General features: G+C 42.7%; 51 protein-coding genes (1 of these 51 only partly in view). 26 read left to right on the forward strand and 25 right to left on the reverse strand.

All coding sequences use genetic code 11. The features are described 5' to 3' along the window. The 5 genes from D0T66_RS04550 to pfkA all read right to left on the reverse strand — a co-directional run. Nucleotides 1–1034: the 5' portion of a hypothetical protein gene (locus tag D0T66_RS04550; RefSeq protein ID WP_163356056.1), read on the reverse strand. 112 nt of this gene lie to the left of the window's left edge; 1034 of the gene's 1146 nt are visible here — the first part of the coding sequence; its start codon is at nucleotides 1032–1034; its stop codon lies beyond the left edge, outside the window. A 180-nt stretch (nucleotides 1035–1214) separates the two neighbouring features. Further along, the gene (locus D0T66_RS04555) at nucleotides 1215–1772 is read right to left on the reverse strand and encodes a 5-formyltetrahydrofolate cyclo-ligase (RefSeq protein ID WP_163356058.1); all 558 of its coding nucleotides are present in this window, start codon (nucleotides 1770–1772) and stop codon (nucleotides 1215–1217) included. Between the two features lie 52 nt (nucleotides 1773–1824). Further along, nucleotides 1825–3465 (reverse strand): S41 family peptidase, encoded by a 1641-nt coding sequence (locus tag D0T66_RS04560; protein ID WP_163356059.1) that lies wholly within the window; start codon nucleotides 3463–3465, stop codon nucleotides 1825–1827. 23 nt (nucleotides 3466–3488) lie between these two features. Then, nucleotides 3489–3923 (reverse strand): dCMP deaminase family protein, encoded by a 435-nt coding sequence (locus tag D0T66_RS04565; protein ID WP_163356060.1) that lies wholly within the window; start codon nucleotides 3921–3923, stop codon nucleotides 3489–3491. A 148-nt stretch (nucleotides 3924–4071) separates the two neighbouring features. Then, on the reverse strand, nucleotides 4072–5052 hold the full coding sequence (pfkA, locus tag D0T66_RS04570; protein WP_163356061.1) for a 6-phosphofructokinase: 981 nt from the start codon (nucleotides 5050–5052) through the stop codon (nucleotides 4072–4074). 237 nt (nucleotides 5053–5289) lie between these two features. On the opposite strand from pfkA, the gene D0T66_RS04575 reads away from it, so the two are divergent. Both D0T66_RS04575 and D0T66_RS04580 read left to right on the forward strand, forming a co-directional pair. Beyond that, nucleotides 5290–6783, forward strand: a complete 1494-nt coding sequence (locus D0T66_RS04575; protein ID WP_163356062.1) for a helicase HerA-like domain-containing protein — start codon at nucleotides 5290–5292, stop codon at nucleotides 6781–6783. A 68-nt stretch (nucleotides 6784–6851) separates the two neighbouring features. Further along, the gene (locus D0T66_RS04580; RefSeq protein ID WP_163356063.1) at nucleotides 6852–7748 is read left to right on the forward strand and encodes a class I SAM-dependent methyltransferase; all 897 of its coding nucleotides are present in this window, start codon (nucleotides 6852–6854) and stop codon (nucleotides 7746–7748) included. A 61-nt stretch (nucleotides 7749–7809) separates the two neighbouring features. Here the strand turns inward: D0T66_RS04580 and D0T66_RS04585 are convergent, their stop codons facing one another. Continuing rightward, nucleotides 7810–8541 (reverse strand): GIN domain-containing protein, encoded by a 732-nt coding sequence (locus tag D0T66_RS04585; RefSeq protein WP_163356064.1) that lies wholly within the window; start codon nucleotides 8539–8541, stop codon nucleotides 7810–7812. A gap of 219 nt (nucleotides 8542–8760) precedes the next feature. On the opposite strand from D0T66_RS04585, the gene D0T66_RS04590 reads away from it, so the two are divergent. From D0T66_RS04590 to D0T66_RS04670, 17 genes are all read left to right on the forward strand, one after another. Next, nucleotides 8761–9801, forward strand: a complete 1041-nt coding sequence (locus D0T66_RS04590; RefSeq protein WP_163356065.1) for a tetratricopeptide repeat protein — start codon at nucleotides 8761–8763, stop codon at nucleotides 9799–9801. An 11-nt stretch (nucleotides 9802–9812) separates the two neighbouring features. Further along, nucleotides 9813–10367, forward strand: a complete 555-nt coding sequence (locus tag D0T66_RS04595; protein ID WP_163356066.1) for an RNA polymerase sigma factor — start codon at nucleotides 9813–9815, stop codon at nucleotides 10365–10367. A gap of 79 nt (nucleotides 10368–10446) precedes the next feature. After that, on the forward strand, nucleotides 10447–10806 hold the full coding sequence (locus D0T66_RS04600; protein ID WP_163356067.1) for a hypothetical protein: 360 nt from the start codon (nucleotides 10447–10449) through the stop codon (nucleotides 10804–10806). 23 nt (nucleotides 10807–10829) lie between these two features. Further along, nucleotides 10830–11285 (forward strand): Spy/CpxP family protein refolding chaperone, encoded by a 456-nt coding sequence (locus D0T66_RS04605; protein ID WP_163356068.1) that lies wholly within the window; start codon nucleotides 10830–10832, stop codon nucleotides 11283–11285. Nucleotides 11286–11505: 220 nt separating this feature from the next. Further along, entirely contained in the window at nucleotides 11506–12357 is an 852-nt protein-coding gene (gene hisG / locus D0T66_RS04610; RefSeq protein ID WP_185154821.1) for an ATP phosphoribosyltransferase, read from the forward strand. Then, nucleotides 12354–12881 (forward strand): GNAT family N-acetyltransferase, encoded by a 528-nt coding sequence (locus D0T66_RS04615; RefSeq protein WP_163356070.1) that lies wholly within the window; start codon nucleotides 12354–12356, stop codon nucleotides 12879–12881. Before hisG ends, D0T66_RS04615 begins: the two co-directional genes overlap by 4 nt. A 4-nt stretch (nucleotides 12882–12885) precedes the next feature. Next, on the forward strand, nucleotides 12886–14163 hold the full coding sequence (gene hisD, locus D0T66_RS04620) for a histidinol dehydrogenase (RefSeq protein WP_163356071.1): 1278 nt from the start codon (nucleotides 12886–12888) through the stop codon (nucleotides 14161–14163). Then, entirely contained in the window at nucleotides 14160–14603 is a 444-nt protein-coding gene (locus D0T66_RS04625) for a GNAT family N-acetyltransferase (RefSeq protein WP_163356072.1), read from the forward strand. The genes hisD and D0T66_RS04625 overlap by 4 nt, the downstream gene beginning before the upstream one ends. 2 nt (nucleotides 14604–14605) lie before the next feature. Then, nucleotides 14606–15640 carry a histidinol-phosphate transaminase gene (gene hisC / locus D0T66_RS04630; protein ID WP_163356073.1) on the forward strand — a complete coding sequence of 345 codons (1035 nt, stop codon included), beginning with the start codon at nucleotides 14606–14608 and terminating at the stop codon, nucleotides 15638–15640. Then, on the forward strand, nucleotides 15637–16284 hold the full coding sequence (locus D0T66_RS04635) for a hypothetical protein (protein ID WP_163356074.1): 648 nt from the start codon (nucleotides 15637–15639) through the stop codon (nucleotides 16282–16284). The genes hisC and D0T66_RS04635 overlap by 4 nt, the downstream gene beginning before the upstream one ends. A gap of 18 nt (nucleotides 16285–16302) precedes the next feature. Further along, on the forward strand, nucleotides 16303–16965 hold the full coding sequence (locus tag D0T66_RS04640) for a hypothetical protein (RefSeq protein ID WP_163356075.1): 663 nt from the start codon (nucleotides 16303–16305) through the stop codon (nucleotides 16963–16965). 15 nt (nucleotides 16966–16980) lie between these two features. After that, complete coding sequence (gene hisB, locus D0T66_RS04645; RefSeq protein WP_163356076.1) at nucleotides 16981–18096, forward strand: bifunctional histidinol-phosphatase/imidazoleglycerol-phosphate dehydratase HisB; 1116 nt, start codon at nucleotides 16981–16983, stop codon at nucleotides 18094–18096. 98 nt (nucleotides 18097–18194) lie between these two features. Then, a complete protein-coding gene (locus D0T66_RS04650) occupies nucleotides 18195–20360 on the forward strand; it encodes a putative porin (protein WP_163356077.1) in 2166 nt (721 codons plus the stop codon). A 13-nt stretch (nucleotides 20361–20373) separates the two neighbouring features. Next, nucleotides 20374–21198, forward strand: coding sequence for a transporter substrate-binding domain-containing protein (locus tag D0T66_RS04655; protein WP_163356078.1), 825 nt, complete (start codon nucleotides 20374–20376; stop codon nucleotides 21196–21198). Between the two features lie 149 nt (nucleotides 21199–21347). Next, on the forward strand, nucleotides 21348–22175 hold the full coding sequence (locus D0T66_RS04660) for an ATP-binding cassette domain-containing protein (RefSeq protein WP_163356079.1): 828 nt from the start codon (nucleotides 21348–21350) through the stop codon (nucleotides 22173–22175). A gap of 174 nt (nucleotides 22176–22349) precedes the next feature. Further along, nucleotides 22350–22952, forward strand: a complete 603-nt coding sequence (locus D0T66_RS04665; RefSeq protein ID WP_221412174.1) for a hypothetical protein — start codon at nucleotides 22350–22352, stop codon at nucleotides 22950–22952. Next, nucleotides 22952–23314, forward strand: a complete 363-nt coding sequence (locus D0T66_RS04670; RefSeq protein ID WP_163356081.1) for a GntR family transcriptional regulator — start codon at nucleotides 22952–22954, stop codon at nucleotides 23312–23314. Before D0T66_RS04665 ends, D0T66_RS04670 begins: the two co-directional genes overlap by 1 nt. 197 nt (nucleotides 23315–23511) lie before the next feature. Here D0T66_RS04670 and D0T66_RS04675 read toward each other — a convergent pair whose 3' ends face one another. Continuing rightward, nucleotides 23512–23829, reverse strand: coding sequence for a hypothetical protein (locus D0T66_RS04675; RefSeq protein ID WP_163356082.1), 318 nt, complete (start codon nucleotides 23827–23829; stop codon nucleotides 23512–23514). Between the two features lie 472 nt (nucleotides 23830–24301). On the opposite strand from D0T66_RS04675, the gene D0T66_RS04680 reads away from it, so the two are divergent. Then, nucleotides 24302–26692, forward strand: a complete 2391-nt coding sequence (locus D0T66_RS04680; protein WP_163356083.1) for a carboxypeptidase-like regulatory domain-containing protein — start codon at nucleotides 24302–24304, stop codon at nucleotides 26690–26692. A 23-nt stretch (nucleotides 26693–26715) separates the two neighbouring features. Beyond that, nucleotides 26716–27873: an iron-containing alcohol dehydrogenase gene (locus tag D0T66_RS04685; protein WP_163356084.1), complete on the forward strand. Its 1158-nt coding sequence runs from the start codon at nucleotides 26716–26718 to the stop codon at nucleotides 27871–27873. Between the two features lie 21 nt (nucleotides 27874–27894). Here D0T66_RS04685 and D0T66_RS04690 read toward each other — a convergent pair whose 3' ends face one another. The 5 genes from D0T66_RS04690 to D0T66_RS04710 form a co-directional block, all read right to left on the reverse strand. Then, nucleotides 27895–30159, reverse strand: coding sequence for a bifunctional (p)ppGpp synthetase/guanosine-3',5'-bis(diphosphate) 3'-pyrophosphohydrolase (locus tag D0T66_RS04690; protein WP_163356085.1), 2265 nt, complete (start codon nucleotides 30157–30159; stop codon nucleotides 27895–27897). 125 nt (nucleotides 30160–30284) lie between these two features. Further along, on the reverse strand, nucleotides 30285–31931 hold the full coding sequence (locus D0T66_RS04695; protein WP_163356086.1) for a lytic transglycosylase domain-containing protein: 1647 nt from the start codon (nucleotides 31929–31931) through the stop codon (nucleotides 30285–30287). 48 nt (nucleotides 31932–31979) lie between these two features. Further along, nucleotides 31980–32702, reverse strand: a complete 723-nt coding sequence (locus tag D0T66_RS04700; RefSeq protein ID WP_163356087.1) for a DUF5683 domain-containing protein — start codon at nucleotides 32700–32702, stop codon at nucleotides 31980–31982. Between the two features lie 27 nt (nucleotides 32703–32729). Next, complete coding sequence (locus D0T66_RS04705) at nucleotides 32730–33638, reverse strand: ParB/RepB/Spo0J family partition protein (RefSeq protein ID WP_163356088.1); 909 nt, start codon at nucleotides 33636–33638, stop codon at nucleotides 32730–32732. A gap of 34 nt (nucleotides 33639–33672) precedes the next feature. Continuing rightward, nucleotides 33673–34437 (reverse strand): ParA family protein, encoded by a 765-nt coding sequence (locus D0T66_RS04710; RefSeq protein WP_163356089.1) that lies wholly within the window; start codon nucleotides 34435–34437, stop codon nucleotides 33673–33675. Between the two features lie 367 nt (nucleotides 34438–34804). On the opposite strand from D0T66_RS04710, the gene D0T66_RS04715 reads away from it, so the two are divergent. Next, complete coding sequence (locus D0T66_RS04715) at nucleotides 34805–35668, forward strand: hypothetical protein (protein ID WP_163356090.1); 864 nt, start codon at nucleotides 34805–34807, stop codon at nucleotides 35666–35668. Between the two features lie 148 nt (nucleotides 35669–35816). Here D0T66_RS04715 and D0T66_RS04720 read toward each other — a convergent pair whose 3' ends face one another. The 13 genes from D0T66_RS04720 to D0T66_RS04780 all read right to left on the reverse strand — a co-directional run bounded on the left by D0T66_RS04720 (nucleotide 35817) and on the right by D0T66_RS04780 (nucleotide 54021). Then, nucleotides 35817–36047 (reverse strand): winged helix-turn-helix domain-containing protein, encoded by a 231-nt coding sequence (locus D0T66_RS04720; protein WP_163356091.1) that lies wholly within the window; start codon nucleotides 36045–36047, stop codon nucleotides 35817–35819. A gap of 453 nt (nucleotides 36048–36500) precedes the next feature. Further along, nucleotides 36501–38435: a sialate O-acetylesterase gene (locus D0T66_RS04725; RefSeq protein ID WP_163356092.1), complete on the reverse strand. Its 1935-nt coding sequence runs from the start codon at nucleotides 38433–38435 to the stop codon at nucleotides 36501–36503. A gap of 932 nt (nucleotides 38436–39367) precedes the next feature. Beyond that, a complete protein-coding gene (locus D0T66_RS04730; protein ID WP_163356093.1) occupies nucleotides 39368–40477 on the reverse strand; it encodes a TlpA disulfide reductase family protein in 1110 nt (369 codons plus the stop codon). A 98-nt stretch (nucleotides 40478–40575) separates the two neighbouring features. Continuing rightward, on the reverse strand, nucleotides 40576–40932 hold the full coding sequence (locus D0T66_RS04735; protein ID WP_163356094.1) for a hypothetical protein: 357 nt from the start codon (nucleotides 40930–40932) through the stop codon (nucleotides 40576–40578). 175 nt (nucleotides 40933–41107) lie between these two features. Next, entirely contained in the window at nucleotides 41108–43255 is a 2148-nt protein-coding gene (gene scpA / locus D0T66_RS04740) for a methylmalonyl-CoA mutase (RefSeq protein WP_163356095.1), read from the reverse strand. Nucleotides 43256–43340: 85 nt separating this feature from the next. Then, complete coding sequence (gene mutA, locus D0T66_RS04745) at nucleotides 43341–45239, reverse strand: methylmalonyl-CoA mutase small subunit (RefSeq protein ID WP_163356096.1); 1899 nt, start codon at nucleotides 45237–45239, stop codon at nucleotides 43341–43343. Nucleotides 45240–45496: 257 nt separating this feature from the next. After that, nucleotides 45497–46405, reverse strand: a complete 909-nt coding sequence (gene miaA / locus D0T66_RS04750) for a tRNA (adenosine(37)-N6)-dimethylallyltransferase MiaA (protein WP_163356097.1) — start codon at nucleotides 46403–46405, stop codon at nucleotides 45497–45499. After that, on the reverse strand, nucleotides 46406–46954 hold the full coding sequence (locus D0T66_RS04755; protein WP_163356098.1) for a plasmid pRiA4b ORF-3 family protein: 549 nt from the start codon (nucleotides 46952–46954) through the stop codon (nucleotides 46406–46408). A gap of 515 nt (nucleotides 46955–47469) precedes the next feature. Then, nucleotides 47470–48741 carry a peptidase U32 family protein gene (locus D0T66_RS04760; protein ID WP_255489706.1) on the reverse strand — a complete coding sequence of 424 codons (1272 nt, stop codon included), beginning with the start codon at nucleotides 48739–48741 and terminating at the stop codon, nucleotides 47470–47472. 4 nt (nucleotides 48742–48745) lie between these two features. Then, nucleotides 48746–49297: a DUF4924 family protein gene (locus tag D0T66_RS04765; protein ID WP_163356099.1), complete on the reverse strand. Its 552-nt coding sequence runs from the start codon at nucleotides 49295–49297 to the stop codon at nucleotides 48746–48748. Between the two features lie 68 nt (nucleotides 49298–49365). After that, nucleotides 49366–51222, reverse strand: coding sequence for a hypothetical protein (locus D0T66_RS04770; RefSeq protein WP_163356100.1), 1857 nt, complete (start codon nucleotides 51220–51222; stop codon nucleotides 49366–49368). Between the two features lie 49 nt (nucleotides 51223–51271). Further along, nucleotides 51272–52741, reverse strand: coding sequence for a glycosyltransferase family 39 protein (locus D0T66_RS04775; RefSeq protein ID WP_163356101.1), 1470 nt, complete (start codon nucleotides 52739–52741; stop codon nucleotides 51272–51274). A gap of 86 nt (nucleotides 52742–52827) precedes the next feature. Then, nucleotides 52828–54021, reverse strand: a complete 1194-nt coding sequence (locus D0T66_RS04780) for a saccharopine dehydrogenase family protein (protein ID WP_163356102.1) — start codon at nucleotides 54019–54021, stop codon at nucleotides 52828–52830. Nucleotides 54022–54389: 368 nt separating this feature from the next. On the opposite strand from D0T66_RS04780, the gene atpD reads away from it, so the two are divergent. The 4 genes from atpD to atpB are packed head-to-tail and all read left to right on the forward strand — an operon-like array spanning nucleotide 54390 to nucleotide 57657. Further along, a complete protein-coding gene (gene atpD, locus D0T66_RS04785) occupies nucleotides 54390–55901 on the forward strand; it encodes a F0F1 ATP synthase subunit beta (RefSeq protein ID WP_163356103.1) in 1512 nt (503 codons plus the stop codon). Nucleotides 55902–55911: 10 nt separating this feature from the next. Continuing rightward, nucleotides 55912–56160: an ATP synthase F1 subunit epsilon gene (gene atpC / locus D0T66_RS04790; protein ID WP_163356104.1), complete on the forward strand. Its 249-nt coding sequence runs from the start codon at nucleotides 55912–55914 to the stop codon at nucleotides 56158–56160. After that, nucleotides 56157–56570, forward strand: a complete 414-nt coding sequence (locus D0T66_RS04795) for a hypothetical protein (RefSeq protein WP_221412175.1) — start codon at nucleotides 56157–56159, stop codon at nucleotides 56568–56570. Before atpC ends, D0T66_RS04795 begins: the two co-directional genes overlap by 4 nt. Further along, nucleotides 56554–57657 carry a F0F1 ATP synthase subunit A gene (gene atpB / locus D0T66_RS04800; protein ID WP_163356106.1) on the forward strand — a complete coding sequence of 368 codons (1104 nt, stop codon included), beginning with the start codon at nucleotides 56554–56556 and terminating at the stop codon, nucleotides 57655–57657. Before D0T66_RS04795 ends, atpB begins: the two co-directional genes overlap by 17 nt. Nucleotides 57658–57671: the final 14 nt, after the last annotated feature.

Genomic DNA, 57671 nt, shown 5'->3' on the forward strand with positions numbered 1-57671 from the left:
AAACGGAATCCGTTCCGGTAGGCTGATGGTATGAAGTCGTTGAATATCATGGCATTCACACCCTTTCCCTGATATTCGGGCGCAATACCTATCAGCATGAGGTCGGCTATTTTGTTCGACTTGCCTTTCATGTCTTTGAGCAGAGAAGTCCATCCGAACGGAAGAAGTTTTCCGCGGGACTTAATCAACGCTTTCGACAGGTTAGGCACTGATATGCCGAAGCCCACAGCCTCGTTTGTATCTTCTTTTATGACCATCGATACCAAGTCCCAGCGCAAAAGCGGTACATACATATCTATGTAATAATCGATCTGACGGGTCGTAAGCGGCGAAAAACCGAATAATGGCTTATAGGCTTTGTTCAACAATTCGAAAAGGTTATGTGCATTGGTACTGCCCATTTCTTTGTAATTCTTGAATTTCAACATTTTCAGCCCATATCTTTCGGCCACCATCTTCGAAATCCGTTTATGTCTTTCCGGTGTATCCTCCGGAACAGGTATGTAAAATTCTTTCCAGTCGACTTCTTTTTCGAATCCAAGTCTTTCGATATGTTCTTTGTAGTATGGATAGCTATAGGTGGTCGACATGGTAGATACACGGTCGTAGCCGTGGATAAGCAACCCTTCGTGGTCGAGGTCGCAAAAACCCAATGGCCCCATAATCCTGTCCATACCTTTCTCTTTGAGCCATTTTTCGGCAGTGGCAAAGAGTGTGTCGGCTACTTCTGCGTCATCGATGAAATCGACAAAACCGAAGCGACCGTTTTTCTGACCCCAGGTTCTGTTTACATTGTGATTGATTATAGCAGCTATACGTCCGACAATTTTATTGTCCCGATATGCCAGGAATATTTGCATTTCGCAGAAATCGAAAGCCGGATTTTTCTTCGGATTCAATGTCCCTAATGCATCTATTGTCAATGACGGCACATAGTATGGGCAATCTTTATATAGCGTATCGACAGGAAATCGCACAAAATCCTTCATCAAGGCTTTATTGTCCGGATTTACTTCTTTTATGGTTATAGCCATATTTTCATATAATCTTTTAAGCTCGGTAATCAGCTAATATTGTATGCGATATCAAAGTAAAGACGTCTCCTTCATAACTTTTGAATGCAATATTAGTCTTGTTACTTCTCTTATCTTTTCCTCTGTTATTTTTTCAACTGACAAAGATACGTCTTTTTCTTTTTAAATCTTTCAAATTCTTCATCCTATTATCCCTTTTTCGGTAATAATATAATTCATCTTAACGTCCCATGCGGAATTCGGTATGGAATCAAATAATTGAAAGCCAAAACATAATCCTACTTTCGGAGCTGTTGTTTCCGGCAGAAAACGATCGTAATATCCTTTTCCGTATCCTAAACGATTCATTTTTTTATCGAAAGCTACTCCCGGGACGATAATCAAATCTATGCCCGAAATATCAGATATGTTTTCCCCTTCGGGCTCCCAGATACCATAGGCCGATTTCGTCATAACGCTATCGGATGTATATTTCCGCAGGAACATGGTGTTTTTGTCTGTTACAGGCAGGTAAAATTCTTTTTTATCGATCCACTTTTTAATGAAACCGGACGTTGCTACTTCCTTAGGCATATTATTATATATAAATATCCGGGAGGCGCTTACAAAAGGTTCGAATACCTCGAGACGGGAAATAATGTTTCCCGATAATTCCAACAGGCAAGCATCGGTATAGCCTTCTTTCAGTTTCGATATTTTTTTCCTTAATTGTTGCTTTTCAGCGGCTATGTTTTCCATTATAAAAGACGAAAACGCTACGATGATATCATCATAACGTTTTTAATATATTTTATTTATAACTGCTGTTTCTGATACTTTCGGTTGTCGCTTTTCCCTCCTTTATCAGGTTCAATGCCTTATTGATTAAAACATCGTCGCGCTGGAAGACAGGATAAAAAGCCTTTTCGCCATATGTATTTCGCAGGATAAGGGCTTCGATCTGTGTCTGAAGCAAAACCTTCGATTCGGCTATTAACTTAGGACGGCGGTATATCCCCTTTTCGTGTGCATAATCAGCCAGCTCGGCGGCCAACGGTTGCGTCGCTAAGAAGCCGGCAGCTTCCTGCCACGTTTTGAATGTTTTCATTTTCTCGCGATTTTTTTCGCAATAGATGAATGTAAATTCCCGCAATACGCCCGAATTGACGATTTTTATATAATAAGAGTTTTGCCCGGTTGTATCCCTCGGTACAAAAACATCGGGCATGATGCCTTCGTCACCGTAAACAGGACGATTGCCATATACGGTATGGAATAGCGGAAGGTTATCTATCTTGATGCTATCCTGGCTATCGAACTCGCCACGCATGAAGCGGTTTATCAAATCCTGATTGTATGCATCGTTGTTGCCTATCTCATAATTCTTCTGCACGCATCGCCCCGAAGGAGTGTGGTAGCGGGCTATCGTAAGGCGCATTTCCGACCCATCCTTGAAGCGGAATGGCTGCTGTACTAATCCTTTGCCGAACGATCGGCGGCCGACAATCAACGCGCGGTCGTTGTCCTGCATCGCTCCCGAAAAGACTTCGCTGGCCGAGGCACTGGCTTCGTCCAATAAAACAACCAACTGATCACCTTTGCATGTTCCGCGTCCGTCAGCATATACATCCTTTCGCTTATATGCGCGTCCTTCGGTGTAATATATCAGTTCGTCAGCACTCAGAAATTCGTTGGCTAACTGGCGCGGAGCGTCCAGATAACCGCCTCCGTTTTGTTGCAGGTCGATAATAAATGCCTTGCATCCTTGCATTTTAAGCTCGGCAGCAGCATTTATAAATTCGTTATAGGTCGTACTGCCAAATTGACTAATCTTGATATAGGCCACATTGTCAGCCAACTTGTAAGCGGCATTTACACTTTCCACCGGAACATCAGCCCGCGTGACATTCACCGAGAATTCCTGACCGTCCCGTTTCAGGCCTAACTTAACAGTACTGCCTGTCACCCCGCGAAGGGTTTTGAGGACGCGCTGGTTTGTTAGCTTCGTTCCGGCAAAGAGCGAATCGTTGACCGTCACGATGCGGTCGCCCGGAAGGATTCCTACCGCTTCCGACGGGCCGTTTGGAATGATGCGTATGACAGCTACGGTGTCTTCGTAAATAATAAATTCGACGCCGATACCGCTGAAATGCCCGTTGAGCATATCGCCTGAACGCTGTATTTCTTCGGCTGTGATGTAGGATGAATGGGGGTCGAGACCCGAAAGGATAGTCGGGATAGCCCGTTCTATCAATCCGTCAACGTTTACCGTATCAACATATGCCTTGTCTATATAATGGAATATTTCGTCTATCTTGTTTTCTTCGCCTAACAGTTGACTCTTTGGCTTAGTAGTCCTCAATAGCATAGGGGCAAAAATGTATCCGATGAATATGCCTGCTGCTATGCCCAACGCTATCCAAAGTGGTAACCAAAGATTTGTTTTTTTCATATTGTGATGTTTTCAGGCGAATATTATTCGTCCTTATCTAAGTTTAAAAATACGGTTTCGATTCCTGCTTTTTCGAGGAGGTTGCACCCGTCTGTCCGGCGATATAGCTGATTATATACAACCCGTTTGATGCCTGCCTGAATAATCAGTTTGGCACATTCGATGCAAGGCGATGCCGTCACATATAGTGTTGCCCCCATGCTGCTGTTGTGCGAGCAGGCAACCTTGGTTATAGCATTTGCTTCGGCATGTAGTACGTATGGTTTCGTCTCGCCCTCTTCGTTTTCGCAATTATTTTCGAAGCCCGACGGCGTACCATTGTACCCGTCCGATATTATCATTTTATCTTTAACAATCAAAGCCCCTACCTGACGTCTTTTGCAATAGGAATTTTCGGCCCATATAAGTGCCATTCTCATATAACGCTCGTCGAGTAGTCGTTGTTTTTCTTTCTTCATACTTTTATCAATGAGTTCAGTAACAAATATCACAAATGTACGCAAAAAACAGTAAACCGCAAGGCATATATTGTTTCGTAAAAAAAGAAACAGCCTCTGAGTGTAAACAGAGACTGCCTTAGATTTTAATATTACAATATATCACTTTCTAAATAGATAGTATTTTCAATACATTCAGCAGTTCGTCAGATATTTGCTTGTTCTTCTTGATAGCTTTCGAGAATGGCACATAGACGATTTTATCGTCCTGAACGCCAATCATAACATTCCGTTGGTCATCTTTCAACGCTTCTATGGCTGCTGCCCCCATGCGGCTGGCAAGAATCCTGTCGCTTGCCGTAGGCGATCCTCCGCGTTGCACGTGCCCTAAGATGGATACACGGCAATCGTATTCGGGGAAGTCGCGCTTGATGCGGTCGGCAATGCCCATAGCTCCGCCCGTGATGTCGCCTTCGGTGACGAGTACGAGGCTACTGTTTTTGCTTTTGCGGAAGCCGTTCGAAATTAATTCGCCCAATTGGTCTTCTTCCTCTATCCGTTCGGGGATGATTGCCGCTTCTGCTCCCGATGCGATAGCACCATTGAGGCAAAGGAATCCGCATTCGCGTCCCATAACCTCGATAATGAACAGGCGTTCGTGCGAACTGGCTGTGTCGCGGATTTTGTCTACTGCCTCCATAATGGTGTTGAGGGCAGTATCGTAACCGATGGTGAAATCCGTTCCCATCAGGTCGTTATCGATTGTTCCCGGCAATCCTACTATAGGGAAATTATATTCTTGAGCAAAGATACGCGCTCCCGTAAGCGAACCATCTCCACCGATAACGATTAATGCCTCGATGCCTTCGCGTTGAAGGGCTTCGTATGCTATTTTTCGTCCTTCTACGGTGGTGAATTCCTTACAGCGTGCTGTTTTGAGGATAGTACCCCCTTGCTGGATAATGTTACTTACCGAGTTCGATTTAAACGGAATTATTTCGTCGAAGATAAGTCCCCGATAGCCCCGCAAAATACCTTTTACTTCTATTCCGTTGAATATAGCTGCACGGGTTACGGCTCTGATAGCCGCATTCATGCCCGGAGCATCGCCCCCCGATGTCAATATACCAATACACTTAATTCGCGACATAATCTATAGCTTAGTTAAATCCTTATTTAATACCACTGCAAAGGTAAAAAATAAAATGACAATAATCGGATGAATGAAATTACAAAATTCTTTAAAAAGAAGTTGGTTAATTGACTTTTATTCTCGTATCGGTTGCCGATGATGGTAGGTTGTGCAATGAGAAAGATTAGATAACTAAAACTATTGAAAAATACGATTGTTTTATATATGTTTGTTGATTATAAAATATAGCTAATTATGTACGATAGCGAAAAGCGAGCATTTATTGCGATAAATTCAGAAAAAGAAGTGTGTCTTATCCCCAAAATGGCGAACCGTCATGGACTGATAACGGGGGCTACGGGAACGGGAAAAACCGTTACTTTGCAGAATCTGGCAGAAACATTCAGCGCGATGGGCGTGCCTGTATTCGCTGCCGATGTCAAAGGCGACTTGTCGGGTGTGGCTGCGATAGGAGGAAATAAGGAGAGTGTAACAAAGCGTGTCGATTCTTATCAACTGAAAGACAAAGGCTTCGCCTTTCAGGCTTTTCCTGTGCAATTCTGGGATGTGTATGGCGAGCAGGGAGCTCCTGTGCGGGCTACCATATCGGATATGGGGCCGCTGCTGTTGAGCCGCTTGTTGCTGCTGAATGATACGCAGACAGCCGTTTTGACGATTATCTTCAAGATGGCAGCCGATAATGGCTGGGACTTGATAGATATAAAAGATTTGAAAAAGATAGTCGAATATGTATCGAGGAATACGAAGCAGTTTATCTCGACGTATGGCAATGTATCCACAGCCAGCTTAGGCGCTATTCAGCGCGGACTGGTGGGTATGGAACATGACGGTGTAGACTTGTTCTTTGGCGAACCCGATTTGAATATCGACGACCTGATACAGACAAATGGTGAAAAGGGAGTGATTAATATTCTGGCAGCCGATAAGCTGATGAATAATCCGCGTGTGTATGCGACTTTCCTCCTTTGGCTGATGAATAAACTATATACTACCCTGCCCGAAGTGGGCGATATGGATAAACCGAAACTGGTTTTCTTTTTCGACGAAGCTCACTTGCTATTCAACGATGCGCCCAAAGTATTGTTGGAGAAAGTAGAGCAGGTTATCCGCCTGATACGCTCCAAGGGAGTAGGTATTTATTTTATATCACAATCGCCCGCCGATATCCCCGATTCCGTTTTGGGGCAATTGGGTAACCGTATTCAGCACGCTTTGCGCGCCTATACGCCCAAAGACCAGAAAGCGGTGAAGGTGGCAGCCCAGTCGTTCCGTGCCAATCCTGACTTCGATACGGAGAAAGTAATATCCGAACTGGCTACGGGTGAGGCTTTGGTTTCGTTCCTTGACGAAAAAGGCGCTCCGCAGGTAGTGGAAAGGGCATTCATTCTTCCGCCCGAAGGTCAAATCGGGCCATTGGATGCGGATGTGCGTAAGAAGATGGTGGAGGGTTCTTTATTATATCGCCATTATGCCGAACTTCAGGATAGGCAGTCGGCATACGAAATATTGGACGAGAAGATGCAAAATACCCCCTCCGATAAGGAATTGAAAGAAAAGGCCAAAGAAGACGCCAAAGCTCAGAAGGAACAGCAAAAAGCTGCTGCCGCACAGGAAAAAGAACGGAAGAAAGAGGCTAAAGAGCAGCGTAAATTCTGGCGCGACGTAACGAAGAACGTTATCAGCCCGTTGGCGCGGAATGTGATAAATGCCTTGTTCAAGAAGAAATAAAACAATTTGTTTCGTTTGGTTGAGGAATATAGGTTAAATTTGTGCCGAAAATAAACCGACAGAAATATATGCAACTCCTCCATCCTACCCATTTCTCCGATTACGAACTGATTGATTCGGGCGAATACGAAAAACTCGAACGTTTTGGTAAATATATCCTTCGCCGTCCCGAACCGCAGGCCGTTTGGCGCAAATTCTTATCCGAACAGGAATGGGAAAAGCTGGCCGATGCTTCTTTTATCCGAGCCAAAGGGAAAACGTCGCAGGATGGCAACGACAGGGGAGAGTGGACGCAAAAGAAAGGGATGCCCGACCAATGGTTTGTCCGTTACGAATATAAAGGTATGAAGCTGCAATTCCGCCTCGGGCTGACCTCATTCAAGCATGTAGGCATATTCCCCGAGCAGGCAGCTAATTGGAATTTTATATATGACACCTTATCGGAATTGAAGGTCGAAGAGCCGAAGGTGTTGAATCTCTTTGCCTATACGGGTGGCGCTTCGCTGGCTGCCAAAAGTGCCGGAGCGGATGTGACGCATGTCGATTCGGTGAAGCAGGTAATAACATGGTCGCGCGAGAATATGGAAGCTTCGGGGTTGGATAATATCCGCTGGATTGTGGAGGATGCCCTCAAATTCTGCCGTCGCGAGGTGAAACGCGGAAAGAAATATAACGGTATCATTCTCGACCCTCCTGCCTATGGACGCGGGCCTGACGGCGAAAAATGGATATTGGAAGAAAACATTGCCGAAATCATGCAATTATGCAGCGACCTGTTGGAGGATAATAATGCATTTCTTATTCTGAACCTGTATTCTATGGGCTTCTCGGCTGTTATAGCCAACAACCTGATAAAAGATTATTTCCCTGACGTGCGAAACGGCGAGTTCGGCGAACTGGTTATCCCGGAAAAATCGGGAAAAGAGCTGCCGCTCAGTATATTTGCCCGTTTTGTCAGAAAATAAGCCGGATGCTCTTAACCTCTTTAGAGACACCCGGCTCACCGAAACGCGGTATGAAAACTTCTTAACTCTTAACTCTAAAAATAGTTCCGGAGCCTGCTATTCTTTTATTAATCTCAGGACTACCTTTGTATTCAACTTTTCCGCTTCCGGCTATTTTTACTTCTAACGATTTCTCGGCATGTACTTTTATGTCTCCGCTTCCGGCTGTGGAACATCTGGCCTCGTCCGATTTCAATTTAATCATATTTACGCAGCCATTTCCGTTGCTGTTGCACGATATTTTTTTCGTTTCGCCGCCCAAGGCTATCTTGCACGAACCGGCAGTGTGCACTAAAATAGATTCGTATGTCAGATTGTCTCCGTTGAGAGTGGTTGTTCCGGCCGTTTTTATAGTGAGAGTGTTTGCCACCGACTTCCCTTTTATCGTATAATTGACCGAGCCTGACAAATCCAACAATGACAAAGACGAGGAATTCGTATAGATAACATATTTGGTAGGCGCGATATTCTTGCCCGATATTTTCAACTTGCCGTTTTGCGATTCTACCTCCAGCAACGGAAAAATATTCTCATCTATTTCTATTCGCAGGTAAGGATTAGCATCCTCCTTTTGCTCGTAAACGATTGTTGCGCTTCCGCCGAACGAAAATTCCTGATAATCTTTAATCCTGATTTCTTTCTTTACGATATTCCCGTTTCCTTTTGTATTTCCCAGATCGAAAGGGTTTGCTGCCGATGCTATAGTTGCAAAAGATATTGCCATAGCGAAGATGATGGATGTTAAACGTTTCATAATTCTAATATTTAAAAGTTATTATTTATCTTTAATCTCTTCTTCTATAATCTTTGACGAAGACAAAAAGTAAATAGTTACAAAAAAGAATGGTTATTTTGGAAATATTTTAAACCAAGGGCTTGAAACTTTATCTAAATGGTGTGGAGGTAAAGCGTATATAATTGAAAGTATTTTTATACTTTTGTTGCAGAAAGATTAATCTTATCAAGAATCTGAATGAAGAAAATTATATTAAGCTGTCTACTTATATTCATATATTCAGCCACTATATATGCACAGGCTACTTCCGAGAAATTGATTCGCGAAGGGGCGAGTTTGCACGACAGAGGGAGATATTCGGAAGCCATAGAACGCTATCAGGAAGCGCTCAAGATGAATCCCGAATCCAAATCCGCCCTCTACGAGATGTCGTTGTCATATCTGGGGTTGAAAAACTACCCGAAAGCAATAGAATACAGTTCGAAGGTGATAGATGTGAATTTCGAGCCATTGCTGCCCGATGCTTACATCGTGAAGAGTACGGCTTTGGCCCAAACAAATAAGATGGACGAATCCATTCAATTGCTGAACGAGGCATTGGAAAAATGCGGCGATACCTACTTGTTACATTTTAACCTTGGCTTGAGTTACTTCAATAAGCGGGACAATAAAATGGCCATCGACCACCTGCAAAAAGCCATTGAAATAGATGCTACCCATGCGAGCGCTTTCCTGATGTATGCCTATGCCTTGAGCGATTCGGATAAATGGATAAAGAGTATCTATGCCTTTCATTTTTTTCTCCTGCTCGAACCGAATACAGAACGCTCGAAAGAGGCATTTGCCGAGATGTACGATTTGCTTTCGGCCGATATCCCAGCCGATTCGCCTAAGATGCAGCCGGAAGACGGTGTCAACCGGCAGTTGATATATCAAAATATCCGGGCTAAAAGACCTGATGCGGATGATGCCGTAGCGCAATATAAATTTTTCGAAGAAGCTTCCAACCTGATATTTTTCACGGTGGGGCAGTTGCAGAACGACAAGAAAAGCGGATTGCTTTGGAACTTTTTTGTACCGGTGTATGATGAAATCCTCGAATCGGGCTACTTTGATGTCTACTGCCGCTATGTAAGTGTGGCGCACTTCCCTGAGTCGCTCCTGTGGTGGGAGAACAACAAGGACAAAGTAGATAATTTTATCGAGTGGTTCGAGAAAGGGCAGGGTGCTTCGGAATCGGAACTTGAACTCGGAGAAGAAGAGATTGACGCGGAATAAATGAATTATTGATGTCGAAAGAAGAAGACGAAGATAAATTGATAAAGGAACTATTGGATGAGAAAACGCAACGGAACGCTTTCTCGCGATTGGTTTCTCAATATAGCGAACCGCTTTATTGGCAGATACGTAAAATTGTACTCGAGCACGAAGATGCCAACGATGTACTACAAAATACGTTTCTGAAAATATGGGGGGGATTGAATACATTCAGGGGAGAATCGAAGCTTTCGACGTGGCTTTATCGCATAGCGATAAACGAAGCTATTGCTTTCTTGAATAAGCAGCGGGCGCAGCATAATGTCTCTATCGACGATGCCGATACCTTTTTGCTGGCAAAACTCGAAGGAGATACGTATTTCGACGGAGACGAGGCACAGCTGAAATTGCAAAAGGCTATCCTGCTATTGCCCGAAAAACAACGCTTGGTTTTCAATATGAAATATTTCGACGAAATGAAGTATGAAGAAATGTCGGATATTTTAGAAACCTCGGTTGGCGCTCTGAAAGCCTCTTACCACCATGCTGTAAAAAAAATTGAAGAATTTTTGTCACAGGAGCATTAAACCTTTTACCTTTATTTTAGTCTATAGATATAAGAATAGGAATGTGCTATTTGACGGTTTTCTTAAAAAAATAAACAAAATGTTAGAAAAGTTTGACAAAAATGCAAATCCATTTAAAGTTCCTGAAAATTATTTCGCGGACTTTAATAAGAGCATAATGGAGCAATTGCCCTCGCCCCAACAGGAGAAGGCAAAAAAGGTTCCGTTATGGAAAAAGTATGTACCGTGGACGGCTGTCGCAGCGGCACTGATTGGAGCTGTATTTTATATAGGCTTTATTTTTGATAAAGCAGATAATGGAGCTACCTCCGGTTCTGTGCAGCAAACTAACTATGCGGCAACAACCTTTACAGAAGACGAGATGGTCGATTATATGGAGGAGGAAGTCATTGCCTCGGCCTATAACGACATGCTCTATTATGATAGTATGTATAAATGAAATAAATAGAAGCAGGCAATAAGATGAAAAATATATTAATATTAGCAATTCTGTTACTCGGTACGGTTTCGATGAATGCCCAACAAAAGGGAGGCGGACGCGGCAATTTTGATTTGGATGCATTCAAGGCCGAACGAATGACTTACTTTACGAAAGAGTTGAAACTGACGGATGCTCAAGCTAAAACGTTTGCGCCGATATTCAACGAGTTTATGTCGAAAAAGTTCCAGGCGAATAAAGAAGCCCGTACAAAAGCGAGAGATATACACCATAACGGGGCAAAAAGCGAAGCCAGCTATCGCGGAGCTACTCAGGCTTTTCTCGATGCCAAAGTAGAGGAAGCTAAAATTCAGAAGGAATACTATAAGAAATTGGAATCGGTATTGACTGCCGAACAGCTCTATAATTTCTCGAAGGTCGAAATGGATTTTATGAAGAACTGGATTGAGAAAAATAATAGAAATCACCATCATTATTAAAAAAAGATGACTTATTGTTTGGATTTTTAATATAAAGCTGTATTTTTGTACAGAATAATAATTGAAATATGAATAAAAGATTACATAACCATCATAAACTAATTACTACCCCAAGGTAAGTGATAAGGGAATGATTTTGTTGTAATCTGAAAAATATACCGGAGCTTACCATAGATGTGGTAAGCTCTTTTTGTATAACCCCCAACAATAAGTTGCTATGATATTGAGAATTGCAGTACAATCGAAAGGACGCCTTTTCGAAGAAACGATGGAACTTCTGGAGGAAGCCGGAATCAAACTAAACAACAAAAAGCGGACATTGCTTGTCCCCGCCAAGGGTTTCCCGATAGAAGTCCTTTTCCTTCGCGACGATGACATTCCGCAGGCTGTGGCTACAGGCGTTGCCGATATAGGGATTGTAGGAGAAAACGAATTTGTAGAAAAGAACGAAGATGCTACCATCGTTAAACGCTTAGGGTTCAGTACCTGTCGTCTTTCGCTGGCTATCCCCAAAGATGAGGATTATCAGAACCTCGGATGGTTCGAAGGCAAAAAGATAGCCACCTCTTATCCGCATATCCTCAAGCAATATCTGCAACAATCGAATATCAATTCCGAAATACATGTCATTACCGGCTCGGTCGAAATCTCGCCCAGCATTGGTCTGGCAGATGCTATTTTCGACATTGTCAGTTCGGGCGGGACATTGGTCAGCAACCGCCTGAAAGAAGTGGAAATCGTGATGCAATCCGAAGCCTTGTTAATAGCAACGAATCATTTGCCCGGAGAAAAACAAGCAATCCTCGACGAATTGATATTCCGTATCGAAGCTGTACAAACGGCCACAGATAAGAAATATATCATGCTCAATGCGCCCGAAGAAAAACTGGATGAGATAATCGGCGTTTTGCCCGGTATGAAAAGTCCCACTGTGACGCCTCTGGCGACAAAAGGCTGGTGTTCGGTGCAGTCGGTTATCGACGACGAATCGTTCTGGGCTGTGATTAGTAGCCTGAAATCGCTTGGCGCAGAGGGTATTATTGTTTTACCTATAGAAAAAATGATTTTATGATACCGGTTTCGGATGACATACTATTGCAACCCTTGTCGCAGGAGCATAGCCCTTTGATATTCAATGCAATTGATAGTCAGCGGGAGTATATGCGCACATGGTTGCCCTTTGTCGATTCTACGCACGAAGTAGGCGATACGCAAAAAGCCTTGGAAGGCTTGATTGACGGGATTAATGAGCAGTTTGTTATTTACTACAAACATGAATTTGTAGGGTTAGTCGGATTCAAGGATACTGATGCCGGCAACAAACGAACGGAAATTGGTTACTGGTTGTCGCAATGTGCACAAGGAAAGGGTATTATGACCAAATCCGTTCTGCGCTTATTATCCTATGCTTTCGAAGAAAAAGAACTGAATCGGGTGCAAATAAAAGTAGCCGTGAAAAATAAAAAAAGCCGTGCAATACCCGAACGGATTGGTTTTCAGCAGGAAGGGATTGAGCGCGACGGCGAATTACTGGTAGATAACCAATTTACCGATATTGTTGTATACAGTTTACTGAAAAGAGAATTTAAACGCTGATAACATGCAGATAATCAAATATCCGGTGCGTGATACATGGGCAGACCTCTTGAAGCGTCCGCATTTCGATACATCTTCGTTGCAATCGACAGTCAATGCGGTGTTGAATGATGTCCGCGAGCGGGGAGATGAAGCCCTTTTCTATTATGCCGAAAAGTTCGATAAGGTAAGGCTGTCTTCCCTCTTGGTGTCGAAAGAGGAAATCAATGCATCCGAATCGCTCGTTTCGTCCGAACTGAAAACTGCTATCCGTCAGGCGAAACGAAACATAGAGATATTTCATCGTAGTCAGGTTTTCGAGACGAAGAAAATAGAAACCTCACCGGGTGTCACTTGTTGGCAAAAAGCTGTTGCAATCGAGAAGGTCGGATTGTATATCCCGGGTGGAACAGCGCCTTTGTTTTCGACGGTTCTGATGCTTGCCATTCCCGCTAAAATAGCAGGCTCGAAAGAGATTATCCTTTGCACCCCCCCCGATAAGGACGGAAAAGTGCATCCGGCTATCCTCTTTGCAGCCAAGGAAGCGGGCGTAGATAAAATATTCAAAGCCGGAGGGGCACAGGCAATCTCTGCGATGGCCTACGGAACGGAATCGGTGCCGAAAGTGTATAAGATATTCGGCCCCGGAAACCAGTATGTGATGGCGGCCAAACAGCTTGTCAGCCTGACGGATGTGGCGATAGACATGCCTGCCGGTCCTTCGGAAGTGCAGGTGATTGCCGACCGTATGGCTAATCCTGTTTTTATAGCGGCAGACTTGCTCTCGCAGGCTGAGCATGGAGGGGATAGCCAGGTTATTCTGACAACGACCGACGAAGTTTTGTTGCTGGAGGTTGAGAAAGAGGTTAATCGTCAATTGGCCATGCTTCCTCGTTGCGAGATTGCCACAAAAGCACTCGATAACAGTAAGTTGATATTGCTGCATACCGATGAAGAAATTATTGAAATGACCAATGAATATGCGCCCGAGCACCTGATTATAGAGACGGAAAACTATTTGCAGTTAGCTGATAGGGTAGTGAATGCCGGTTCGGTTTTTCTGGGGAATTATACACCCGAAAGTGCAGGCGATTATGCTTCGGGTACGAATCATACCTTGCCGACAAGCGGCTATGCAAAAGCATATAGTGGTGTCAATCTGGATAGCTTTGTAAAGAAAATAACTTTTCAGGAGATAACCCGCGAAGGTATTCGCCATTTGGGCGGTACAATCGAGGTAATGGCTGAAAATGAGCAACTTTACGCGCATAAAAATGCTGTAACGGTAAGGATGAAAGAATGATTTACGAGAAGGAAATAATATATGGTACATCGGAGCATCAAGAGATGATTGCGCTTCGGAACAGGATATTGCGCGAACCGTGGGGACTTTCTTTCTCGGACGAAGATTTGAAAAAAGAAAGAAATGATTTTTTGCTTTGCTGCTGCAATGTAAAAGATGATAAAATTGTAGGATGTTGCGTCCTCACACCTTTGAATGATAATACGTTACAATTGAGACAGATGGCTGTTGAATCATTTCGCCAAGGGAAAGGTATTGGTTCTAAGATATTGTTCTTCGCAGAAGAAATAGCTAAGAAAAATCAATATAAATATATATACCTTCATGCACGCAAAGAAGCTGTTGCCTTTTACAAAAAAAATGGATATGATGTAGAAGGCGAAGAGTTTATCGAAGTGGGTATGCCTCACTATGAGATGTTGAAAAAAATACTATTATAGATATGAAAGATTTACAACAACTGGTTCGTCCGAATATCTGGAGCCTGAAACCTTATTCTTCGGCTCGCGACGAATTTAAAGGGGAAGCGTCTGTTTATTTAGATGCTAATGAAAATCCCTTGCGCGACAATTATAACCGCTATCCCGACCCTTTGCAATGGACATTGAAAGCTAAAATAGCCGAAGTAAAAGGCGTGGCGGCGGAATCTATTTTTCTGGGGAATGGAAGCGACGAGCCTATCGACTTGGTTTTTCGTATCTTTTGCGAGCCGGCTGTCGATAATGTCGTAGCCATGAATCCTACTTATGGTATGTATCAGGTGTGCGCCGATATTAATCATGTGGAATACAGGAAAGTGGCGTTGAATAAAGATTTTTCGTTGAATGCAGACCGAATCCTTAGAGCTACGGATGCGAATACGAAAATCATATTTCTTTGCTCACCTAATAACCCGACAGGTAATTTGCTGGATAAGAAAGAAGTAGAAAAAATAATAACTTCTTTCGATGGGATTGTCGTTGTCGATGAGGCGTATATCGACTTTGCTTCGGAAGGAACTCTTATGGCAGAATTGGATAACTACCCGAATCTCATTATCTTGCAAACGTTTTCCAAGGCATGGGGATTGGCAGCCGTGCGTTTGGGTATGGCTTTTGCCTCGCCGGAGATTATTGGCCTGTTCAATAAGGTGAAATATCCGTATAACGTGAATGCACTTACGCAGGAGTTTGTTTCGAAAGCGTTGGATAATACGGCGCAGACAAAAGCGTGGATTGATACGATTCTCAAAGGACGGTCGTATCTTGTAGGTGAATTGTCGAAAAATAAGTTGGTGGAAAAGATATATCCGACGGATGCCAATTTTGTCTTGGTAAAAGTTGCCGATGCCGTAGGGATATATAATAAATTGGCCGAAAAAGGGATTATTGTCCGCAACCGTAATTCTGTTGCTATGTGTGGCGGGTGCCTGCGGATAACGGTGGGTACGGAGGAGGAGAACCGGAGTTTGATAACAGCATTACAACATTTACAATGAAACGATTCTTTGCGTTTGTCTTTTTGCTCATTTGGGCTTCTCTGATTTTTACCTGTTCTTCGGCAGGAAATGACACTATTTATATAGATAAGAAAACTATATCAGCGTTGCTGCCTAAAATAAAAGACTGGCTCGATTATTATAATTTGGATATAAGAAAGTTCAAACCGGATGGAAGTTCGGGGATTTATATACCGCAGGAATACGAAGAATCTATTTTTTGCGCACAGCTACCCGCTTCCGATTTGATGTACAAACCCAAGTTGCGGGAATATTCGCCTGATAAGAATTATTGTATACCATTGTATGAGTTTATTGCTCAGTATGATGAGGAAACAGGTCTCTATTACGGAGGATGGGACGATAGTCAGAGTGTGTGGCTGTATGATAAGTCAAAGAAGTTAGGCTCTGTTATTCAGTTCAATGGCGTGGGGAGCATCACCGAAGCTGCTTATTGGTTAGATAATAATACCTTTGTCTTGCTTGGGTATGAATGTGTTGATAATTATAAATTTACATTGCGTCTGTGTAATTTGCAAACGGAGGATGCTGTCCATTATTCATTAGAGAAGGAACAGCCCGAAGAAGGAAAATCTTATTATACATTTGTATTGGCAAAACGGGGGATAGAGATAATCGAGTAGTCGATAAACAAGTGAAATATGAAAAAGAGAGCTGGTTTTATTCTTCTATTGTGCTTGGTTGGGTTGGTAATGCCGTGTAGGGCATCGCAGCCTCCGATAGATACCGCTCTGGTAGCTAAGATTCAACCATTGCTGTTGGGTTGGGCTAACTTTTATGGAGTAGCTGTAAAAGACTTTGAAAGATTATCTTCCAATCATAGCTTTATGCCCGAGCATATTGCATCGATAGACGGAAAGACGGACGAAACATTTTTTGTCGTGAAATTATCCGATGCAGAGTTGAAATATAAACCACTTTTGCGCGAATATTCTCCGAATAAGCGATATTATGTTCCTTTATATGAGCATATTGTTTTTTATGATGACGAAAATAAGCAATATTATACCGGATTGGACGACAGCCAGAACATTTGGTTGTACAATACCAAGACGGCTCTGGGCTATATGATACAGTTTGTCGGTTCGTCATCTATTGCCGAAGGGGCTTATTGGTTGGACGATAATACGCTGATTTTGTTGGGAAAAGAATACGATCGCGAGACGCATCTTTTCTTTATCATATTCGATTTCGGAACGATGAAAAGCAGTTATTTTTATGATAATAGAGGAGGCGATTACGAGAAATCCTCTTTTTACCGCTATGTTTTGAAGAAAAGAGGATTGAATATCAATGACGATTAGAAATACTATATATACATGAAAAAGAGAGCATTATTCATCGATAGGGACGGTACATTAGTGATAGAGCCACCGGTTGATTATCAGTTAGATAGTTTTGAGAAACTGGAGTTTTACCCGAAAGTTATCCGAAACCTGTATTTTATCCGTCAACAACTGGATTTTGAGTTTGTGATGGTAACCAATCAGGACGGCTTGGGTACAGCTTCTTTTCCCGAACAGACTTTCTGGGGCGTGCATAACCTGATGATGCAGACCTTCAAAGGGGAGGGGATAACCTTCGATGATGTGCTGATTGACCGCAGTTTCCCTGATGACCACTTGCCGACTCGAAAACCGGGCATCGGTATGCTGGGCAAGTATACGGGCGGCGACTACGATATGGAACACTCTTTCGTTATCGGCGACCGTCTGACGGATGTCGAACTGGCAAAGAATCTGGGATGTAAAGCTATTTTTATGCGCGATGATATGGACATACCCGCAGAACTGCTTCCGTATTGTGTGTTGCAAACGACAGACTGGGACAAAATTACCGAGTTCCTGTTTGCAGGGGAACGAAAAGCCGAAGTGAAGCGCGCAACGGCCGAAACGGACATATATATAGCCCTCAATCTGGATGGAAATGGAAAGTGCGATATTTCGACCGGATTGGGATTTTTCGACCACATGCTGGAACAAATTGGGAAGCATGGCGGGTTGGATTTGACCATACAGGTGAAAGGCGACTTGAATGTAGATGAGCATCATACGATCGAGGATACGGGAATTGCTTTGGGCGAGGTTCTATACAAGGCTTTGGGCGACAAACGGGGTATCGAGCGATATGGCTATTGCCTGCCGATGGATGATTGTCTTTGTCAGGTGGCACTGGATTTTGGCGGCCGTCCGTGGCTGGTCTGGGATGCTGAATTCAAGCGCGAAAGGGTAGGGGATATGCCTACCGAAATGTTTTTGCATTTCTTCAAGTCGTTGAGCGATAGCGCCAAAATGAATCTGAACATCAAAGCCGAGGGAGAAAACGAGCATCATAAAATCGAGGGTATTTTCAAAGCCTTTGCACGGGCACTGAAGATGGCGAAGAAACGCGATATATTCAATTATGAACTGCCTTCCACCAAGGGTGTGCTATGATAATTGCAGGCAATAAAATAGAAGTATTTATAGTTATTTAAGCAGATTCTTTAAAAAACATTGATTTTGGATTGCTCTTTTTTTGTAAGTTTGCAGCGATGAAAAGAAGTCTGAGCATAATACTTTTATTATCCATTGTATTTATGAGCCTTCCGGCTCAAAACAGACCTTCGCGGGGGAGGCCGGAATCGTCTCCGCTGAACCGATCTACGCCGACGTCTTCATCCCGGACTACAACCGGAAGAAATACCCATTCGAAACCTCAGTTGCTTACCGATAGTATATCGAAAGATACAGTACCACAAGTAGTAGAAGTCCCTAAAATATATGCATGGAAAGTAACGCCTAATCTGGGCGAAATAATTCCTGTCGAGCGGGATACGAGTTTTCTCAACTTCCATCGCACGACATTGGTCGAAGGCAAAGATATTGCGGTGGGATATCTGAGTAACCTCGGAGCGCCGGCTCAATCGAAGATATTCTTTAACCGTCCCGAGGCTTCCCGTTTTATATTCCTCGATGGCATGAGTTATTGGTATAAAAAGCCGGAGGACAATCTCTTTCTGAATACAAAAGTGCCGTATTCCAATATCTTTTATCAAACGGCAGGAGGCGATGAGGATGGCGAAGAACGCCTGGTTGCGGAGATATCGTCGAACTTTGGAAAAAGGCTGAATGTCGGGGTCAATTTCGATTATCTTTATTCCCACGGCTACTATGAATACTTGTACAACAAGCAATTCACATATGATATCTATGCCAGCTACACCGGCGATAAATATAAGATGCATGCCTTTTTCAATAACAACTATTTCAATAATTCCGAGAATGGCGGGTTAGCTGATTATATAGATCGTGATACAAAGCGAGTGATAACCCCTTGGTACGATTACATTCTCAATCCTGACGAAGCAAAGAAAGATGGTAGTGGCTTCAAAGGCGAATCGAAAGAAATACCTGCCCGCATGGAGAAGGTGTGGAACCGTTTGCAGGGACGCCATCTGTTTGTTACCAATCGTTACGATTTAGGCGACGATATGGAAGTGGTGCAAGTGAATGATTCAACCCAGCGTACCCGCCGGAAGAAAGATTATATCGCGCCCGCCAGCATTATATATACCTTTAATTATACCGACCAACGGCGCTTGATGAAATCATCGGCAGATGACTTGCAGCAAAATTCTTTTTTTAATAAATATAATAGCGAAGATGGCGGCGAAGTCGATTATCTTCGTTATACAGGAGCGCAAAAAGACCATATGTCTTACTATTCCTTGAAGAATACGGTCGGGTTTGCGATGAATGAAGGTTTCAGAAGCTGGACAAAGTTCGGCCTGACTGTTTATGGAGAGGTGGATTTGCGTAAATATTCGCTTCCGTCATATCCTCAACTGAAAGGTAACAATCCGAGTGCATATCGGCACGAGAGTGAGAATGCCTATACAATAGGTGCAGAACTTACTAAGTCGAAAGGGAAGTATCTTCAATATAAGGCTGTTGCCGAAAAAAGATTGAATGGGGATGACCTCAAGTTGCAAGGCGAAGTAAAGACGATGCTTTATTTCAAGGACAAGCAGATTTCGGCAAAGGCAAATGCTTACATCAAAACAGTAAGCCCAAGTATGTTTCAGGAGAAGTTTTATAGTAAATATATTAGCTGGAACGAATCCTTTAACTCTACTAAGCGGGCTTTTATCGGTGGAGAAATAGACGTGCCCTTCCTGAATCTTAGAATAAAAGGTGGTGTAGAAAATATTAAAGAGTATATCTATTACGATACGATGACCGTTGCCCAGCAAAAGAGCGGAAACGTTCAGGTTATGGGGCTTCAACTCCAACATAGGCTCGACTTTGGTGCTTTTCATTGGGAGAATCAGATAGCCTGGCAGAAATCGACCGATGACGATGTTATTCCGTTGCCTCAATGGAGTTTCTATACCAATCTTTATTTACAGACTAAAATTGCAAAAGTGCTCGACCTACAGCTTGGAGTCGATGCGCATTTCCATACCAAATATCATGCTCCGGGTTATGATCCGCTGACGATGCAGTTCTATAATCAGGACAAGATGGAATTGGGTGGTGCTCCGCTGACTACACTCTATCTGAACCTGAACCTAAAGCGTACCCGTTTCTTTGTGATGTATTACAATGCAACCGATGGTATGTTCGAATCTAAATCGGCTAATACATTCCCGCTCTATCGCTATTCGGTTAATCCGGCAAGTATTAAATTCGGGCTTTCCTGGAAATTCAATAATTAATCTACCTTACCTCATGCTTAAAAGCAGGAAATATATAGCTGTTTTTCTTGTCATTTCCATTCTGATTGCCGTCGGTGTATTTATCTATTGCTTTATTTTCTCGAAAGATGCTCCGGCGCCGAGAGATTATGCGCAGATAAAAGAAGAAGGAGTGTTGCGCGTGGTGACAAGCTACGATCCTGTAGGATATTATGTAGATAAAGATACCGTTTCGGGTTTCAATCATGACCTTATATCCCTGTTGCAGACCTACACGGATATCAAAATAGAGATATCCCTCGAATCGAGTCTGGATGAGAGTATCGCTTTATTAAGGCACGAAAAGTATGACCTTATAGCCCGCAATATTCCGGTGACAACCCGCCTGAAAGACTCGCTGAATATGACCGAGCCTGTTGCGCTGAATAAGTTTGTATTGATACAACGCTCCAAAGATTATAACGAGGGGCAGGAACCTATCCGCAGCCACCTCGACCTTGCAGGCAAAACGCTGCATATTCATAAGAACTCGCCGGCCATATTGCGTATCGAGAACCTTGCCCGCGAAATAGGCGATAGTATACATTATGTCGAAGATTCGCTGTACGAGAGCGAACAACTGGCTATGATGGTCGCTGCCGGAGATATAGATTTCTCGGTATTGGACGAACGGACAGCCGAAAAGTTAGCCAAATCCCTCCCCGAAATAGACTATGCTACATCTCTCGATTTTACCCACTTCGAAGCATGGGCAGTTCGGAACCATTCGCCGGTGCTACTCGATAGCCTCAACAACTGGATTCGTCAGATGAAAGAGACTGATGCCTACAAAGCTATCTACAAGAAATATTACGAATAATTTTTTCGTTCTCTCAATCCCTTATTAGAAGCCAAATTTGATTTTTTTTTCAATTTTTCTTAAAAAAAAGTTGGAAAATATTTTTTTGTGTAAATTAATCACCTATATTTGTAGTGTACTATTAAACTAATACACTAAAACTATATGACATGATAACGATTAAGGACTTTACTTTTTATTACAACAAAAAGCGCCCTATCTTCGATAACGTATCATTCACGATGAAAAGCGGAATATACGGACTGTTAGGTGAGAACGGCGTAGGTAAGACCACTCTGTTGCATTGCATCAGTGGCTTGCGTTTCCCGAGAGAGGGCAGTTGTAAAGTCGACGATTACGAAGCTTGCTATCGCAACCCGAATATGTTGCAGCAGCTATTCTTCTTACCAGAGGAATTTCAGGGACCGGCTATTTCTATCGATACCTTTGCAAAAGTAAATGCTTCTTTCTATCCTAATTTCAGCGACGAGCAATTCCGCCAATATTTGAACGAATTTCATGTCGAAAGCGACCGCAAGATGTCGGAACTTTCATTTGGTCAAAAGAAAAAAGCATTGATTTCATATGCTTTGGCACTCAATACACCTATTACACTGTTGGATGAGCCGACAAACGGATTGGATATTCCATCTAAGGCGCAGTTCCGGAAGATTATTTCGGCAGCCTTCTCCGATGAAAAGATTATTCTTATTTCGACGCATCAGGTACGCGATTTGGAAAGCCTGATAGACCCTATCATCATCCTCGACCGTAATCAGGTATTGCTGAACAATTCGGTGCAGGAAATCACCGATAAACTACTCTTTAGTATCACTCCTACCGTGCCCGAGGGTGCTTTCTATTGGGAGCATACGATGCAGGGATTTGTGGCCGTTTCGCCGAATCATAACAAGGAAGAAAGCACGATGAATATCGAAGCCCTCTTCAATGCTGTAGTGAGCAACAAAGCCACATTCAAAAATTTGTTCAACGCTTAAATATTGATATCTATGAACGCAGTATTCGACATAAAACGCTTCATTAGTCTTGAAAAACGTAATTTATTAACTCATAAAAACCAATTTGCATATGCTAGTCTTATTATTATCGGGTATTTTGTTTTTTCTGTATTGCTGTCTTTTCTCATAGCCTCTGTTGGACAGATCTTTCTTATGGGGATTTATCCCGTTTGCTATATCGTAATAGCGTGTGCTCCCGGATTCTTCGAAAAAGGGATGCAGAAAAACAACAGTGTATTTGACTTTATTCTACCGGGCTCTACAGTAGAGAAGTACCTTGTTATGCTTGTCAATTATGTAGTGCTACTCCCTCTGTTATGTTTTGCTATAGTATTTCTTTTGGTGCAGTTGCTTTCTGTTATACCTATGGATGTATTCAATAATATAGGCGATAGCCTGTTGTTCATAGATAAAGTAACATGGGGCGGCTACCTTAAAATGCTGGCATTCCAGTCTTTTTTTCTGACCGGGTATATGTATTTCAAGCGTTATTCTTTCCTGAAGACTTTGCTGATAATAGTAGGAGTGTTTATATTCTTTCAGGCATTGTCTATGATAGCAGGAATGATTGTATTCGGAAATATGGAAGATTTTAGCCAAGCTTCTCAATATTCGATGTTTATGGAGATGGAAAGGCTCGATTCATTTCAGCGGATGGAATCATTTACAGAGGTTCTACCGCTAATATTAGCTATTTGTTTCCCATTCGGACTATGGGTCGTTAGTTTCTTCAAACTAAGAGAAAAGGAGATATAATGGATTTTAAATCGAATAAACCTATTTATTTGCAGATTGTTGATTTCTGTTTTACCCAAATCCTTTCAGGAAAATGGACAGGGGATGAACGAATTCCTTCCGTCAGAGACTTAGGTGTGCAGTTACAAGTCAATCCTAACACCGTGATGCGAGCATTCGAATATATGCAGGCTGAGGAGGTGATATATCCGAAACGGGGAATGGGATACTTTGTACAAACCGGTGCAGCAAGACAGATAAAAAAGGTGCAAAAAAAGGATTTTTTTGAAGAGGTACTACCCGGGACATTCGAAACAATGCGCCTGTTGGACATCAGTATCGACGAAATAGTAGAAGTTTATAATAAACGATATAAAGATTAAGAATTATGAAAAAAATTGCAGACAAAATATTAATTGGTGTACTTTCTGTAGGAATTGGAAGTTTTATAGTTCTGATTATAATGGTTATTTCTATGCTAAAAGAATACATTGCTCAATTGAATTAAAGTAGAATAATATATATCTATAGTGATAAAGAACTTCTGCAGAGATACTCTGACAGAAGTTTTTTATTTTATCTATAGATGTTGGGATACAGTGTGATTATTGGCAATATAATTCACATAATAAGTATTATTCTCAAATTCAAAAAACACATACCATGATGTGTTTTTATTACGGCGGTAAGTTACATATTTTAGATTTTTTCCGTATTTGGAAAATTGTTTAGGGGCTGGTTTTTTGAGTTTCTTATGTAGATTGGTTACGATATCATCAATCAACTTGTCTACATATTCGATGGCGGATTCTTCAAAACCAAAGTATTCTTTTGTGTATAATATTCCCACTAATTCAGAAAGATAGTCCTCGACATCTTTGTGAAAAATTATGTTCATTTGTTATTTTTGAAAATAGCTTTTATACGGGATTTCATTCTCCTTTTGAGTTCTTCGGGTGTAATATAATCTTCCTCAGAGCGGTTACTCTGTGTTATTTGCCTTTGATTATATGTTTGTCCCTTAGGCGGGATTAATTTTACAGTATCCATAACATAGTTTGTAATCTTATTTACAAAAATAGAGAAAGCCGGATGCAATCAAGCTTGCTTGAGGTTGCCGAGGCACATCCTATATTCTACAAATATAGTGAAAAGAAAAGTATAGCAAAACTTAATTATGATAAAATTATTTTATCTATAACAAAGTCGATATCCGTAATAGTTTATCAGAAAAAAACAGAAAAGTGAAAAAAAATGGTATAGGTGTAATTTTTAAGTTACCTCTCCATTTTGTGATAACAGCCTGCGATTGGCTGCTAAGTAAAAATATATCCTTACATTTGTTCTATCTAATAATTGGATAAAGCCGGATGATAAGAAAGAGCCTATTGATCGCCCTATTAGCTGTTTTCTCATGCACTGTATTTGCCCAACAGGTGAAAATATCAGGGGTAGTGGTGAACGAGAAAAACAAACCTTTGGAAGATGTTGCTGTCGGTCAGTTATATACTCCCAACGGGACAGCCACAACCCATCAGGGAGAATATACATTGCAAGCTACAGCAGGAGACTCGGTAAAGATTCTCTTCTCGTTGGTGGGCTATCAGCCTATGCAGGTTATTGTGGCAAAACTATCAGGCGACTACCGGCTGAATGTTGTTCTTCGCGAGAATGATAACGAGCTGGGTACAATCATTATCGATGGTCGCAGGAAGCAGACAGATACGTTTCTTCGCTTATCCAAAACCGATACCGACTTACTACCTTCCTCATCAGGAGGAAGTATCGAGACCCTCGTAGCTACCCTCGCAGGTGTGAGTTCGACAAGCGAGTTGAGTTCGCAATATGCTGTTCGTGGAGGAAACTTCGACGAAAATATGGTCTATATCAATGGAATAGAGATTTTTCGCCCCTTGCTTGTTCGCACGGGACAGCAGGAAGGACTAAGCTTTATCAATCCCGATATGGTAGAGGCCGTAGGCTTTTCCACAGGAGGATATGGTGCCGAATACAGCGATAAATCATCTTCAGTATTGGATATTCGCTATAAACGCCCCAAAGAGTTCGAAGCGACTGTGGGAGCGAGTTTGCTCGGAGGAAATGTGTCGATAGGCAATTCAACAAAGCGTTTCTCCCAGATTACAGGTATTCGCTACAAGACGAACGAGCATATTGTGAAGAAAAGCGATACCGATGCCGAATATAACCCTGCCTACTGGGACGGGCAAACGTATATGACCTACAAACTCACTTCCGATTGGGAGGTCTCTTTTTTGGGACATTATGCTTATAACTCCTATAAATTCAGACCGAAAAGCCGTGAAACCAAATTCGGGACACTGTCTGATACGCGCCACTTCAAAGTGTATTTCAATGGTTGGGAGCGGGATAAGTTTGTCAATTACCAAGGCGCGTTGACGTTGAACGGACGTGTGAGTGACCATGTGACGATTGGTTTCACTGGGGGGCTGTTTTCCTCCGACGAACGCGAACGCTACGATATACAGGGTAATTATCGTCTGACGGCATTGGATGACGAAACAGGCGAAATGCTCGGGGTAGGCTCTTACATGGAGCATGCCCGCAACAAGCTGATTACTGATGTCTACAATGCATCTCATTTCGGGACTTTCGCTTCCGGAAATCATCTGTTGAAGTGGGGTATTACCTACCAGAAAGAGCAGGTAAGCGACAAGATAAAAGAGTGGGAGATGCGCGACTCGACGGGCTATTCGCTTCCGCACAACGAGGGGATTGTAAGTGTATACCGCAACCTCAAATCGAATAATAAATTGAATTCTTCCCGCTATTCGGGCTACTTGCAGGACAATTTCGTGGTAGATGCTTCTATCGGCCGCTTCATTCTGAATGCAGGCGTACGGGCTTCTTATTGGGATTTTAATAAGGAGTTCCTGTTTAGTCCGAGGGCTTCCGTCTCTTTCATCCCCGAAGCTACCGACAGGTTTATAGCGCGTTTCGCGACGGGCATCTATTACCAGTCATCTTTCTATAAAGAGGTGCAACAGATTGTGAACATGAGCGGTACGAATACAGTCGTGCTGAACGAAGATATCAAGTCACCGCGTTCTATCCATTTTGTTTTGGGTGGCGACTATTATTTCAAGGCACAAGGACGTTCTTTCAAATTTACTGCGGAGGCTTATTATAAGCACCTTTCGCGTCTCATCCCTTATACAGTAAACAATGTGAAGATAGTATACGAGGGCGCGAATGTGGGCGATGGCTATACCGTGGGCTTAGATACCCGCTTGTATGGCGAATTTATTCCCGGGACGGATAGCTGGATAAGCTTCTCTTTGATGAAAAGCGAACAGGATATACGGGGCAGGAAAGTCCCTTTGCCGACCGACCAGCGTTATAACCTTTCTGTCTTTTTTCAGGACTATATGCCCGGGTACGAACGCTTGCGCATGTCGGTATTAGGCTTCTTCTCCGACGGATTGCCCGTCACTGCTCCATACAAAGGATTAGACAGCGGATATTTCCGTTCGTCGGCTTACAAGCGTGTCGATATAGGGCTATCGTGGCTACTTTTGGGCGAGGACTTTCCTGTGCGGAAGAAATCGAGTGTGGCAGGGGCTTTTAAAAACGTTTGGATAGGGCTGGATGTGTTCAACATTTTCGATATGAAGAATGTTAATACATACTACTGGATAACCGATGTGTATAATTATCAATATGGTATACCCAATTATATGACAGGAAGGCAGTTGAATGTCAAGTTGAGGGCTGAATTTTAAACTAATAATTAAACAAGGTATTTATGAAGAATTTTTCATTCTATAATCCCGTGAAGATTATATTCGGGAAAGATACGATAAAGGATATTGCCGCAGAGATCCCTGCCAAGAGTAAAGTGCTTGTCGTATACGGCGGCGGCAGTATCAAGAAGAACGGTGTTTACGATCAGGTTACAAAAGCCCTAAGCAGCTTCGAATGGCACGAGTTTTCGGGCATCGAGCCGAACCCTCATTACGAAACGTGTATGAAGGCTGTCGCATTGATTAAGGATAAGAAGATAGACTTTATTCTGGCTGTCGGCGGCGGTTCGGTGGTAGACGCTACCAAGTTTATTGTTGCAGCCGCTTGCTTCGAAGATGGAGATCCGTGGAAAATATTGTCCGAAGGACGTGCTATCAAGAAAGCTCTTCCGTATGGAACGGTGCTGACGCTTTCGGCTACAGGTTCGGAGATGAATGACGGTGCTGTTATCACAAGAGCCGAAACACAGGACAAACTGGCATTCTCTAACCCGTTGGTATATCCTAAGTTCTCGGTACTCGATCCCGAGGTAACCTTCTCGCTTCCTCCTAAGCAGATAGCAAATGGTATTGTCGATTCGTTTGTACATGTTATCGAGCAATATCTTGTTTATAGCGAAGAAGATACGCTGATGCAGGATCTTTGGGCTGAATCGTTGTTGAAACTATTGACGATAGAAGGACCTAAAGCATTGCGCAACCCTGACGACTATAACGTGCGCGCTAACCTGATGTGGGCTTCATCGTGGGCGCTCAACGGTTGGGTTGGTCGTGGTGTCGATCAGGATTGGGCTACGCATATGATAGGACACGAAATTACGGCGTTCTATGGCTTAGACCATGCCGTGACGTTGTCTATCGTTTTGCCGGGATTGATGACCGTATTGAAAGACCAGAAAGCAAAGAAGATTGTCCGTTTAGGCAAGAAAGTCTTTGGTATCGAAGGCGCCTCCGACAATGAAATAATAGACCGTACTGTAAAAGCTGTTGAAGGCTTCTTCGAAGGATTGGGTGTAAAAACACGTCTCTCCGACTACGGCTTGGGTGGCGATGCCATAGAGGTTATCCGTAAAAGGCTTAACGAAAGAGGTTGGAAATTAGGCGAATGCCATAATATAACAGGCGATGTTGCCGCCGAAATACTCGATTTGAGAAGATAAGGAAAACAGGAGGTCTGTGGATTAGTAAACGTTTTGTTTGCGGTTTACAGACCTTACTCCTTTTATCTTGGCTATTTCACTACAGAGCTTCTTCAGGTCTGTTGCGTCGTGAACATATACGACCGCCCGGCCTTCAAAAATACCATCATTCGATTCTATATTGAAGCTTTTCATGTTGAGCCGGCCGGATGATATCACTTTTGTAATATCGTTCAGCATACCTATCCTGTCGATGCCGGTGATGGTGATGGTAGACATGAAAGGAGCCTGTACATAGTTATTGTCCCATTTCAGGTTGATTATCTTATCGCCGTGGCTTGCTTTGAGTTTTAAGCCGACAGGACAGACAACCGCATGCACTTCTACTACATTATTTTCGGTTATATAGCCGAAGACCGTATCGCCGGGGATAGGATTACAGCATGTTGCCAGACGGAAATTCTTATTGAACGAATCCTCTTGCAAGAGGTAAGTCTTCTTTTTATCTATCGGTTCGTCTACGGCAAGCGCTGACGAAGGTAACGTATTCTCTGTCAGCGGGCGTGTTACTGCCTGAAAAGCCTGTTTCATATAACGAAGCACACCTCCTCCCGAGTTAGAACCACGTTGCGAAAGCAGCTTGTTTATCTTCTGCGGCAGGTCTATATCGTGGTTGCCAAGAGCATAGAGCAGATTCTCCTTGTTAGTCATCTTGTAATAATCTACAATCCGGTCTATTACAGAAGGAGTTAACTCGATAGATAGCTTTGTCAGGCTGTTTCGGAGTATCTCTTCTCCTTTTTTTATCTTGTCTTTCCGCCCTTTTTTGAGGCTGTACTCTATTTTAGTACGGGCTTTAGCTGTCGATATATAATTGAACCACTCAGTCTGAGGATGTTGCGACTTCGATGTCAGTATTTCGAGCTGGTCGCCGCTTCTCAGTTTATAGCTGAGGGGGACGAGCTTATGATTGACCTTTGCCCCGATGGCATGATCGCCTATGTCGGAGTGCAAATCGTAGGCAAAATCGAGTGCAGTCGCTCCCTGCGCCAATGTGCGTATCTCGCCTTTAGGTGTAAAGACGAATATCTCTTGCGAGAACAGGTTGAGCTTGATGGTGTCGAGGAAGTCCAACGCATTCGGGCTCGGGTTTTCCAATATTTCTTTGATGGTTTTCAGCCACTTATCCAGCTCGGTATCCTCTTCCACTTTGCCTTCTTTGTATTTCCAGTGAGCGGCAAAACCTTTCTCGGCAATATCGTCCATCCGGCGGCTGCGTATCTGTATTTCGATCCATTGTCCGTCAGGCCCCATTACGGTGAGGTGTAGTGCCTGATAACCGTTTGATTTCGGGCGGCTTACCCAGTCGCGAATACGATCGGGGCGGAGCTTATAGATATCGGTGATAGCCGAATAGATGTCCCAGCAACGCTTTTTCTCGTCCATACCCGGTTCGTTTTCGAAAATGATGCGGACAGCAAAGATGTCGTATATCTCTTCGAAAGGGATGCCTTTGTGCTGCATCTTGTTCCAGATGGAGTAGATAGACTTGTCGCGGGCTTTTATCTCGTATTGGAAGCCCATTGTATTCAGCTTCTCTATCACAGGTGCGGCAAAGTGTGTATATATGTCCGCACGCTGCTGTTTGGTCGTATTCAGTTTCTCGCTGATTTCCTTGTATATATCAGAATTTTCCCATTTGAAACTGAGCTCTTCGAGTTCGGTCTTAATAGCAAATAAGCCCAGCCGGTGAGCCAGCGGGGCATATATATACATTGTTTCTCCCGAAATTTTATACTGTTTGGCAGGTGTCATCGAGCCGAGTGTGCGCATGTTGTGCAGGCGATCGGCAATCTTGATGAGGATAACGCGTATATCGTCCGACATGGTAAGCAGAAGCTTTCGGAAGTTCTCGGCTTGTGCCGAGACATTGTCGCCGAACATCCCGCTCGATATTTTGGTCAGCCCGTCAACGATTCTGGCTATCTTTTCGCCAAAGAGGTTTGTTAAGTCTTCGGTCGTATATTCGGTGTCTTCTACAACATCGTGCAATAGTGCCGCACAGATAGATGTCGAACCCAAACCTATTTCGCCGCACACAATGCGGGCTACCGCCAGCGGGTGCATGATATACGGCTCTCCCGAACGGCGTCGCGCTCCTTTGTGGGCTTCGCGTGCGAATTGATATGCCTTGGTAATGATGTCTACTTTTCTACGGTGATTCGTATTCAAGTAGTCATTTATCAACGCATTAAATTCATTTTCGACCATCAGGTCTTCTTTGGTTTGTAGCTCTTTATCCGTCATATATTCCCTCTATCTATAAGTAAGCAAAAATAATAAAAAGAATCGAGACAGCATTTTATCTTCTGTATTTTAAGATACAGTATAAAGATAATCTGAAATAGATTTGATGTATCGGTAGTCTTCTCTTATTGCTGAGGCAAATGTATTATCAACCGGTTTCCTACACGTGCTGATTTGGAATTCAGCTTGTTCCATCTGATAATGTCTTCGTTGGAAACATTGTATCGCGAAGCTATCATAGTCAGTGTCTCTCCGATTTTTACTTTATGGTAGATAATATTGTCGGCAGCATCTTCTATGCTTCGTTCCAATGTATTTTCGTCGTCCGAATTGTCTAAGCTTATCCGTGGAAAGTCTGACAAACTGGTCGGTTCTATTTGTAAGGCATAATCAGACATAATATCTGCTAGATAGTCCGTCCCAAAATCAAGAGTGCTTAATTCGGGTTCGGTCAATTGCAGGCTGTCTGTAGTGGCCAATACTTCCGGCTCGGGTTTCTTCTCCTCTTTCTTTTTCGAAACGGTTACAACGGGATTGGAAACATATAAGCGGCGTCCTGTAGATATGTTGTTCGATTTCAGTCCGTTCCATTTTTTCAATGAAGCCACCGATACGCCGTACTTACGGGCTATACCGCCTAAGGTATCGCCTTTTTTGACTTTGTAAGTTTGCCCTGATGCAGCAACAACATCCAACCCGGCAACTTTGCGGTGAGTCAACAGTTCGTTTGCACGGTGTTTGAATACTGCGTCTTTCTTCTCGATAAACAAGGTTGTTTTGTTTAACGGCAGGTTGATAGCATAAGGCTTGTATGCACCGGGAACAATGTCGGCTCTGTACTGCGGATTATATGCCCGCACATCTTCGATAGGGATGTCCAATACTTCGGCTACCTGTTGCAGGTGAAGGTTCTGGCTCACCATAACGGAATCCATCAGTAAAGGCATTTCTATTTTAGCCGGACATATATTGTGTTCTTTAGGATAACTCATAATATAAGTAGCCGCAATGAAGATAGGCACATAGCTGCGGGTTTCGCGTGGCAGATATGGATATATAGCCCAATAGTCGGTTTGTCCGTCGGCACGCTTGATAGCCTTGTTTACGCCACCCGGCCCGCAATTGTATGCTGCTATAACAAGATTCCAGTCTTTGTATGTCGCATATAGAGATTTCATGTATTTGACGGCAGCCTCGGTCGATTTGTGCGGGTCGCTCCGCTCGTCCACCAAGCTGTTTACTTCCAATTTGTATAGACGTCCCGTGCCCAGCATAAACTGCCAAAGGCCAGTCGCTCCCACGCGCGAACGGGCAACGGGGTTGAGCGCCGATTCGATGACCGGCAGATATTTCAGTTCCAAGGGTAAGCCTTCTTTCTCTAATGCTTCTTCGAATAGCGGGAAGTAGTATTCGCCCTCGGCTAACATCCGGCTCACCATTTTCGGGTAACCGGCATACATCTCAATATAACGCTTTACGAGCGGGTTGAAACACAATTCCATAGTGGACGGAAGGGCGTATAAGCGCTCGATATATACTTCGTCGGGGAAGGTGACTTTTCCTTCATTGGTGCAATCATAACCGTCTTGTTGAACTAATTCAGATTTCCAGCGAAGCAACAGTTCGTCATAGTTTCTTTCCATATCGGCAGGAAAGGTTGCGGACGGATCGTCGAACGAGTTCACATTGAGATTATCCTTTTTCTGTTGAGAGAAAAGAGGAAGTATAATAACGGATGATATGAATATTAAAAGTAATTTTTTGAGTATCATTTATTTTGTTTTACCTTTCTATCTAATGTAGATTAATAATGCCCGCTGTCAGAAGCGGATAGTACATTGCAACCCGAATGACATCTTAGATGTCGGGGTGGGAGGGAGTATCATCGGTGCGATAGTCATCGATAAGTCTTGCGACATATTAAAGTCGTATAACTCTGCGTCCACATAAGCATCTATTACGCACAGGGCATATAAGCCGACGCCGACAAGGATAGCTAAGTCCCTGTAGCGGCGATAGAAATCCTTTTTCCGGCGTAAGTTCTCTATTATACGTTGCGTATTCGCCCCATCGGCGTCTGGATTAAGATTAGGATAAAAATCTTTCCAGCTATCGCCTCCTGTTGCATTCGCCGTATTTCTTAATGCCAAATCGCGGTAGGCATTCTTGTAATCGTTGTAGTATCCTCCGTTCCAAGTGACACCATACACTACGCCTAAGAATCCGCCGTAGACGATAGGCAATTTCCAGTATTTGCGATTATATATTTGCCCCAATCCCGGACAGATAGCGGAATAGATGACCGCTTTGGTTGGGTTAGGTTGAAATTCGATTGGATCTACTTGTGGCACAGGGACAGATTTGTCTACCACTACTACCGGCGGTCGCTCCCGGAGCGGGGGAACGCTGTCTTTGAATATTTTTTCGGCTTTCACCTCCAATTGAGCATCGTCCACTACTATTATGCTGTCACGTTCCTGAGCATATAATAGTAATAAACTACCGGCAATGAATAATAAAGTTGTGAATAAGCCTCTTTTCATATACTATAATACGGCAAACTACCTTTTTTATTTTTTCAGCTGGTCAAAGATAGCCATAATCCGTTCGAGTTCTTCCTCCGATTTGAAAGGAATGGATATCCGTCCCTTTCCTTTATCGTCGCATGTCAGTTGAACTTTTGTCCCGAAAAATTTGGATAGGTGTGTCTTTAAGAGACTGAACTCTTCGGGTGTACTCTTTTTAATGCCTGATTTCTTTATAGTGTCTACCGCCTTTTCTTCCGTCAAGAGGTCTTCGAGTTTCTCTCCCTTGTTGATGGCGCGTACATATTCTTCGACTTTGCGGACAGAGAGCCCTTCTTCCAGAATCAACTCATATAGTTCGAGCTGTGCTGCTGCATCCTCCAATGTGACGAGGGTACGGGCATGCGCCATATCTATTTTTTTGTCGCGGATTCCCATTTGTATTTCGGCAGGGAGTTTCAGCAGACGGAGATAGTTGGCGACGGTAGTCCGTTTCTTACCTACACGCTCGCTTAACTTTTCTTGCGTGAGGTTGTATGATTCGATGAGGTTCTGATAGGCTAAGGCGATTTCGATAGAGTTCAGGTCTTCGCGCTGAATGTTTTCTATCAACGCCATTTCCATAACCGTCTCATCCTCGGCCGTTTTTATGTATGCCGGGATAGATTTCAATCCTGCTTTTTGGGAAGCGCGGTAGCGGCGTTCTCCGGCTATTATCTGGTACGAATCGTCATTTATCTTCCGCAGCGTTATGGGTTGTATAACACCTATCTGGCGGATGGATGCAGCCAGTTCTTCCAAAGCCTCCTCGTCGAACACCCTGCGGGGCTGATCAGGATTGGCTTCTATCTTGGCTATCTCCACTTCGTTGATAGACGACGAGCCTTCGGTTTTCACTTCATCCAAGGTGATGAGTGCGTCGAGCCCTCTTCCTAAAACAGGTTTCTTTGCCATAGTTTATTTCTTATTTTGAGAAATGCTCACAAAGTTACGAATTTTTCTCTATAAGTTCCTTCGCTAATTGCATATGATTGATAGATCCTCGCGACGATGCGTCGTAAACGAGTACCGGCTGTGCAAAACTTTGCGATTCGCTCAGTTTGATATTACGCTGTATGACGGTGGTGAAAACCAAGTCCTGGAAGTGATTTTTTACTTCCTCGTATATCTGGTTTGCCAGACGCAGGCGCGCATCGTACATGGTGAGGAGGAATCCTTCGATTTCGAGATTCGGATTCAGTTTCGATTTGATTATCTTTATCGTATTAAGCAGCTTACTTATACCTTCGAGTGCAAAATATTCGCATTGAACGGGGATAATTACCGAATCGGCCGCTGTAAGCGCATTGACCGTAATCAGCCCTAATGACGGCGAGCAGTCGATAAGGATATAGTCATATTCTTCTCTTAAAGGATGAAGGATATTGGACAATACCTTTTCGCGGTTGTCGACGCTTAACATTTCCAGTTCGGCACCTACCAGATTGATATGGGATGGTAATACAAATAATCGTTCTATTTCGGTAGAAACGATAGCTTCCTGCGCTTCGGAAGAACCGATAAGACATTCGTATATTGTGTCTTTCAGTTTGCGAATGTCTACGCCCAGCCCCGAAGATGCATTGGCCTGAGGATCGGCGTCTACAACAAGCACTTTCTTCTCGAGAGCAGCCAATGATGCCGCCAGATTGATAGTTGTAGTTGTTTTTCCTACTCCTCCTTTTTGATTTGCTAAAGCAATAATTTTTCCCATATAATATAGATAATGTTTTCGACGACAAATTAACGAATAAAAAACAGTATAATATTTTAAATTATGTAAAAGTATAGGCGCTTTGTTGAAAAATCATCAGAATTGTTAATAACATAGCTCCATTTATAAGTAATCCTGTATCTTCGGCTTGTGAAAAATATAGAAAATTATGGTGCAAGATAGCGGTGTATGTTATTTTTTTATATTAATTTTAACAACACAGAGCAAATGAAGAACCAAGTACATTAAAAACCCCTTATATATTCATTGGATTATGTATACGTTTAATGATAGATTAATAAGCGCGATAAGAGATCGTATACCGAAGAAAAAAGAACAAGCAGCCTTTCTGATAAATACGATATCGATGGGAAAAGAAACTGTATACAGGCGTCTGCGGGGAGATATCCATTTTACATTCAGCGAAGCTTGTATTATAGCCAGCAAGTTGGGCGTTTCATTAGATAGTCTGGCGAATATAAAGAAGCTGGAAAAACCGATTTTCGAGTTGGAGTTATCTCCCAATAATCCGGTGGATTACTTATATTTCAAGATTGCCCAGCACGAAATGTCGTATGAATATTTTACGAAAACGCCTAATATCGTTGAGGAGTCGATATTTAACAATATCCCCTATTCGATGCTTTTTCCTCACAAGGAATTGTTCAGCTTCCGTATTTTCAAGATGCTCTATCAGTTAGATAACAAGTCTTTTACTCAAACCTTCGAATCGTTTTCCATACCCGAGGTGATAGATAAGAAGCGGGAAAAGTTGCTTCACTCTCAATTTCATACACCCAAGCATTCATGGATTCTGAACCGTAATCTCTTTTTGTCTTTCTTGCGGGATATAAACTATTTCTGGCGTCTGAAGCTTGTTTCGGATGAGAAGAAGATGCTTATGAAAAAGGAGTTGAGAGAATTATTGCTGTTTTTTGAAGATATAGCTACCTACGGGCTGAAGAAATATAATGTAGAGGCCTGGATCTATTTGTGCAATATCGATACAACGGCCAATTATACTTATATGAAAGGCGAGAACTTCGAGCGGGCCTATATGGATGGTATTTATATGATGGATACTATTTCGTCGTCGGATCCGCTGATATGCAAGTTCCACCGCGATTGGATCGAGTCTGTTAAACGGTTTTCGACATTGATAAGTGTAGGAGGGGAGATGGATAGGAAGAATTTCTTTGAGGAACAAAAAGAATTGATAAATGAGCTATAAACAATAACCTTTTCTCTAAAAGAGAAAAGAGCTATCAGGATTCTCGTGAGGGCTTTATCTAAATAAGGTTAACAAGTAGAATCTGATAGCTCTTAACCACATACAACCAGCTATAAAACAACAATATGTCTATAATTCACTATTCTCATCAATAATAAATTTCACTTACAGACCTGTTCAAATCGAAGTATAGCTTTCCATCTTCGTTGTAAACAAGTACTTTTCCTTCGCGTAGAAGCCATCCTATGGCCATTGTGATAGAGACATCTTTGTAATGGGTCATTTCTCCAATCTGGCGCAGGGATAAGCGTCCCCTTATTGTCAGAAGGTTCAGGATGTTACCTGCATTAAATCCTATTTCATTCTTTGTTACAGTCATAGCGAACAGCGTTTAAGAGGTTAATTATGAAATTAGTTAATTATTTGAGTCTAAGATATCAATGATATTATATATAATTCTTATATTTAAATTTCCTTCTTCTTAATCGTTAGTCAAATAAATCTAACATAGGACTTAACACACAGTTTCCGTTTCCTTCTTTAACAAAAGTATTTAAGAAAAGCGTTCTCCCGACAGATTTCCAGTTCTTTATCTGTAATTTTTCTATTATTTCTTAGTCAATTTGTGAAATAAGGGCGATTTCCCCAATTGAAAAAACGACTGATATGAGACTTTTTTATCGGCAGTGTCATTTTCTGAAACTCTCTTTCCCATTCCTCATGGAAAGTACGATAAAATCATCTCTGCATGGGCAATAAGCTACAATTATAACGGAACAACCCTCTATTCAGACAAGAATAAAGGGTTGTGTTTTTGTAATAATCTTATTATCTACCAGTTATCCGTCCTGAATGGAGCGGCAGGCAATCCGCTGCTATTGTATAGGTTGATATCCGGATTATCAGACCATCCGTATCTTACAGCAACAGGATGCTGCACTTTGTCACTATAGACAACAACTTTGTCGCCGTCAATGTAAGCTTTAGCCCAGTGGAATACGCTATCGGCGCCGGCTATAGCAAAGCTTTCGATGTAGCCGTATTTGCTCGGCGTTGTCAATCCTGCAGCTATATTGTCATACGATATGACAGCCTTATTCCCTTCTACTACCATCGATTTGTAAGTAGGGCCTGAATAAATAACGTTCGTCATACCATAATCTTTATTCAGTGCATTCAAGGCAAGCCTCAAACCTACATCCTGTTTGTTGCGCGGGTGAATATCGTTTGTTTCGCCTATATCCACAATCACCGCCTGACCTGTTTTGGGCAACGAGAGTGTTTGCGTCTGAGCTTCGCGTAGGGTAGCCCAGTTGCTTTCTTGTGGTAGCACATCTTTTGCCATATAATTGGCTAACTGCACCCAATAGAAAGGGAACTCATAGCCCCATTTGGCTCTCCAATCCTTGATCATAGCAGGGAAAAGAACCTTGTAATTCTCGGCATCCTCCATAATATCGGCATTGCTTTCGCCCTGATACCAGATAGCCCCTTTTATGCCATAATCGATAATCGGGTTCACCATGGCATTGTAGAGCAACGAAGAATAGATGTTTGGAGAGAGCGCTATATAATCGAAATCTTTATTTATTACTGATGGTTTGTACTTCCACTTGCCCGCTATCTGAATGGCTTTTCCGTCAATCGTGACATACATATCTTCGGCTTTCCCGTTGATTCCGCCTTCCCCCAAAGGATTATCTACTCTCACTACAATACTATTTTTGCCTGCCTGTAAAACGCCTTCGGGTATAGCATAATCGCGCATAATATTATAATAATCCGCTTCTCCTACTTTGACACCATTGACCCATGTGATGTCCATGTCGTCGATAGGGCCTAATGAGAGACGGGCTGATTTACCTGCATCTTCGGACGAAAGAGTAAAATCATAGCGGAACCAGACATACCCTTCAATACCTTTCAATTCACTATTCCACCAACCTTGTGGTATATCGAATGGTTTCCATGAAGAAATATCAGTTTGAGGTAGATACCATCTTTCCTCCATCCCAAAATCGTTTTTTAGAGCTGTAAAATATACCTCTTTGGCTTTTTCGTTCTTTTTCATGAAGTTCTCGACATCAAATGTAGAGTCGAATCTTCCTTCGAATTTCTTTTTGTATTTGTCGGGCAGGGCATTGAAGGTTTCGGGACTTGTCCATGTTTCCACAATTGTGCCACCCCATGAGGTATTGATGATGCCAATCGGGACATTCAGTTCCTGATATAGCTTACGGGCAAAGAAATAGCCGACTGCCGAAAAATTTCCTGCAGTCTCGGGCGAGCAAACGTCCCAACTTCCGTTCAGATCGGCGCGGGGACTGAAATCCATTTCGTGTGCTACATTAAACGCTCTGACCGCTGGATAGGTTGCATTGCGTATTTCATATTCGGCATTACCGGCATTGGCAAGTGTCCATTCCATATTAGACTGTCCGCTGCACACCCAAACTTCGCCGATGAGTATATTGTTATATTCGATTTTATTTTTCTTTCCGGCAACGACCATCGTATAAGGGCCTCCTGCCTGCATAGGGGTGAAGGTGACCATCCATTTGCCGTTTTTGCCGGCTTTGGCCTTTTGAGTTTGACCGTTGAAGGTTACGGTTACCGCTTCGCCTTTGTCGGCCCAACCCCAGACTTTTACCTTCTGGTTGCGTTGAAGCACCATATTGTCGCCGAAGATGTGGGGCATTTTCACTTCTGCCTGCAGGGATAATAACCCTGCTAATAATAATAATGTAATAAGAGAGATTTTTTTCATAGTGGTATTATAAATTGTTGTTGGGAATAGATATAGAATTTTAGGCAAAGATATAATAGAGTTTTATAAAGACTATAAATAAAAAGAATACCATAAATACCCATTTCCGGGTCTTTATGGATGAATATACGATGAGTATACTTAGTAAAATAGCAGTTGATACTACTATAATTTCATTTTTTGATGTATAAAACAGAATCAGAACCAACAGAGTAACAATAATTCCCCCAAGTATTGTTGTCGTATTATATCTTAAGGCGAATGGCAGCTCCTTTTCAACTGAGAACGGGTGCATAGAGGATAAGATATTTACGACCTCGTTGTAGCGTTCTATATTGTGGGATACAGCGAAGTGCTGAGGATAACGGCTACTTTTTATATACAAATCTCCGTTTGTTTTCTTTACGATCGATTCTATTTCGTCCTTATCTATGCAGACTGTATTTAAACCGTCAAAAGAGTACAGAATAGCATCCTCTTCAAGAATAAGAGAAAAATTCTTTTGCCTGTTCTTCTCCTTCTTTAACGTGTTGAATAAAGAAAAAGAAAAAACAATAATTATAAAAGGAAGGATAATGCCCGGGATAAGCAAATTGCTTTGTATTGTATCCCACAATATGTAAGAAACTACAATAAGCACCATTAGTATTAAGGAAGCTGATATAATCACAGCTCTTTTTCTTACTTCTGTGAAAGCCTTAGGTGTTAACTTATAGCATTGGTCTACTCTCATATATAATTAATTTTTTGTACCCTAAAAAGCCACAAACCTGTTACTTTTTTGTTACCCTGATGTTACTTTTTGTTACTTTTTTAATCTCTTGTTATCAGTGTTTTAACGTGTTTTTGACGTCAAAAGGTATATCTTTTTTGTCGATTTTTTTATCATGTTACCTTCCCTCTATTTATATTATTTATGGTATAGATAAAAATCATTTCATTAATTCTTCTATTTTATATTTTAAATGGTCTCTATACAAATCCCGGCCGATGATTGTCCCGTTTCTATCTATCAGAATCGTTGTAGGTATGCTTTGAACCCCATAGGCTAATTTGGCCGGATCATCCCTCCCCATCAAGTTCGAAAATTGCGGCCAGTCGATCTCCTCGTCAATGGACGCTTTTTCCCAGTCTTTTTTATTGTCGTCTATCGAAATGCCAACAATTTCGAGGTCTTTATATTGCTTCTTGTATTCTTTCAATTCCGGAAGAAGTTCCCTGCACGGGCCACACCACGACGCCCAAAAATCAACCAAAACGACCTTGCCTTTTCCTACATAATCGGATAAAGCAACCTCTTTTCCCTCGAGGTCGAAACCTTTGATGTCTGTATATTGTTTTCCCACAGCTGTTTCCGATACGGCATTTGCCCATGCTTCTGCGAATTTAAATCTCTTATTTTCTTTATATGATTCCGGAAATAATTGTATCAATTCGCCTAATTTTTCTGTATTCCAGAAAAAATGTGTAGACTCGATGAATACATATAAGCCCAAATTATTGGAGATATTTTCTTTGATGTAATCGCAGATATAATCTTCCAAATGATTCATATATTGTCTTTCCTCTTCCAATAACTCATTATGCTTTTCCAAAGTCATTTTGCCCGCATCTTTCAAATCCACTCGGCGTTCGTAAAAAGTCCTGTCGATCAAAAGGGTGTTCACCGAATCGGAAAAAGTCTGAAAAGCTCCATTCAAACCGTCACTCTTTATTCTTAATTCGCCGGATGAAGGCTTTAATTCTACCTGTATATTTTCGTTTGACAAGAGTATCGGTTTGTACGAAGCTATTAACCCATCAATCCATAACGTACGCAATGCATTAGAATCGGGAATTTCTCCCTCGATATGAAAATGATTTCCTTCGATAGTAGCCGAATCTGTAAAGACTTTACCTGTGTTTGTTTCGTAGCCCAGACAAATAAGCTGTCCGTCATACTCGTCCGTATTCAAGTCCCCGGTAATCGTATATCGGTTGTTATTGCACGAAGAGAGACAAACAAGAACAATAGAGAGGAAGATTAACAGTTTTCTTTTCATGGCAATAGAGGTTTTAGCGGGTTGAGATGTAAAGATAGTTAAAAACAAAAAAAATCCTGCCGGTTCGACAGGATTTTCTATACATCTTTTTTAGTCCATCAAAGGGCGTTGCTTTTTCTGATTTTTTCTATTTCTTTCTCCGATTTTTCCTGCGCTTTCAGTTTAGCAGCGTCAGCTTTCTTTTGAGCATCTTCTACTCTTTTGTTGTAATTGCTTTTAGCCTTGTCCTTTGCTTTCTGGATACCATCCTTTTCCTCCTTGTCTGCTAAATCTTTCGCTTTTTTCAGTTCCTTTTGCAGGTTAGCCTCCGCCTTGGCGATTTCTTTCTCTGCCGAAGTTTTGATTGAAGCGATCTTTTTGGCATCGGAATCACTGATGATAATATCCTGAGCGCATAAAGTTGAAGTGAGCGATAGTGCGAAATACAATAACGCAAGAATTGTAAAGTTCTTCATAATTTGTTCTATTTTAGTTTTATATACAGTTTATGTTAGATGTTAATCAGAAGACAAAAATAAGAATAACTTTTGAATAAATAACATAATTCTGTAAACAGTCACCTCATTTGAAGATTATAAATAAAAAAATCCCGCCAAAATGACGGGATTTTCCATATGATAGTGTAATAAATTACTCAGCCAAAAGGATTTTCATTATTTCCACAGCAGCCTTCGTCACAGGAGAACCCGGACCGAAGATGGCAGCTACACCGGCTTTGTACAAGAAATCGTAGTCTTGCGCAGGAATTACTCCTCCGGCAATCACCACGATGTCTTCGCGGCCGAGTTTCTTCAACTCTTCCATTACCTGCGGTATCAATGTTTTGTGACCGGCAGCCAATGAAGAAACACCCAGTACGTTTACGTCGTTTTCAACAGCCTGGCGGGCAGCTTCTTCCGGCGTTTGGAACAATGGTCCCATATCCACGTCGAATCCGCAGTCGGCATAACCGGTTGCTACTACTTTCGCACCACGGTCGTGACCGTCTTGTCCCATTTTCGCAATCATGATACGCGGCTGGCGACCATTTTTCTTCGCGAACTCTTCTACCAATTGGCAAGCTTCCTGGAAGGTAGGGTCTTGTTTAGTCTCTGATGAATACACGCCTGATATAGTTCTGATTATTGCTTTATAACGACCTACTACCACTTCGCAGGCATCGGAGATTTCGCCCAATGTAGCGCGAACTCTTGCCGCTTCCACTGCCAGTTCGAGTAAGTTTCCTTTCTTAGTTTTAACACATTCAGTGATTGCTTCCAATGCTTTCTTCACGGCAGCATTGTCGCGTTTCGCTTTCAGGTCATTCAGACGCTCGATTTGTTGACGGCGAACTTCTGTGTTGTCCACATCCAGAATATCGATTGGATCTTCTTTTGCCAGACGGTATTTGTTGATACCGATAATGGTTTGAGCACCCGAGTCGATTTTAGCCTGTGTGCGGGCAGCAGCCTCTTCGATACGCATCTTAGGAAGACCTGTTTCGATAGCCTTAGCCATACCACCCAATTTCTGGATTTCCTGTATGTGTGCCCAAGCTTTGTGTACCAATTCGTTAGTCAACGTTTCCACGTAGTAAGAACCAGCCCAAGGGTCGATTTCTTTCGTGATTTGCGTTTCCTCTTGGATGTATATCTGCGTATTACGAGCGATACGTGCCGAGAAGTCGGTAGGCAATGCAATCGCCTCATCCAACGCATTGGTGTGCAACGATTGTGTGTGTCCCAATGCCGAAGCCATCGCCTCGATACAAGTACGTCCTACGTTGTTGAACGGATCTTGTTCTGTCAACGACCAACCCGAAGTCTGAGAGTGCGTACGCAATGCCAGTGATTTCGGATTTTTCGCTCCGAAGCTTTTCACGATTTTTGCCCACAACAGACGTCCTGCACGCATCTTGGCAATCTCCATAAAGTGGTTCATACCAATCGCCCAGAAGAACGAGAGACGAGGAGCAAACGCATCCACATCGATACCTGCATCGATACCTGCTTTCAGGTATTCCATACCGTCAGCCAAGGTGTAAGCCAACTCGATGTCGGCAGTAGCACCGGCTTCCTGCATGTGGTAACCCGAGATAGAAATCGAGTTGAATTTAGGCATCTTCTGCGATGTATATTCGAAGATATCAGCGATAATCTTCATCGAGAATTCAGGTGGGTAGATGTATGTGTTACGCACCATAAATTCTTTCAGGATGTCATTCTGGATTGTTCCTGCCATTTCTTCCAATTTAGCGCCTTGCTCCAATCCTGCATTGATGTAGAATGCAAGCACAGGAAGCACCGCACCGTTCATGGTCATGGATACCGACATCTGGTTCAATGGAATACCGTCGAACAATACTTTCATGTCTTCTACCGAGCAGATAGATACCCCTGCTTTACCCACGTCACCCACTACACGCGGATGGTCGGCATCGTAGCCACGGTGTGTAGCCAAGTCGAAAGCTACTGAAAGCCCTTTCTGGCCCGATGCCAGGTTGCGGCGATAGAAAGCATTCGATTCGGCAGCAGTAGAGAATCCTGCATACTGGCGGATTGTCCACGGACGCATCGCATACATACCCGAGTATGGTCCGCGGAGGAATGGAGGAATACCCGAAGCATAGTTCAGATGTTCCATGCCTTCGAGGTCTTCTTTGGTATATACAGGCTTAACCGGAATTAACTCGGGAGTTACCCAGTTGGCTTCGATGCTGTTGGCAGCAGCCCATTCAGCAGCATTAGCCGCTGAAAAGCCTGATTCGTTGATGTTTATATTTTTAAAATTTGGTTTCATGTTTCCAAGCTTTTAGCTGATAGCTTTTAGCTGACAGCTGTTGATTTTATTAATTTGCAAATCTGCTAATTGACTAATATCCGAATTATAGTATTCCCAATTTATGGCTGAACATCTGCAATGTTTCGAGCACGTTGCTTCTCACATTGATGAAATGTTCGATTCCTTGAGCTTTCAACTCGTCAGCACAAGCAGGAGCACCCGCAATTACGAGGAATTCCTTGCCGCCTTGCAGAAGTTTTTGTGCTTCGGGAGCATAAGTAGCATACTCGTCGTCGCTTGAGCACAATACAATAATATCAGCCTGTTGTTCACGTGCTGCCTTGATACCGGCTTCAACAGTCTCGAAACCGAGGTTGTCGATGGTCTTGTATCCGGCACAAGCGAAGAAGTTAGCAGAGAACTGCGAACGTGCCAGACGCATAGCCAGATTACCGATTGTAAGCATAAACACTTTAGGGGCACCATGTTTTTCGGTTGCCAGACGGAGCTCTTCAAATGCTGTCGCCAAACGGGTTTTAGGCAATGCCTGATAAGGTGCGTCGCCTTTAGCGTTTGAACAACCACATCCGCAAGCTTCTTCTTTAACGATTTTGTCGCCGGCTTTTTCGGTGAAGTTAGGAAACTGGTTTGTTCCGAGCAACGATTCGCGGCGGGTTGCCAATGCTTTGAAGCGTGCATCGGCCGATGTTTTCACTGCTTCTTGTACAGTTCCGGCTTTCAATGCCTCGTAGTAGCCTTTTTCGTCTGCTTCGAGGAACAAAGCCCAAGCCTGTTCTGCGATGGCTGTTGTCAGATGCTCGATGTAGTAAGAACCAGCCGAAGGATCGGTGATCTTATCGAAGTGACATTCTTCTTTCAACAATAATTGTTGGTTGCGGGCGATTCTTTCGGAGAAGTCGTCCGATTGTTTGTATGCTTCGTCGAACGGACGGACTGTCAGCGAGTTTACACCTGCAATAGTAGCAGACATCGCTTCGGTCTGTGTACGGAGCATGTTCACATGCGCATCAAACACAGTCATGTTGAACATGGATGTTTGAGCATGTGTGTATATTTTGGCTGCGCAACGGCAAATGCCTTCGGCATCCTTGTTCGTACATTCGTGTTTGCATAGCGGTTTGTAAGCGTATACAATTTCAGCCCACAACCAGCGTGCTGCACGGAATTTAGCAATCTCCATGAAGTAGTTGCTGCCTACGCCAAAGTTGAATTTGATTTTCTTAGCGATAGTATCTATATCGAGTCCTGCTTCTGACAAGCCTGATAACAATTGGTTACCATTTGCCAGAGCATAGCCTAACTCCTGATAGCTGTACGAACCGCCGTCGCTCAACAAGTAAGCGTTAACAGCCAATACGCGGAAGCGTGGGAGAGGCAATGCCGCTTTTACGACTTCGGCAGCATCAGCTACCCAGTTGTCGGCAGGACGTCCTTTTTTCAATAATGGTTTGAACGGATCGTAATTGATCGAACCGAAGCAGTTCATTACGTCCACATTCTGTGATTTGTAGTAATCGACAACGATTTGTGTCAATTTCAAAGTCGCTTTGTGGCAGGTAGAGAAGTTTACTTCTACAGCTTCGAGGGCGATACCGTTTAATAATGTTTTGATGTTTTCGGCGTTTACCAGGTCGCTGTCGATAGCGAATCCCAGCGAGTTGACGCCTTTGTCGAGGATGTCTAACGCTTTGGCATTTGCAGCTTTAACGTCTGACACATGAATGTCCTGACGGGTGTACCATTGGTTATCCACTTTGGTTCCGCGAACGTAAGGAAATTGACCGGGAAGAGAATCGGTTGTTTTAAGACCTGCATTATCCTCTTGACGGTAGAAAGGATTTACTTTGAAGCCCTCGTTTGTTTTCCAAACGAGTTTCTTTTCAAAATCGGCCCCTTTCAGGTCGGCAATGATTTTCGCCATCCATTCTTCGGTAGAAATGGCCGGAAAATCCGAGAAAAGCTTTTCTTTCTTGTTAGCCATGATTTTTTTATTTGTTTAATTGTATAGGTATATTAAGTAATTTTCAATTTCTTCAGTTTCATGGTTGCAGCCTTCTTAGACAGGCGGTTAGGCGCGATTGGCTGCCGAGCCGTCTGATATCCGGCAAATTGCAATGCAAAAGTAAAGTTTTTTGTTTGGTTAATAAAGTTTTAAGGGATTTTTTTGCTTTAAAAGCTATATAGAAAAGTAAATTGCTATTTTTCAAGGAGAAGATATTGCAATGATTATGATGGATTTTAGATTTCAGCTATGTGAATAATCTGTGCAAGGGCATCTTCTTCGTTTGTTTCGGATAGGTTTATCCAGTGTATTTCCTTGTCTCGTTTGAACCATGTCATTTGTTTGCGCGAATAGATACGGGTATTTTGCTTGATTTTTTCAATGGCGAAGTCTAAATCCCATTCGCCGGCTATGTGTTTGAATAATTCTTTATATCCTACAGTATTTAATGAGTTCAGGTGGCGTCGAGGGTAGAATTTTTTAGCTTCCTCCAACAAGCCTTCTGCTATCATTTCATCTACCCGCCGGTTAATGCGCTCGTACAATTCTTCACGGTTACGCATTAATCCGATTTTGACGATTCGGAAAGGGCGTTCTTTTTTCTTTTTTGTGCGGAATGAAGAATAAGGTTTCCCTGTCATGAGGCAAACCTCGAGCGCATGAATTACCCTCTTGTAATTTTTCAGGTCTACCTGATTGTAAAATTCAGGGTCGAGTATCTTTAGCTGGGCGCGGATTGGTTCCAGCCCTTCGCGCTCGTATAAGTCGTATACTTCCCTGCGGAGATTCTCGTCGATAGTCGGTACATCGTCGATACCATTGCACAAAGCATCGATATACATCATCGACCCACCGGAGGCAATGACGGTATCTGTCTGTTGGTGCAGCTGGCTAATGGTAGCTATAGCCTGATTTTCGAATTCACTGGCATTGTAGTAGTCCTCTACTTGGAGCATGCCTACAAAAAAATGTTTTACTTGTGCTTGCTGCTCAGGGGTAGGGGCAGCAGTTCCTATCTCTAATCCGCGATAAAACTGTCGCGAGTCAGCAGATATAACAGGACTACTGTAATGTTTTGCCAGATGGATGCTTAAATCGGTTTTACCGACACCTGTAGGCCCGAGTAAAACGATAAGCGTTTTCATTTAGAATTCTTCGCTATCAGAAGGGATATTGTCCAATCCGTCGAAGCCGTCGGCGTCTAATTCGTCCATGTCATATCCTTCCGTTCCGTAGAAAACTTCGTCAGTATCGAGAGACGATGACGAGGTATCTATGGATTCGAATTCGACGAATTGTGCCGGTGCTTCACCTTCCGATTTGGTACATAGCGGTTTTTCGAGATGCTTTCCTGTAATGATTTCGCGCAAATCGATAAAGAATGCCCGTTCGGTGAGGTAGTCGAAGACGTACAGCATTTTTTGGTGTTCATCCTCGAGGAAGTCGCCTAATCTGGTACCTTCCATCGTATAGGAATCTTCTTCGGAGCTCGTGTCCATCTCGATAAGGGTTATCTCCTGTTCTTTTTCCCAATCGTCGCTACACATAAAAAATGAGGCCATTTCGCCTTCGGTATAGCCTGTCGATTTGATGATGGCTTGGTGCAAATCAAGGAATGATGCGTCGGCATCTATCTGGATTTCTCTTCTGAAGTCTTCGGCTTCGTCTGATAATATTAAAAATCGGAATATCATAGTTTCAGTTTTACATTCTACTCTTCAAAAATAATACTTTTTTTGAATCGAATATAAAAACAATGCCATAAATAAGAGGAAAATGAGTGGGGATATGGGATAGAATTAAAAAAAAGAAAGAGAGACAGGATATTTCCGCTTGACTAAAGTTATTCTAATTTCGCCTTCACAGGCTAATCAAAGAATTAAAAGACCCAAAGTTGAAAGAAAGAATAGTCAAATGAAAATTGAGTTACCTCAGTGTCCTGCCTCCCTATTTTATATATTTCTTTTAATTAAATCATTATTTCAATGTGTCTGTTTGCCCCATTGGACAATACAAATATAATTACAAATCTGTTTCTATCCAATAAAAACACATTTTTACAACATCTGTTTAGCTTATTTTAAATCCGTTATGATTTTGGTAAACTGGTTTTAGCCTGCGCTATTGTTTCAGAATGCCCTGTTAAACTATTGTTGTTCAATGTATAGTTATCGTGTCCTTATCAATTACGGTTCGAAAATAATACAAATTATTGAATAAATTGCAATTTTGTCTTCACAATTTTAAATAATTTATCCGAGGGACGTATTTTTTCGTTAATTTTTATAGAGAATTTTTCCCCTTTAACGGTCTCTTCTACAGGTTTCATATCTACTCTTATCTCCTCCACAATCTGGCTTATAGCACCGGTCGTAGGGCCTGTTATCAATATTTCGTCGCCTACTTTCAGCGTCTGGGTTTCCATCAGAAACTCGCCTACTCCTAAATTGGAGAAATATTTTATTCCTTTTCCGATATATACCTTTCGTTTGGTGGCAGCCGAACCGTAATTGCCCGACCACTCGCCCAAGCGTTGCCCTAAGTAGTATCCGTCCCAGAATCCGCGGTTGAAAACCGTCGCTAAACGTTCGTCCCAGCGCGCAACCTTTTCTTCATTGAAAGACCCTTCGCAATAAGAATTAACGGCCTCTTTGTAGCATTCGACAACGGTGCGCACATATTCCGGCCCTCTGGCACGTCCTTCTATTTTGAGTACCCTGACGCCCGCATCCAGCATCTTATTTAGGAAGTGGATTGTTTTCAGATCCTTGGGCGACATGATGTATTCGTTGTCTATTTCCAGTTCTATCTCGCTATCCTTATCCTTCACGATGTAGCCCCGCCGGCATATCTGGTTGCAGGCACCACGGTTTGCCGAGAGGTTTTTCTCGTGCAGGCTGAGGTAACATTTCCCCGAAACGGCCATACATAGCGCTCCGTGCGAAAACATTTCGATGCGGATAAGTTCGCCGTTAGGCCCTTTTATTTGTTGCTCGACAATATCATTATATATAGCTGCTACCTGATTCAGATCCAGTTCGCGCGCTAAAACCACCACATCGGCAAATTGACCGTAAAATTTCAACGCTTCCGTATTGGTGATATTCAATTGTGTGGATAGATGTACTTCGACACCGATGCTGCGGGCGTACATCATCACCGCCACGTCGGCCGCGATGATAGCCGAAAGGTTGGCTTCTTTGGCAGCATCTACAATGCGGTGCATCAGCTCCATGTCGTTGTCGTATATAATGGTGTTGACCGTTAGGTAGCTTTTGATGCCTTTCTCGTTGCAGATGTTGGCAATGTTGTGCAAGTCATCGACCGTAAAGTTGTTCGACGACTTCGAGCGCATATTCAGCCCTTCGATGCCGAAGTAGACCGAGTCGGCTCCTCCTTGTATGGCGGCTGCAAGCGATTCGTACGAACCGACGGGAGCCATTATTTCGATGTCGGATGGTTTTATATTCTTTCCGCTCATTTGCTTATTCTTCGTTTAGTTCCAGTTTTCCTTCGTTATAGTCTTTGTATTTTTGAGACAAGATGCGGATAAGCGAACTTATCTGCGAGATAGCCGCCTGTGTTTCGCCCGAAATTTCGTTTTGTTTCAGCCGCATAAGCAAGAAGCCATACAGCGCTGCAAAACAGGTTTCGAGTTCGGGTGTACCTTTATCCTGCGATTTGCTTCTCAGTTCGACAATGAAGGGTAATGTTTTGTAATAGGTCGTTATATATTCGTTTTCGCTTGGCGTTTTCAGCAATTGGAGATGTAAGTCGGTGAGGTCGCGGATAGTGTTCTCGTTGATGATGAGATGTCCTTTCTCTTTCTTGTCCTCCCGGCGCATCATCTCTATCAAGCCTTCGTACCAACTCCTTATTTCGTTTTTAACGCTTTCGGGCTGATCGAACTGGTCGATTATCGCTTTTTGTATGGCGTCGATGTCTAAATTGTTGGCGCGTATAATATCTTCCACCTGCCACATATAGAGCAGGTATTCGGCTATGTTTTCTTGTTTCAGTTTTTTGGCTATAAGCATGTTATTGTAGCTTTTTCGGTGGACAAAGATACAATATTTATGTTGTATAAAGAAGATTTTAGATTTGTTTAGTATCCTTCGAGTTCGTACTTCCTGTGGTATCTTTTGATGTATTCTTCGATATTGCTGCTGTCGTTCAGGATGGTAATGTATTCCTCTTTGGTGCGGAAGCCGTCTTGTATGGTGTTTCCGCGCGACTCGATGGTTTTTATGTTCTGGAGTTTGTAACCCAAGAAATCTGTATGTGGAAGCCCCCTGTAATCGGCTGCAGGTATGACATCGAAATTATCCTCTTTCTGTCCTTTCGGAGTGACATAGATAGTCACTTCACCCATTTGATAAGGAACCGGTTTTTTCGCCGGATCTGTCATATACGGGATATAGTCCTGATGTTGGCTTGGTTTGATAAGCCTTTCGGTGAATGCCTCTTTCGTCGTTTGGCCTGCCATCTCTGTAATCGTATTTCCTGTTGTCAATGTATTTTTGGCCGAGGATAATAAGAGTGCGATGACTACAAAGGCGGTTACGATCATTCCCGATTTAGGAAAGATAGTTTGCTCTTTGCGGATAAGCGACAGGAAAAATATAATCCCCAGAAAGGCCGTTCCATATAAATGACCATATGCAAACCGGAAATCGGGCGCCGATAAGTGCCAGAAGATAATACTTAATAGGGCTGCGCCATATGTTATATAGAGGTATCGGGATATTTTTCTTTTCAGCAAGAAAGTAAGCAATGCCAGAATTGGCGAGATGATAACGATACCATATATAATGCAGGCGATAACGCTTTCGAAGTAGGTTATTTGCCCGTGTTTGACATTTTCGAAAAATGTCTTTGTTAAGATGAAAGGTGAATTATACATTATTTCGGCCCAGGCATTTACATGTATTTGCTGCAATAGGGCTGTGGCGTAAGGCATCTTCCAGTCGGGATTGAAGATGTCTACTTGCGGCAAAGGGTATACCAAATAGCCCGATACATAATAATTACGCACGCACCACAAACCGATTAACAATGTCCCCGTAAGAAGTAAAAACGAAAATTCACGAAATTGCTTTTTCTTCATCAGGTAGATGAGCGGCACGAGGCATAATAGGCATAATACGGCAGACGAAACCTTTATCGTTACCATAGCTACCAGCACAAGGCAGATAAACAGCGGCTTGCGCACCAGCCAGTCGGGTTCGAATACGGTGCGGGCGAATATATAGAAGATACACAAACTGGGTAGTATATCGGTGTTGCTGTCTGAGATTGCCTTATTGTTGTTCAAAAACATCAGGAACATCAGAACGAGCAGAATCAGCCATTGGATATTGAATTTCGATCGGAACAATTTAACCAGACACCAGCAAAGTATCAGTGCGAAAAGCAGGGCTTGCGTGGGATAAATAGCCTCGCCGAACAGAAAGCGAAAAGTGAATATGGCTGATAGGAGCATATAGTTCGAGTTGAATCCGAAGCGATCTTCGATATTACCTAACCCGGGAACTACTGCGTATTCTTCATTCCAGCGGATATGCTGGTAATGGTAATAGGAAGCATCGTAGAATGATGACGACCAGATGATAAATGTGGCAATGGAGAATATCGACAGGATAATTAATACCTTTTGTGTGCGGGATAATGTGTTATATTTAGCTTTTACCCCTTTGACGATAGCCGATAAATGACTGCGGTTGACTATCCAGTAGATGATAGCAATGACGATATACGACAGCAATATATATTGATTGGACGGGAGCCAGAGAGACGTCAGCGAAAGCGGTATCAGGACAAAGCACATTCCTAAGATAAATGTGTCGAGGATTCCGTATGCTTCTTTATTATTACAGATTTTATTATACAGCCTGATACATATATCTCCCGCCGAAAAAAAAACGAAAAAGATGACAAGCCACGATAAAATAATTGCAATCATTCAGTTTGGTTATTTTTTACCGCACAAAGGTAATGTTTTTGACGCTTAATTATGAATCCTTCGTCTTATATATAGGTATTATTTTGTTTAACAAAATGTAAAGAAACGCAAATTGTATCGCGCCCATTGGCAGCCAGAAGCGCAAATCTATCGGGCTCGCGAAGACCGTAGAGGCATAGTACAGCAACCCGAATATGGTTAATGCCCAAAAGGTTTTCTTCTCACCGGATTCCCATTTCATTCGTTTGCGGAAGACGATAGCTGCCACACTTACGCAGGCTATTACAATCCATATAATAAGGTGCGAAACGGTTATGGTTTCTGCTACAAATTGTTGGTAAATCGGATGCTTGGCGCTTTTGTTTGTTTCAACGGGAAGATTATACCATTTGCAGATATTTTCTGCCCTGATGGGCGTATAGCTGCCGATGGGGCCTCGCCTGTCGGGGTAGAAAATGTGTCTGCTGTTGGGCAGATAATAATGCTGCATAAACAATAGCGGATGTTTCCTGATGAGGTAGGTGCCGTAGTCCTTGTATAATCCGCTCCCTAACTTTACCCACGAAGTAGCATATGGCGTTTGCGTTTGCTGCATATAATAAAACATATATTGTTTCAGCGGGAGTTCGTTGGTCCACATAAAGGCAAAAGTCGGGCCGTTGCTTGTCTTCTCTGATATCACGTCCTTGTGCATCAGCATAACGTAATGCAGTTCTTGCATACGGCGGTCTTTTATATCTTCCGGCTTGATATCGGTGTAAGGAATGACGTGCATCCCGTTGTTAGCCATCTGCCAGCCGTCGAACCCTGTCGAAAACTGATCCAATCCTGTCGTTTCCTTCATGCTGTTCCTGATTTGCTGGTAGAAAAAACAGGTAACAACTATTGTTGCGGCAATGGAGAACCAGCGCATTTTCCCTTTGATGGTGACAAAGAAAGCTATGAAAAGGATAGGGAATATCATTGCCGAATAGCGGATGTGCAGCGTAAACAGTAATAAGATGGAAAAAAAGATAAGTGCTCCCCAGCTTTGTTTCTTCAAAACGAAAATGAAGGCTGCCAACAGCATATATACCATAGCAGCAAAGAGCAAGTCGCTCAGCATCGTGTTTGCCATGTAAAAGGCACAAGGGCTGAAAACGAAAAAGAGGAGCATCCCGTACCATACCCATTTATTGGCGGGGCGGAAGAAGTATTTTATAGTGAAAGCAAAGACTGATGCCGAAATAAAGTATACCAGCATTTGCGTTACGAATATAGCATGTATACTCGACGAGAAAGCATGTACTATCTGCAGGAAAAAAGAATACCCGAAAGGCCTGTAAAATATAAAAGTATCCTCTGCCGCTGCCGACACATAAGTTGCCGAATCCTCTATGGTAGCGGGGTAGGGATAACAGATTTTGATTACTACAAAACCGATTATGCACGATAGGAGAAGGATAAGCCAATCTGTCCGTTGCTCTTTCGATTTCAGGTATTTGCGGAACGAAATGCCATTCGTTGTATCTGCTTTCATATAATTGAGGTGGAGGTTTTTTTGATGGGAGATTTATAGAAAAGAAGGACTACTCGCCATATTGAAATAGTCCTTCTTTAAATTATTTAGACTTCTAAATTGATGTCGAATTTTTCGTGCCAAGGAAGTCCTTGCTTATTCATTTGCTCCATAAACGGGTCGGGATCGAATTCCTCTACGTTGAACACACCCGGTTTGCGCCATTTACCCTGCATGAACAGCATCGCGCCGATAGTTGCCGGAACACCCGTCGTATAACTTACGCCCTGTGCGCCTGTTTCTTTATAAGCAGCCTCGTGCGAGCAGTTGTTGTATACATAGTAAGTGCGTTCTTTGCCATCTTTCAATCCGCGTATGCGGCAACCGATAGAGGTCATACCCGTATAATTTTCTCCCAGTTCGCCCGGATCAGGTAATACCGCTTTCAGGAATTGGATAGGAACTATCTCAACACCATTGTATATAACCGGATCGATGCGTGCCATACCTATATTCTGTATCACGCGCAAGTGTGTCAGGTATTCCTGCCCGAAAGTCATCCAGAAGCGTGCCCGTTTGAGGGTAGGGTAGTTCTTGACGAGCGATTCCAACTCTTCGTGATAGATAACATACGACTCTTTCGGCCCGATTTCGGGATAATCGATCGGCTTATGTATTTCGTGCGGTTCGGTTTCCACCCATTTGCCGTTTTCCCAATACTTACCTTTCTGGGTAACCTCGCGGATATTGATTTCGGGGTTGAAATTAGTGGCAAAGGCCTTGCCATGATCCCCGGCATTGCAGTCTACAATATCGAGATATTGCATCTCATCGAAATAATGTTTGGCGGCATAAGCTGTGAAAACACTTGTTGCACCCGGGTCGAATCCGCATCCGAGTATGGCAGTCAATCCGGCTTCTTTGAAGCGGTCTTGGTATGCCCATTGCCATTTATATTCGTATTTAGCTTCATCTTTAGGCTCATAATTGGCTGTGTCGAGATAATTGACACCGCAAGCCAGACAAGCATCCATGATGGTCAGATCCTGATAAGGCAATGCTACATTGATCACCAATTCGGGTTTATGTTTTTTGAATAAGTTAATTAACTCTTCCACATTATCGGCATCAACCTGATCGGTTTGTATTTTATTGCCGCCTATTTTGGCCGCAATGGCATCGCACTTTGCTTTAGTCCTGCTGGCAAGAACGATTTCGGTGAATACGTCGCTGTTTTGCGCCACTTTGTACGCTACTACCGTGCCTACACCTCCTGCGCCTATGATTAAAACTTTTCCCATTTCTGTTTTATCTTTTTAACATTTTAGTTACCCACTGTTAATTAAAACTAAGTGTACTTAGTTTTTTCTTTTGCAAAAGTAAAATTAAAAATTTATATTCTGTATATTTGCTGAGCATTTCAAAAAAAGAATATGCTTCTTTGATAAAAACGGTCGATCTTCAACCTTTATTCATCTAAAAATCCTAAATTAGCGAATTTAGTATATTGAATCCGAATTTGCAATATCTTCGAAGATATATCTGTAAATTCTATGGGTTGCATTGAATAGTTTTTATATAAACCTTTTCGTGATAGATTTTGTTTAGGCAAGAAGAGGGTGAAAAAATAATTGAACAATTAGCAAAACAAAATAATAATATTAAGCCTATGTCACAGAAAATTGGACATATCTCGCAGATAATCGGACCGGTAGTGGACGTTCGTTTCGATACGACAAACCCTGCAGTCGATCTGCCTGAGATTAATGACGCTCTGGAAGTAAAAAGACCTGATGGACGTACCCTGATCCTCGAAGTGAAACAGCATATCGGCGAAGATACTGTTCGTACGGTTGCGATGGACAGTACCGACGGATTGCGTCGCGAACTGGAGGTGATAGCGTTGGGTTCTCCTATAAAGATGCCGACAGGAACGCAGGTAAAAGGCCGTTTGATGAATGTCACGGGCGATGCCATAGATGGCATGGAGACGTTAGACAAGAAAGATGGCGCACCTATCCACCGTCCGGCACCTAAATTCGAAGAACTGGAAGCGAGCCGCGAAGTCCTGTTTACAGGAATCAAGGTTATCGACTTGCTTGCCCCTTACGCCAAAGGAGGTAAAGTCGGGTTGTTCGGTGGTGCGGGTGTAGGTAAGACCGTATTGATTATGGAGCTTATCAACAACATCGCCAAAAAGCACAACGGATATTCGGTTTTCGCCGGAGTAGGAGAGCGTACCCGCGAGGGAAACGACTTGCTTCGCGAGATGATAGAATCGGAAGTTATCCGCTACGGAAAAGAATTTGAAGAAAGCATGGCTCAGGGTAACTGGGACTTGTCGAAAGTAGATAAAGAAGAACTCGAAAAATCACAGATATCGCTGGTATTCGGACAGATGAACGAGCCTCCGGGTGCGCGTTCCGACGTAGCCTTGTCAGGCCTTACCGTTGCCGAATCGTTCCGCGACGCTAAGGACGGACCGAAAGATATCCTGCTGTTTATCGACAATATCTTCCGTTTCACGCAAGCAGGTTCGGAAGTATCCGCACTCTTGGGGCGTATGCCTTCGGCAGTAGGTTATCAACCGACATTGGCTACCGAAATGGGAGCGATGCAGGAACGTATCACCTCTACCAAATCGGGCTCTATCACATCGGTGCAGGCGGTATATGTACCGGCCGATGACTTGACTGACCCTGCTCCGGCTACTACATTTACCCACTTGGATGCAACGACGGTGCTCGACCGTAAGATTACGGAATTAGGTATCTATCCGGCGGTGGACCCGCTCGGTTCTACATCGCGAAGCCTCGATGCGGCTGTTGTGGGCGACGAGCATTACAATACAGCACAGCAGGTGAAACAAATTCTTCAGCGCTACAAGGAATTGCAGGATATTATTGCCATCCTCGGTATGGAAGAACTTTCGGATGATGACAGATTGGTTGTGAATCGCGCTCGCCGTGTACAACGTTTCTTGTCTCAGCCGTTTAATGTGGCAGAGCAATTTACCGGAGTACCGGGTGTGATTGTCGATATTCAGGATACGATAAAAGGCTTCAAGATGATTCTCAACGGAGAAGTCGATGACCTTCCGGAACAGGCTTTCCTGAATGTGGGTACAATCGAACAGGCTATGGAAAAAGGTAAGAAGATATTGGCTCAGGCTGCTGGTTAAATAAAAGACTATGAATAATCAGGAATTACAATTAAATATTATATCGCCGGAGAAAAAGTTATTCTCGGGGGCAGTTACATCTGTTGTGATTCCCGGGATTTCAGGACTTTTCGGTGTATATGCCAATCACGCGCCATTGGTATCGCCTATGACTGCCGGAGTAATCACTTACACCACCGCAGGCAAGGAAGAAACCATCGAAGTGAAAGGCGGCGTAGCCGAAGTGAATCAGAATGTTGTAACTATCTGCGTATCTTGATGAATTTACTAAAGATAAGGTTGATCTCAGGAATGGTTGGCTACGCTTTGGTTGCAGGGGCGATAGTCGCAGCAGTATTGAACCATTTGCAACATATGATCAGCTGGAGTTCTTTTTTTGCAATTATACTCTTTTTTCTGTTTGTCGAAGTGGTGAATATCCAATTGGTATCGGCGGGCAGCCAGAAAAAAGATAAGAAGAAACTGATCAACATTTATATGTTGACGAAGGTTATAAAAGTAGTGCTTTCTTTGTTTTTTGTGCTGTTTTATGTTATTCTGAACAAAGGAAGCGACCTGAAAACCTTTATAATAGTATTTGTTGTTTTTTATATATTGTTTCTTTTAGCCGAATTATTCGCTTTTTCGAGGATAGAGAAACATATTAAAGCAAATGAGAATAATGAATAATTATCTGAAATATATTGTACTGACCTGTGTGTTATTGATGGCTTCTCTGCCTTCAGTATATGCCGCAGGAGGTACAAGCGAAGACGGGAAAGTAGATGTAACCGGCATGGTAATGGATCACGTGAGCGACGGCTACGAGTGGCATATCGCTACGTGGAACGATACGCATATCAGTATCCCGTTACCTGTTATCTTATACAGTGAGCAAACCGGATTTCACACGTTCCTTTCGTCACATTTCCACCACGGAACAGAAGCCTATAATGGCTTTTATATAGCCCAGTCGGGAGATTATAAAGGTAAAATTGTAGAAAAAAATGCTGCTGGAGAAGAAATTCGCCCGTGGGATATTTCCATTACAAAAAATACATTGTCCTTGATGATGGGTAGTATATTGCTCCTTATCATTATATTGGGTGTAGCGCGTTGGTACAAGAAAAACAGTAAATCGGAAGTGCCTGTAGCACCAAAAGGCTTTGTCGGCTTTATGGAGATGTTTATCATGGATTTGGTTGATAATATGATCAAGCCATGTATCGGTAAGAATTACCGGAAATTTACACCCTACTTGTTGACAGCGTTTTTCTTTATCTTCCTGAATAACTTGATGGGATTGATTCCTATCTTTCCGGGAGGAGCGAATGTAACGGGTAATATTTCGGTAACTGTTGTTCTGGCATTATTTACTTTCTTTATGGTAAACTTTTTCGGAACAAAAGAATATTGGAAAGAGATCTTTTGGCCTGATGTTCCGGTATGGTTGAAGTCTCCCATCATGCCGATTATGCCTGTAATTGAGTTGGTAGGAGTATTTACCAAGCCATTCGCCTTGATGATCCGTCTTTTTGCGAATATCTTGGCAGGTCACTCGATTGTATTGGGATTGATGAGTTTGATATTCGTTACCGCAAGTATGGGAGCGGCAGTATCCGGCTCAATGACTTTTGTCTCGGTGCTGATGACGATTTTTATGAATATTGTAGAATTATTGGTTGCTTATATCCAGGCATATGTATTTACTATGTTGTCGGCTGTCTTTATTGGTCTGGCACAGGTAGAACCACATCATGCCAAAGAAAAACATTGATACGGAAAAAATAA

This window comes from Dysgonomonas sp. 25 (genome assembly GCF_010501075.1).
Taxonomy (GTDB): Bacteria; Bacteroidota; Bacteroidia; order Bacteroidales; family Dysgonomonadaceae; genus Dysgonomonas.

What these genes read in the sequence shown, in the direction of transcription:
- D0T66_RS04710 (WP_163356089.1), bottom strand. Translation starts at nt 34,437, where the DNA reads ATGGGAAAAATTATTGCTTTAGCAAATCAAAAAGGAGGAGTAGGAAAA.
- D0T66_RS04615 (WP_163356070.1), top strand. Translation starts at nt 12,354, where the DNA reads ATGATACCGGTTTCGGATGACATACTATTGCAACCCTTGTCGCAGGAG.
- D0T66_RS04560 (WP_163356059.1), bottom strand. Translation starts at nt 3,465, where the DNA reads ATGAAAAAAACAAATCTTTGGTTACCACTTTGGATAGCGTTGGGCATA.
- D0T66_RS04765 (WP_163356099.1), bottom strand. Translation starts at nt 49,297, where the DNA reads ATGCTTATAGCCAAAAAACTGAAACAAGAAAACATAGCCGAATACCTG.
- D0T66_RS04605 (WP_163356068.1), top strand. Translation starts at nt 10,830, where the DNA reads ATGAAAAATATATTAATATTAGCAATTCTGTTACTCGGTACGGTTTCG.
- D0T66_RS04625 (WP_163356072.1), top strand. Translation starts at nt 14,160, where the DNA reads ATGATTTACGAGAAGGAAATAATATATGGTACATCGGAGCATCAAGAG.
- D0T66_RS04695 (WP_163356086.1), bottom strand. Translation starts at nt 31,931, where the DNA reads ATGATACTCAAAAAATTACTTTTAATATTCATATCATCCGTTATTATA.
- D0T66_RS04705 (WP_163356088.1), bottom strand. Translation starts at nt 33,638, where the DNA reads ATGGCAAAGAAACCTGTTTTAGGAAGAGGGCTCGACGCACTCATCACC.
- D0T66_RS04690 (WP_163356085.1), bottom strand. Translation starts at nt 30,159, where the DNA reads ATGACGGATAAAGAGCTACAAACCAAAGAAGACCTGATGGTCGAAAAT.
- D0T66_RS04720 (WP_163356091.1), bottom strand. Translation starts at nt 36,047, where the DNA reads ATGACTGTAACAAAGAATGAAATAGGATTTAATGCAGGTAACATCCTG.
- D0T66_RS04595 (WP_163356066.1), top strand. Translation starts at nt 9,813, where the DNA reads ATGTCGAAAGAAGAAGACGAAGATAAATTGATAAAGGAACTATTGGAT.
- D0T66_RS04730 (WP_163356093.1), bottom strand. Translation starts at nt 40,477, where the DNA reads ATGAAAAGAAAACTGTTAATCTTCCTCTCTATTGTTCTTGTTTGTCTC.
- atpD (WP_163356103.1), top strand. Translation starts at nt 54,390, where the DNA reads ATGTCACAGAAAATTGGACATATCTCGCAGATAATCGGACCGGTAGTG.
- D0T66_RS04700 (WP_163356087.1), bottom strand. Translation starts at nt 32,702, where the DNA reads ATGAAAAGAGGCTTATTCACAACTTTATTATTCATTGCCGGTAGTTTA.
- D0T66_RS04665 (WP_221412174.1), top strand. Translation starts at nt 22,350, where the DNA reads ATGGGGATTTATCCCGTTTGCTATATCGTAATAGCGTGTGCTCCCGGA.
- D0T66_RS04640 (WP_163356075.1), top strand. Translation starts at nt 16,303, where the DNA reads ATGAAAAAGAGAGCTGGTTTTATTCTTCTATTGTGCTTGGTTGGGTTG.
- D0T66_RS04580 (WP_163356063.1), top strand. Translation starts at nt 6,852, where the DNA reads ATGCAACTCCTCCATCCTACCCATTTCTCCGATTACGAACTGATTGAT.
- D0T66_RS04770 (WP_163356100.1), bottom strand. Translation starts at nt 51,222, where the DNA reads ATGATTGCAATTATTTTATCGTGGCTTGTCATCTTTTTCGTTTTTTTT.
- D0T66_RS04675 (WP_163356082.1), bottom strand. Translation starts at nt 23,829, where the DNA reads ATGAACATAATTTTTCACAAAGATGTCGAGGACTATCTTTCTGAATTA.
- atpB (WP_163356106.1), top strand. Translation starts at nt 56,554, where the DNA reads ATGAGAATAATGAATAATTATCTGAAATATATTGTACTGACCTGTGTG.
- D0T66_RS04590 (WP_163356065.1), top strand. Translation starts at nt 8,761, where the DNA reads ATGAAGAAAATTATATTAAGCTGTCTACTTATATTCATATATTCAGCC.
- D0T66_RS04655 (WP_163356078.1), top strand. Translation starts at nt 20,374, where the DNA reads ATGCTTAAAAGCAGGAAATATATAGCTGTTTTTCTTGTCATTTCCATT.
- D0T66_RS04715 (WP_163356090.1), top strand. Translation starts at nt 34,805, where the DNA reads ATGGGAAAAGAAACTGTATACAGGCGTCTGCGGGGAGATATCCATTTT.
- D0T66_RS04660 (WP_163356079.1), top strand. Translation starts at nt 21,348, where the DNA reads ATGATAACGATTAAGGACTTTACTTTTTATTACAACAAAAAGCGCCCT.
- D0T66_RS04680 (WP_163356083.1), top strand. Translation starts at nt 24,302, where the DNA reads ATGATAAGAAAGAGCCTATTGATCGCCCTATTAGCTGTTTTCTCATGC.
- hisD (WP_163356071.1), top strand. Translation starts at nt 12,886, where the DNA reads ATGCAGATAATCAAATATCCGGTGCGTGATACATGGGCAGACCTCTTG.
- D0T66_RS04725 (WP_163356092.1), bottom strand. Translation starts at nt 38,435, where the DNA reads ATGAAAAAAATCTCTCTTATTACATTATTATTATTAGCAGGGTTATTA.
- atpC (WP_163356104.1), top strand. Translation starts at nt 55,912, where the DNA reads ATGAATAATCAGGAATTACAATTAAATATTATATCGCCGGAGAAAAAG.
- D0T66_RS04735 (WP_163356094.1), bottom strand. Translation starts at nt 40,932, where the DNA reads ATGAAGAACTTTACAATTCTTGCGTTATTGTATTTCGCACTATCGCTC.
- mutA (WP_163356096.1), bottom strand. Translation starts at nt 45,239, where the DNA reads ATGGCTAACAAGAAAGAAAAGCTTTTCTCGGATTTTCCGGCCATTTCT.
- D0T66_RS04760 (WP_255489706.1), bottom strand. Translation starts at nt 48,741, where the DNA reads ATGAGCGGAAAGAATATAAAACCATCCGACATCGAAATAATGGCTCCC.
- D0T66_RS04555 (WP_163356058.1), bottom strand. Translation starts at nt 1,772, where the DNA reads ATGGAAAACATAGCCGCTGAAAAGCAACAATTAAGGAAAAAAATATCG.
- miaA (WP_163356097.1), bottom strand. Translation starts at nt 46,405, where the DNA reads ATGAAAACGCTTATCGTTTTACTCGGGCCTACAGGTGTCGGTAAAACC.
- hisB (WP_163356076.1), top strand. Translation starts at nt 16,981, where the DNA reads ATGAAAAAGAGAGCATTATTCATCGATAGGGACGGTACATTAGTGATA.
- D0T66_RS04755 (WP_163356098.1), bottom strand. Translation starts at nt 46,954, where the DNA reads ATGATATTCCGATTTTTAATATTATCAGACGAAGCCGAAGACTTCAGA.
- D0T66_RS04585 (WP_163356064.1), bottom strand. Translation starts at nt 8,541, where the DNA reads ATGAAACGTTTAACATCCATCATCTTCGCTATGGCAATATCTTTTGCA.
- D0T66_RS04650 (WP_163356077.1), top strand. Translation starts at nt 18,195, where the DNA reads ATGAAAAGAAGTCTGAGCATAATACTTTTATTATCCATTGTATTTATG.
- D0T66_RS04780 (WP_163356102.1), bottom strand. Translation starts at nt 54,021, where the DNA reads ATGGGAAAAGTTTTAATCATAGGCGCAGGAGGTGTAGGCACGGTAGTA.
- D0T66_RS04775 (WP_163356101.1), bottom strand. Translation starts at nt 52,741, where the DNA reads ATGAAAGCAGATACAACGAATGGCATTTCGTTCCGCAAATACCTGAAA.
- scpA (WP_163356095.1), bottom strand. Translation starts at nt 43,255, where the DNA reads ATGAAACCAAATTTTAAAAATATAAACATCAACGAATCAGGCTTTTCA.
- D0T66_RS04575 (WP_163356062.1), top strand. Translation starts at nt 5,290, where the DNA reads ATGTACGATAGCGAAAAGCGAGCATTTATTGCGATAAATTCAGAAAAA.
- hisC (WP_163356073.1), top strand. Translation starts at nt 14,606, where the DNA reads ATGAAAGATTTACAACAACTGGTTCGTCCGAATATCTGGAGCCTGAAA.
- D0T66_RS04565 (WP_163356060.1), bottom strand. Translation starts at nt 3,923, where the DNA reads ATGAAGAAAGAAAAACAACGACTACTCGACGAGCGTTATATGAGAATG.
- D0T66_RS04635 (WP_163356074.1), top strand. Translation starts at nt 15,637, where the DNA reads ATGAAACGATTCTTTGCGTTTGTCTTTTTGCTCATTTGGGCTTCTCTG.
- pfkA (WP_163356061.1), bottom strand. Translation starts at nt 5,052, where the DNA reads ATGTCGCGAATTAAGTGTATTGGTATATTGACATCGGGGGGCGATGCT.
- D0T66_RS04600 (WP_163356067.1), top strand. Translation starts at nt 10,447, where the DNA reads ATGTTAGAAAAGTTTGACAAAAATGCAAATCCATTTAAAGTTCCTGAA.
- D0T66_RS04685 (WP_163356084.1), top strand. Translation starts at nt 26,716, where the DNA reads ATGAAGAATTTTTCATTCTATAATCCCGTGAAGATTATATTCGGGAAA.
- D0T66_RS04670 (WP_163356081.1), top strand. Translation starts at nt 22,952, where the DNA reads ATGGATTTTAAATCGAATAAACCTATTTATTTGCAGATTGTTGATTTC.